Below are 57,671 nucleotides of genomic sequence, written 5' to 3'. Positions count from 1 at the left end.
TATGCTAAGAAATTAACATCAAATATAGGGGGCTGAACAATAACCTTTGATCTAACGCTCTCTCTGAAATAATCACCTTCAGCTTCTTGAATGGCAAATATATAATCAGCTCGAGACAACCCTTTAGTTTCTTCATCTTTTGAAGTAGAAAAATAAAATTTATCCTGTGTGATTCCAACTTTCATCATCCTGGTGTTTCTTTTAGCAAACACATCATGAGTATCAATTATGGTTATTGTCTCAGGACTAACATACTCACATAACTTTGAAAGGAACACATAATTAATAATAGCCAGTTCGAAACGATTCATCGCTGCAAGGGCAGCGACAAACTGACATACTTCATCATCCATCCAGTCATCAATTTTATTACCGTCAGGTATTACCTGTTGGTTTATATCATACCTTAACTTCCCAAATGCACTGTTCTTGTTCTTTATATTATAGACATAATCCCAATCAGTATTTATTGAATCCCATGGAGAGTTATTAAAAACCAGTACATGTATCGTAAATCCTAGAGATTTTAATGTGGCAATTTTTGTGTCTATATTTTTCCCTACAGCATCATTTCCATAAAATGGCATGATAATAAGTGCATTTTTATCTGATAGCGATTTTTTAATTTTAGGAAAGACAGTAGTATCAGGTATATGGTGTTGCACATCTAACTGTAATGCCCGGATGAGCAATCTTCTAGGATAATAACTATTAACCAAACATGAAAAAATCTTCCATGATTTCTGTCCCACTTTAGTATATCTGAATTTTAAAATTATTTTTTTAACTCTATCTGCTAGTATTTTTTTCATAATGGAATAGACAATAAATCAGGATAAATTTGATAGTTTTCATAGCCCGACGCGGGGATTCTATGCCCAGTTTCAACCAAATATGCCTTTGACAATCCAAATGCCTTCCCTGCCTCGAGATCGCTAATCTTATCACCGACAATGAATGATTGTTCCAAGTCGATAGAATATTTCTGGGCAGCTAATTCAAGCATTCCCGGTTTTGGTTTACGACAACGACAATCGAAACTATATTCCGGAGTAATGCCCTCAGGATGATGAGGGCAAAAGTAAACATCTAAGATCTCAATGCCAAAAGATAGTAATTTTTCTGTATACCAATTTGTTAGTTCAATATACTCATCAATAGTGTATAACCCTTTAGCGATACCCGCCTGGTTAGTCACAATGATGATTTTATACCCATGAGCAATAATCCTTCTCAGCCCAGATATACAGTTGGGAGTGAATTCAAAGTCTTCTATTTTATGTAGATAATTTACTTCCTTATTAATTACACCATCTCGATCAAGGAAAGCGACCTTCATTTGAATTTCTCACACGCAGCATAATAATCTTCTGGTATGCCAATATCAATAAAATAGGTAGAACTCACGTAAGCCTTAAATAAGCCATCAAATTTTGATAAAAACTCAGACTCAAAGGAAAACTTAGTAAGAGGAAATTCACTGATAATTTCTTTAGATATAATATAAATACCACTATTAATTATCCCTTTCCCTTGTCGTCCTTTCTCTATCATGGCTTTCACATTGCAATTTTCATCAATATCCAGGCTTCCATACCTTGATACATCACTGATCTCTACTCCTGAAATTAGTAAATCAGTCCCTTTTGAAGCCTCTATAAAATTATTGTAATTGAGTTCACAATAAGTATCTCCATTAAGAACGATTAGCTTATCAGTAGTAACCTTTGAACTCGCATATTTGATAGCACCTCCTGTACCAAATGGCTCACTTTCAATAACAAAGTCAACCTCACAGCTGACAGGGTTGTCATGAACAACCCTGTCGATGATATAGTCAGCTTTGTAGGATAACGATAAAATTATTTTCTGTACCCCTTGCTCTTCAAGGTACTTCATCAGTCGATAAAGAAAGGGCTTACCAGAAATATCTACCATTGGTTTAGGAATGTCACCACTAACACTCTTCAGACGAGTTCCTAAACCTCCTGCCAAAATAACTACATCATACATAATCAGTTTTCTTCTGGTTTAAATATTGCTTTTTCAACAATTGCACAAATCATATGACCGATGCAAATATGGCACTCTTGAATATAAGGTGTTATTTTTGAAGGAACATTAATCGGATAATCAACGATATCTTTTAGCATTCCCGCAGAACCACAGAGTGCGACACTGATAACACCCAGTTCTTTTGTTATATTCATGGCTTTAATTATATTGCCGGAATTACCAGAGGTGCTAATACCAATGAAAACATCACCAGGCTTACTTTGAGCCTGAAGTTGTCTCTCGAATAGCTTATCAAAACCATAGTCATTACCTATGGCAGTCAGCATTGAAGTGTCCGTGGTTAATGCGATTGCAGGCAGCCCAGGACGATCGAAGAAGAAGCGGCTAACAAATTCCGCAGCAATATGCTGAGAATCAGCTGCACTACCACCGTTGCCAGCAAGAATGACCTTATTACCATTTTTGTAGGCATTGATAATTATATCCGCCACTAATGAAATCTGCTTAAGAACATCTTCTGAATTCTGAAGAAGTTTCTTTACCGATATACTTTCATCAAGATAATCTTTAATATATTTTAAATTGTCCATGAGTATGCTCCATCTTCAACAAATTGGAATTTATAAACTTCACCACCGAATTCTTTTAATCTCTTCTCAATCAAGTGTTTTTTCTCTGGCTCAACAAAAAGCATCATAAAACCACCACCGCCGGCTCCAGACACTTTCATTGATTTAACACCTATACTGAGAACTTCTTTTTCTATCCTATCGATCATAGGATTTGTAATTGATGCGGAAGTTTTTTTCTTACTTTCCCATGCTTCCAGGAATGTTAAGGCCATTGCATCAATATCGGATTTTAGAAGATGTTCTTTAATATGATAGGCAGATTCTTTAACTTTATGCATCGCCATCAATTTAGATTCTTTATCACTTTCTAAAGACTTAATTTGATCATCAATGATCTTGGCTGAATCTCTTGATGCACCGGTAAAATAAAGAATAAGAGAAGACTCTAATTCATTAATTATATAGCGGCGAATTCTAAGTGGGTTTACAACAACTCGGTTGCCTTCATAAAACTCCATGAAATTAAAGCCGCCAAAAGTTGCTGCATATTGATCTTGCTTTCCTCCTGAGAGGCCACAATCTACACGTTCTATTTTATAGGCTAGCTGTGCCAGATCGTACTCGCCTAGAGGGAGTGAGTACATTTGACGAAGACCTTCGACCATTGATACAACAACTGTCGAAGATGAGCCTAAACCGCTTCCTGCTGGAGCATCAGAATGAGTTATAATCCGTAACGGCCTTAATTCACCGTTGAAAAAATCGTTCATAACTCTAAGATATACAGCTCTATGTAATTTTAGCTTACCTTCTAGTGTTATTCCATCAGAGAGATCGATCGTTTCCTTTATTCCAAGATCGGTCGCTTCAAAAATAACTTTGTTGTATTCAACCTCGTCATCAATATAGGCGTAAGCGTACATATTAATTGTTGCGTTAAGTACACAGCCACCAAATTTATCACTGTAAGGTGACACATCAGTGCCCCCTCCTGCTATACCTAGACGAAGCGGAGCTTTACTTCTAATTTTCATGAGATGCAAATCCTTTTAGCGATTCAGCGGAATACGTCCTGATGAAATCTCATTTCTCCAATGTTGGAGTAAATCACGGAACATATCTGTAGCTTTAATTTCTGGTTTCCAGTTAATAAACGTTTTAATTTTTGCATTATCAAACATCTGATAATCAGCATCAATTGGACGTAAGCGATCGGTGTCAGTTACAACCTCTATGTCATCTCGCGTACTAAAACTGAGTAAAAGATCTATTACTTCAGGTAGTTTAAATGCCTCTTCACCCGCAATATTAAATGCTTCACCGCAAGGAACATTCCCCTTTTCGCTTTCAAGCGCCAAAAGATAGTATGCCCTGACGGCATCCCTGGCATCCTGGAAAGTACGTACACTAGCCAAGTTTCCAACCTTCAATTTAGGCTCTTGATGGCCAGCTTCGATCAAAGCAATTTGTTTTGCTACGGTGCTCTCGAAAAAGACATCACTACGGCGCGGGCCTGTATGGGTACCCATGCGTGTTACAAATGTGCGAATACCATATGCTTCTCCGTAAAATTGACCCAAGTAGTCTGTACCAATTTTACTAATACTATAAGGACTTGCACCATGGAACTGTGTGTCTTCATTTAAGGTTTCACCAACCTTCGCCCTTCCGTAAACTTCACTGGAAGAACATACATGTACTACAGGATTGTAACCATCTTGCTGTTTGATTTTCTTAACACATTCCAATAAATTCGCTGTACCGATGATATTGGTTTGAAGTGTTTCGATTGGAATATCGAAAGAAGTCCTGGGGAAGGATTGTGCAGCAAGATGGAAAATGTATTTAGGTCTTTTTGATTCAATCAAGTTAAACAAAGATGTGTAGTCATTCAAATCAGCATAATTAATGAATACTCTATCTTTATTATTGATACGATTGGTCAAATGATAGATATTATCCATCGGTTCTTGCCAACGCATCATACCAATAACGGTGTCCTCAGTATTAGCCAATATATAATCAGCTAACTGTGAGCCCACTTGTCCAGTAAATCCTGTAATCAATACATTACTCATACTAACTTACCCCTTAATTACTTTTAAATATGACTCACATTCTCTCTCAAGAATAGATTCCAGATATATACTTTTCGTATTTATTTGCTTAGGTCTCCCTAACCAAAATACATCTGGTGCATCAGTAAACTGATACTTAAGATTTGTGTATTTTTCTTTATGCAAAGCCAAAACTATTTTCTGCCTACTGATAAGTTCTGGCCCGGAGAAATTGACAACTCGAGTATCAATAATATCCCAGTTTAATATTATGTTTCTTATACCTAAAAGAACATCATTGATTGATATGACATTTCTTTCAAACCCATCAAACACATCTAATTCTTTATTTTCATCACTATAGGATTTAACCATCTCGGAAAACTTGTCGCCCTTTCCTAAAATATAGGAAAATCTAATAGTAAAGAAATTTTTATTTCCCGAAAACGTATCTTCCACTTCGGATTTCATGTTGCCATATTTTCCAAATGGCTTTTTCTCTGACAGCTCATCGCATATTATTTTGGCATCACCAAAGACAACATCACTTGATGAGAATATTATCTTTGCTTTTTTCTCCAGGAGCGCTGAAATCAGCTTAATGCTATTTTTAACATTTATATTATAGGCTCGCTGGTAGTTCTTTTCACATTCATCTGGAGCAGATATAGCAGACAGGAAAACAACAGTATCATCACTAGTTACTTCATTTAAAAGTGAATTATTATCGGTATCCTCTAGATCAAAAAAAACATCTGAGTTTTTCCTGCCAGCTGTCACAATTTTAAAATCATCACATAAAAAAGATTTAAGATGATTTCCAACATAGCCTGAAGAACCTAAAATGAATATTCTTTTCATATTTTCCTGCCTATTCAAAAAAAATAAAACCCTATCAGCTACAGTGCTAAATTCTTTAGTACGATAAAAATCTAAAAACCAATAGATAGAGTAATTGTATTTTCAGAACCATTAGAGTCGGTGATATTAATATCATAACTTTCATCATGATTTAATCGCAGCCAAAAACTGTTATCCTTTACCTTTACTTTTTGGCTATGCTCATTTTGTGACTTAATGATAACCTCTTCAATATCGTTCTTGCTATTTGTTTCAATAGTAAAGTTAACGTCTGAGTAGAATTCGGCTGGATTAATATCACCAACTTTGAAATTTATAACTTCAGCATTTTTATATTCAATCAACCGTAGACCATAGCTAGTCAATTTCATGGTTAGATTGTATTTGTTATAGACGCTATCACTAGGACCTTCATCTAAAACAACACCATTCTCAATGCAAACTAGCCTATCCGAAAGTTGTTTTAACTGCAGCTCATCATGGGAAACAATAACTACGGTAGTATCAGACTTTATTTTTTCTCTAATACTTTTTTGTGCTTTTTCAGCAAACGTAACATCACCAACTCCCAGAACCTCATCGATAAGTAACACTTCTGGCGTAGTATACATCGCGATTGAAAAACCTAGACGTGCCAGCATACCAGATGAATAATTTTTTATTGGTTTTTCAAAAAAATCATTTAATTCTGAGTAAATTTTAATTTCTTCAATAATTGTCTTTATATATGACAAACGATGACCCAATACCATGCCACTGAAAATTGTATTCTGCCTACCTGACAAATTTGGGTCAAAGCCAGCCTGAAGAGCCATTAATGAAATGCTACTAGAATGAATTGAAATTTCGCCTGCATCGGGCTTTATTATCCCGGCAAGTACACGTAACAATGTAGATTTACCGGCACCATTTCTACCTATGATTCCTAGAGTTTCACCTCGATATATATCAAAAGTAATATTTTTAAGTGCAGTATACTCATCATATGTGAATAAACTTTTCTTTTCTCTATAAGTAACTTCTACATTTTTCAACTCAATAACTTTTTCACGTTTCATTTCTGAACAACTCTCGGAAAGATGAATTCTAGTTTTTTGAATGCATAGAGAGATATAGATATCAAAATTAAAGATACAATAACCACATATGCCAATAATTTTATATTAGGTGCATTGTGGTACATTAGAACTTCGCGATAAGAACTTAATATCACAGCCATTGGGTTCATAAAGAATACCTTAGACTCCATTGCCGGAATAGTTTTATAATTAAAGAATATTCCAGAACAGAACATCATAATTTGTAATCCGGTTTCGATTACAAATGAAAAGTCTCGTACAAACGGAACTATAACTGATACGACTAAGGAAAAAGCTATTATAAGAAGGAGCTGGACAAGAATTACAGGGATAATCCAGAGCATGCCCAAATCATAGTTATAACCATATAAAACTAAAAATATAAATAAAAGAATAAAAACAAGTAATTGCTTAATGGCATCTTGTAATATAAACGTCAGTGGGAAAAATATTTTTGGCATATGAACCTGATTCATCAGGTATTTTCCCTGAATGATGCTTCCCTGAGCATGGCTAACGCTTCGGCCAAACCATATCCATGGTATTAATCCTGTTAGCAAAAATGGTACGTAATCATGTCCTCCCTGCTTTAATAAAAATGAAAAGACTAAATAATAAATGGCCATTTGAAGGACAGGTTCAATGATCCACCACGCATAGCTCAAATAGTTTATCGATGCTTCCGATTTAAGGTTAAGCTTTGCCTTAACCCAAACTAATTCAATTGTTCTTAAAGAAATGAGACTCATATTATCTTTTTCTCAAAACCGATTTTATGAAAACCATCAAGTTGAATTTTTTAACGCATTTTAGAAAATGAAAGCAATGAATAAAGAGTGGATATATACGTAAAGTATCCCCAACCTCTTTGCTAAATTTTATGCTATTGGACAACAAATACGATAGCCTAAAAGTATCATACTCTCTGGTACCGCCTTCAATATCATGAATCACAACCATATCATCGTAATAAAAACCAAGCCCGCCATGATATTTTGTTAATCGATAACTAAAAGTCAAGTCATCATAATAAATAAAGTAATCGACTGGAATTAATTCGGATTTATTCATTCTTGTACTATTTAAAATAGTCAACCCGATAAAACTAGCGGCCTCTACAGGCTCATTATTGTCACCAAAAGTACGTCGTCTCATTAAATAGCGATACATTTTAGCTATTGTATTCGGAATGATCGTCATAGGTCGGTTCATTGTTAACCTTACCCCATTCTTATTGATCACTCTTGGCGTGATGAATGCATATTTTTGCTCACAGAGCGCTATATTTTTTTTTAACTCATCAAGAAAATCTTGCTCAAAACATGCATCATCATCTAAGAATGTAGTTACCGAGGCCTCATATTTATTCTCAACATATTTCAGTCCCGTATAGAATCCATGTGATGCGCCCTTATTCTCATTAAGTTGTATAATAGTAACTCGGTTATCTTTTTGAGACATATCATTTAATATGTCTCTGGTTTCTTGACGTGAATTATTATCTACAATGACAAGCTCATCAAATGATGTAGTAAGAAGATTACTAATCGACTCTTTTAATTTGGTATCTCTGTTGTACGACACCATTACAACGGTATATATCATTTTATATTATTCTTAATATATACCTGAGCACATTCAATTGCTTCCTTTATACATACATCCATGTCTAAATAGCGGTAAGTTGCCAGTCGCCCAATAAAAGTAATGTTTTTTTCCTGCTTAGATTTAGCTTCGTATTGATTCCAGATATCATTCCCGGACACTAATCTAACTGGATAGTATGGAATATCATCTTTGGTGCACTTACTGCTATATTCTTTATATAATACACTCCCCGTATGCTCTTCCCACGGCGAAAAGTATTTGTGCTCGGTAATGCGTGTGAATGGTACGTCTTCATCGCAATATGACATTACGACGCACCCTTGATAATCATCTTCGCTATAGAACTTCTCAAACTTCAAAGTCCGATACTCTAGCATGCCAAACTTATAATCATAAAAATGGTCTATTGCACCAGAGAAGAATACATGATCATAATTTTCAGCGTTAATTAAATGTTCGATATCATCCCTATTGACCTTGGTTCCTAATTCGAATTCAATGTTTGGATGGTCCAACAAATTTTCAAATAATGGTGTATATCCATCTCTCGGTATACCCTGGAATTTGTGGAAAAAATAATTATCATCATAATTAAATCTGACCGGGAGGCGTTTCAATACGGATGCTGGAATTTCTGTAGGATTCATTCCCCATTGTTTTTTGGGATAGCCATAGAAAAATGTCTTATATAGATCTTCACCAACGAATTTTAACGCTTGTTCTTCAAAAGATTTAGGTTCAGTTATTGTTTGATCACCTTTTTCAGCAATCAATTTCTTAGCTTCTGTCGGTGATAATGCCGAATTATAATACTGATTGATCGTATGAAGATTAACTGGCAAAGAATAAATTCTACCTTTAGCATTTGCTTTTAATCTTGTTGTATATGGTTCAAACTTTCCATATTTATTAACAAATTGCCAAACATCTTCATTGTCAGTATGGAATATATGCGGTCCATAGACGTGAACGTTTATCCCTGTTTTTTCATCTCGTTCATCATAGCTATTTCCTCCGATATGTTTTCTTTCGTCAATTATCTTTACTTTGACATTTTCTTCGGCCAATAACCTTGCAATTGTCGCACCAGTAAAACCGCTACCAACAATAAGAACCTTTTTCATTATTTTCTACACTCAATAGATTGTATTAACTTGTCTATGCCATCGCTCAACTTAGTTACCGGCTGCCAGTTAAGCTCATTAATAGCACGTTGAATATTTAATGTTATGCCCCTGGAATCATTATTATGCAACTCTTGCGCGCCTATTAATGATTTTTTATTTAATTTAGACTCTATGATAGCTATGAGTTCTTTTAATGTGGTTGATTCACCAGAGCCAATATTAAATATATTTTCTTTTCCTTCATAATTTATAGCCTCTATAAACGCATGGACAAGATCTTTTATATATATATAGTCTCGTTTGCTGTTCAAAGAACCTATGATATCAATTGGAATTTCTTTTGATATTTTATTTAGGAAGATAGGAATAACACCTTGTTTGCCATCAATTCGCTGTCCATCACCATATGGATTGGAGATGCGTAAAGAAATAGATTTACAGTTATATTCTTTTGCTAAAAATCGTAGATACGTTTCAGTTATTGATTTACTTAACCCATAACTAATTTCTGGAGAAAGATCATTTTCCTCAGAGAATGCGGTGTCTGATTTTCCATATACCGTACCGCCGGATGAAGCAAATATTATTTTTTCACAACCACTTTCATAAAGGTTTTTAAAAAAACACACATTTGAGTAGACATTTTCAAAACAGTCTTTTTCAATCTTGTTTTTTGATTCACCAGGGAACAACGTCGTAGCCAAATGAATGACCACCTTAATGTTATAAGTTGATACTATTTCTTCCAAGTCCTTTTTCCTGGAAGAAGACTCAAGATAGCTGAACTTATACCATTGAAACATCTTACTGCATTCAGGAAGCGATTCAGGTTTATCTGCAATATCAAACGATACTACAGGAATTTGTCTTTGCGTTAACTCTCTTATCAAAGCCTTGCCAATGAAGCCAGCACCACCAGTGATTAGGACCCCACGTTGTTCAGAACCCATCATTCACCTTTTGCTAATGCAATAATATATCGACCGTAGTCATTCTTTTCCATCGGCAGCGCATTCTGCATAACTTGCGCTTTACTGAGCCAGCCATTACGAAGGGCTATTTCCTCAAGGCATGCAACTTTCAATCCCTGCACATGCTGAATTGTCTGCACAAAGGAAGAAGCTTCGTGCAAACTTTCATGCGTCCCGGTATCCAGCCAGGCAAAACCTCGCCCAAGAAGTTCAACGTGTAGTGTCCCGTCACGCAAATACATTTCATTTAATTCTGTAATCTCAAGTTCACCGCGCAAAGATGGTTTGACTTTTTTGGCAAGCTCAACAACCGTATTATCGTAAAAATAGAGCCCCGTTACTGCATAATTTGATTTGGGTTTAACGGGTTTTTCTTCAATTGAAACAGCGCGCATTTGAGCATCAAACTCAACAACGCCGAAACGTTCTGGGTCTTTAACCTGATAACCAAATACTGTAGCCCCCTTATCTCTGGCAACAGCACTTTGAAGTATTTTAACAAACGATTGTCCATAGAAAATGTTATCACCCAGAACTAAACAGACTCTGTCATTTCCGATAAACTCTTCACCAATTATAAATGCCTGAGCCAATCCATCAGGGCTAGGTTGTACTGCATAGTTAAGATTTATACCAAAATCACTACCGTCACCTAATAAACGTTGAAAACTTTCATTATCTTCAGGCGTGGTAATAATCAAAATATCTCGTATACCCGCGAGCATTAAAGTAGATAGCGGATAATAAATCATTGGCTTATCATAGATTGGTAATAATTGCTTCGATACACCACGAGTAATCGGGTAGAGGCGAGTACCAGAACCACCAGCCAGAATAATACCTTTCATCACTATTTCCTTAATTAGTCCGCCAGCCCCAGACGTTCACCCGTATAAGAGCCATCCATCACACGCTGCCACCATTCTTGATTATTTAAATACCAATCGATTGTTTTACGAATCCCGGACTCGAAAGTCTCCTGCGGTTTCCATCCCAATTCACGAGAAATCTTTTCAGCATCGATAGCGTAGCGGCGGTCATGCCCCGGGCGGTCAGTCACATAGGTAATCTGTTCACGATAGGATACAGATTTAGGCATAATTTCATCTAGCAGATCGCAGATGATCTGCACAACTTCAATATTTTTCTTTTCATTATGACCGCCGATATTATAGGTTTCACCGACAGCCCCTTCGGTCACGACCTTGTAGAGCGCGCGAGCGTGATCTTCTACATATAGCCAGTCACGAATCTGGTCACCTTTGCCATAAATTGGCAGAGGTTTGCCTTTAATCGCGTTCAGAATAACCAGCGGAATAAGTTTTTCCGGGAAATGATACGGGCCGTAGTTGTTGGAGCAGTTGGTTACAATCGTTGGCATGCCGTAGGTGCGTAACCAGGCGCGAACTAAATGATCGCTGGAAGCTTTCGAGGCCGAGTATGGGCTGCTTGGCGCATAGGCAGTAGTTTCAGTAAACAGGGGCAACTCGCCGCCATGAGCCACTTCATCCGGATGAGGTAAATCTCCATAGACTTCATCGGTAGATATATGGTGGAAGCGGAAACTGGCTTTCTTCTCTGCGTTCAACCTTGACCAGTAGTTACGCGACGCTTCAAGCAGCACATAAGTGCCGACAATGTTTGTTTCAACAAAGGCAGCAGGGCCAGTGATAGAGCGGTCAACATGGCTTTCTGCTGCTAGATGCATAACTGCATCCGGCTGATGTTCACTGAGAATCTGTTCAATTACTGCAGTATCACAAATATCGGCCTGCACAAAACGATAGCGTTCATTTGCAGCAACATCAGTAAGCGACTCCAGATTACCTGCGTAGGTTAACTTATCAACGTTAACGACGCTGTCTGAGGTGTTGTTTATGATATGGCGAACAACAGCTGAGCCAATAAATCCGGCGCCGCCAGTAACAAGAATTTTCACTTGAACATTCTCTCTATAATCTTGTAGTTATATTCATAGGATAGCGCTGAGCGCAGCATATTTTTGTGGTGAACTCGATAGCAAGTGATTTACACACCTGATTTTTCCCACGCTACCGCCCCTGGCTCAACAGCTACCAGTGCACTGCAATTCTTAGAGGATAGATCTACCTAAGAGTTTTTTAGGAAAAATCCTATTATTCTGGAGCAAATCTAACCAGCGTGCGTTTCAGGAAAAATCCCGGCAATTTTCATACTTCATGTAGTGATAAACAAGGGAAAATTTTTGCCCTGTACACTACAACTTAAAAATGATAACTGCATGAAACATATCGACTTCATTGATTACTTATAAAGCAAAACGGCGGCTTATTGTTCAGCGTTTACCGCAGACTGAACGCTATGCCACCGCTCATCACGTAATCATCATCCCTGACGGCCTCTCACAGCAGACTCATTACGCTAGCTGAGAAGCTTCTGAATGCTTTCGCGAAACTTCTGACCTTCCTTGTGGTTACGCAGCCCGTAGTTCACAAAGGCCTGCATATACCCCATTTTTTTGCCACAGTCGTAGCTTTCACCGGTCATCTGCATCACTTCAACCGGCTGAGTATCGTTGAGCACGGCAATCGCGTCGGTTAGCTGAATACGGCCCCAGGCACCCGGCTCGGTTTTCTCCAGCAATGGCCAAATATCCGCAGACAACACATAGCGGCCTACTGCTGCCAGATCTGAGTCAAGCGTTTGTGGCTGATCCGGTTTTTCAACGAATTCAACAACGCGGCTTACCTGCCCTTCATTAGCTAATGGCTCTTTAGTGGTGATAACAGAGTAAGCAGCAAGGTCTTCGTTAGGCATATGTTTAGCCAGAACCTGGGTACGGCCAGTTTCATGGAAACGAGCAACCATCGCCGCCAGGTTGTAGCGCAGCGGGTCAGCACTGGCATCATCAAGCACGACGTCCGGCAGAACCACTACAAAAGGATTGTTACCAATAATTGGATGAGCGCAGAGTATGGAGTGGCCAAGACCCAGAGGCTGAGCCTGACGAACGTTCATGATAGTCACGCCCGGCGGACAGATAGACTGAACTTCAGCCAGCAGCTGACGCTTCACGCGCTGCTCAAGCAGCGCTTCCAGCTCATAAGACGTGTCGAAGTGGTTTTCAACGGCATTCTTGGAAGAGTGGGTCACCAGCACGATTTCTTTGATACCAGCAGCAACAATTTCGTCGACGATGTACTGGATCATCGGCTTATCAACGATCGGCAGCATCTCTTTTGGGATAGCTTTCGTCGCAGGCAGCATATGCATGCCTAAACCGGCTACCGGGATAACTGCTTTTAAATTAGTCATTCTTAGTCCCACCTCTAAATGGTTGGAAGATTATAGTCTTTTCGTGCTCTGATGCCAGCATGAATTCGTCAGGCCAATGATTCATGTTATCGCTCCCCTTCGCGAAACGAAATACGCTACAGGCCGCATTTCTGCTGCCACGGGCTCGGATTGCTCGCAAAAGGGTTTGCATTATTATTTACGTGCGAGGGGCAACGCAAAATTGAGATTTTCGCTGTTAACGTGAAGCTGATCGACGCGGTCAATATCGACCGAGCTTTGCCCCTTCTCATTTACCGCGTGAATATTCGCCAGCGAAAGCAGCGTGTCGTCTTTGGCCATAAACTTACCGCGCACATCCTTACGCAGATCGAAGTTCAGCTTCAGCGCAGGGCCGACGGTTGAAAGCTGCATCACGTTGATATTACGCATAAAAAGATGTTGCGGCTTGTTATGAAACTCAAGCGTTGCCCGCTTTAAGGTGACGTTGGTCATAGCAACGAAGGAGGTAGCATTGCCGGAGGAGATCTGGATACCCCGCAACGTATTATTCAGTTCGCTATTATCGAGCTTAATATCGCTAAGTTTAAAGTTTTGCGGAATTGACAGGTAATTGCCTTTTATCACGCCATAGCCAATCAGCATCCCTGCGCTATTGACCATATCAACATCATCAATCACAAAATTATCGCAGCCGTATATCGCCACGCTGGCGTTATCAATACCGGCATTGCGGCTGAAAGTTGGGTTGATATTGCGCGCCTTTACGTTACGAATAAGAAAATGCTTCCCATTCTCAACATGGACCAACTGGCGACAATTACTGCCGGTGATATTGGCTACTACAAAGTTTTTTACCGCCTGATCTTCAGGATAGTTATTATTATATGTACTCCCCGCCAGGCCTATGCCGATCCCCCAGTTAATCTTGCCGTTAGTGCAGTTAATGTTGTCGATAACGTGGTCTGAAATCAGCAGATCGTGGTCGTTAATCGCCACATTCCACTCGATGGCATCGCCCTGCAGGTTGCTAAAATGTCCGTTAGTAATTCGGACGTTTTCCATACGGTTATGGAAACCCTGCCGCAGAATCGCGTAGTTGGCATCATGTACCGTGATGCCGTCGATAGTCAGGTTGCGCATGGTGCGCTTATCTTTACCGCCGATGTAAATCTGCGCGACGTTAACGAACCCGCTCATATCAATGCCTTTGATAACGCAGTCGGAGCCGCGCACATCCAGCGTGATATTGTTAAACCGCCCTCCCCGCTCGCCGATAATCTGGCAGCCATCCTGCAAAACAAACCGCCCTTTACCGTTGCCCTTCAATCCACCAGCAACGTGTAATGTTTTACCCTGCGGCATAAATATCGCGGTATTGATGCTGTCGCAAACCAGTTCTGCCGGAACCAGCACGCGGTCCGAAGCGTCAAATGCCTGTTTAAAAGCGGCGATCCAGTCATTTTGATAGAAGTCTTTGACGTTAACTTCGCTCGCGCGTCCCGCAGCCAGTACCGCGCGGGGTGTCAGAGAGGAGGCGGCGATGGCCGAACCTGCTAATAGCAACTTACGGCGGGAAAGAGAATACGGAAGGCGCTTCGGTTCAATGCTTTTCGACATAAGTCCTCATCATAAGATTCGTGATTTACAGCGTCTGAAGCTGACGGGCAAGCTGCCGATAAATGACCTGCTGATTGAACTGGCTCGCAACCTTCTCTCTTGCCCGGGCAAGCATCAGCTGTAGCTCGCTTTCAGAAACGGCAGCAAAGGCCTGTAGCCTGTCGGCAAGGGCAAAGGCGTCCTTCTCAGGCACCAGCCAGCCGGACTCTCCGGCGTCGATAAGTTCGGGAATACCGCTGTGAATAGTAGAGACAACGGGAATGCCGACCGCCATCGCCTCCATTAGCGCAACGGGAATACCTTCCATATCTCCGTCCTCGCCGGTGACAGACGGCAGCAGGAACAAATCGGCGCTGTCGAGCATCTCTTTAACTTCGTGACTGGGTTTAAAGCCGGGCATAAATACCACGTCGTCCAGCTGTAACTGCTCAATCAACGTCTTCAGGCGAAGCTCCCACGGCCCAATGCCGAGAATGTTGTAGCGGAACGCCACGCCGCGGGCTTTCAGCAGGCGGCAGGCCTCAATCGCGATATGCAGCCCCTTCTTCTCGGTAAGGCGCGCCACGGATATTATCTCCAGCGGCGTTCCGGGCGTTTTCATCGGCCGCAGCGAGAATTTATCCATATCTACCCCCATCCGTGAGACGGCGATTTTGCCGTCCGGGCAGCCCATTTGCTTCAGGCGGCTCGCCCAGAGATCGCTAATCGGCAGCATCAGGTCTCCACGCTCAAACAGCTGCCGGTATTCCGGCGTGTAGTGGGCCAGAGCATCGCGGTGCGAAATGTCTATGCCATGGAACACGGTAGCAATCTTGCCTTTCAGCAGCCCAAGCTCCTTGAGCTTCGCCGCCGTTACGCCTGCCGGGCCGAAGTGAGCAATAAATACATCGGCCTCCAGCGTTTGCTTCTGTCGCCCACAAATCGATGAGAGGATTAAATTCCTTGCCTCATCGCCATAGCGGGCGCGGCTCAGCGCCCTCCAGGTTCTTGTACGCCATGCTCCCCGCAAAGTATTCAGCACCCGGCTTTGCAGCTTGCCGACTTTACCTTCCGGCTCGTCGAGCAGCCAGACGGTTTTTTCCGAAAGTTTGTAGCTTTTAAACGCCGCATGGGTATGGGTTAAATCGCCTTTTTGCAGAGCGACAATCTCAACTTCATAACCCATGTCGATAAAGGCGGTTATCTGGTTCAGAACAAAAGTTTCCGAAGCCAGCGGAAATTTTAACAGGAAGAAGCCAACCTTCATTTTCCCTCCTTAACTCGCGCCAGAACCGACTCAACCATCCGCTTGCCGTTTTCACGTTCGGCGCGAACCGCAGCGCTCAGCCGCTGGTTAACCTCGGGCAACTGCCCTAACACATCCGCTACTACGCCCTGCAACGAGCCGTCCAGCAGTTGGCGAATATCTATCGCCATTTCCGGCAGACCAAGCTGCTGCATGATGCCCGCTGATTTGTGTTCGTAGTTAATGGCGATAGCGGGCGTACCAAAGTTCATGGAAATAATCGCCGAGTGCAGGCGCGTGCCTACCGTCAGATCGCAGGCGGCAAAGATTTTGCCCATTTCCAGATCGTTGAGCTCATCCATGACGACGTGATAATCATCGGGCTGCTTAATGTACTGGCGGATATTGAGCGCCACCATACGGTCATCTTTGTTATAGCTGTCGATACCGGTACAGGTGGAAAGCGCCAGCACCTGGTAGCCCTGCTCTATAGTGCGGTTAACCACTTCGGCAAATGCCTGCTCATAGGCTTGCTGCGTGGTGCCAAGGCGCTTATCAAACGGGGCAAGCTCGCGCAGCGTAATTGCCACGGTTTTCTTGCCCGCTACCACGCCAAGCCAGTGCTTAACAGCGTAGCTCGGCACAAAATCATCCTCGTGCTGGGCCACCAGCCACGCGGTATCAACGCCCTGCTCGACTTTACTGGTATCTATCTGGCTCTGCTTCATCAGATCCAGGCTCACGCTTTCACGTAAAATCAGCGACTGAGCCTGGCCAAAAACATAGTTTGCCAGTTGGTTAAACTGCGGATCCTGGAACGGGCCAACGCTGTGGCCAATCATGTACACGGGCTTGCGGGCCATAAAACTACAAAGCGCATGCTCGAACTGGCTCACGCCGTACAGGTCGACAAAAAACGAGCCGCCAACCTGGATAATGGCGTCGTACTGATGTAGCGACTTCACAAAGTCGATAAACCCCTGCGGAATAGCAATATTGCGCAGACGCCCGGAATTGGTCGCCTTCGCCAGCAGCACCTGATGCTGATATTTACGACGTAAAACCTTCTTCACCCTGCCCATCAGGCCAACGGCGTTGTTGTACTGCTTCATCTGCTTATACAGGCCGTCCCCCAGCACCGGGCGCCCCAGTAGCCAGGCGGAGCTGACCGGATAACGGCTCATTACATCCACATGCACGCGGGCATCAAGCGAAGTAATCGCGTCGGTCAACCCACGCAAAATGGCGCTATCACCCCGGTTTCCGCAGGTGTGGTTGCCAAGAATAAGTAATTTCATGTTGACCTCTTATTAGGTTTCTTAGCCAGCGCGAAGCAGCGCTTTCAGGCGTTCATTTCGGCAAAACTGTCGCTTCATTTCGACGATCAGCGCATTGCGGGACAAAATAATCATGGCGATAAAGGCGGCGGCTCCCGCGGCAATCTGGGTGCAAAGCAGGACGCCAGGCGGCAGGTGCCCTTTGAGGGCAACGCCCAGGGCCGCGCTTACAATCAGGGTCGGTAGCGAGAGATAAAACGGCAGCCAGATGCTAAGGATGTACTCCCGATAGCTGGAGCCAAGCACCGGCTTTATCATGATGAAGTAGCTGAGAACGGTGTTAATCACTTGAATGAGCAGAAAACCAAGCGTCACGCCCAGCGCGCCGCCCAGCTGGCCGCCGACGATAATCGCCGGAATAAACAGGCAGGTTTTAAACACATTGAATTTGAAACTGATGTCCACTCGCGCCTTCGCCATCAGCAGCGAACCAATCGGATTTCCGATGGAGCGCAGCAGGCCAACAACGCACAGCAGTTGCAGAATAGGCGTAATAAATTGCCATTTTTCACCGAACGCCAGCAGGACGAAGTTATTCGACACCACCATCAGCCCCAGCAGCGCCGGGAAATTGATAATGCCGACGATGGACAGCAGCTTGTAGAAGTTCACCCTCAGTTTCGCGGTGTCATCCTGAATTTTGGCGAAGGCCGGAAACAGCACGCGGGTGATAATCGGGTTGAGCTTCATCGGCGGAACAACCGCCACGTTATAGGCCAGGTTGTAACCGCCCGCCACGCTCGCCCCGAGAATACGCGCCAGCACCAGCGTAGACAGGTTAGTGTTAACGTAGTTAATCACGCTGTCCGCCGTCAGCCAGGCACCAAACTTCAGGTTGGAATTCACCGATTTCAGGGAGAAATGGAAGCCCGGCCGATAAATTTTGCGCCCGAAGAATCCAAACAGCGAGGTGCGTACCAGAGTATTGACCAGGTAACCAATAATCGCCGTCATCGCAAACGGGTAGTACATCGCCGCCGTCACGGTAACGGTGAACCCGGCCAGCACTGACACGGTTTCAATCGAGCCGATTTTGGAGAACTCCAGCTCCTTTTGCATCAGGGCGCGGAACTGCTGCCCGTGAGGAATAATAATAAAGGCAAACGACAGCGTTTTAATCAGCGGCGACAGCGCGGGAGTGTGAAGCACCCCGGCTATCACGTCGCTCAGCAAAAAGACCACCACGCACACCGCCACGCCCAGCCCCACGTTCAGCCAGTACAGCGTGGTCAGTTCAAGGTGGCTAATCTCTTTGCGCTGAATAATCGAGTTGGCAATGCCGAAGTCGGACAGCGTATCGGCCAGGGCGATAATGACCAGCGATACCGTCAATAAACCAAACTCATGGTTATCGATAGTTCTGGCAAGAATCGTCATTTGCGCCAGACCCAGACCAATAATAATCACCGTCGCAATGGCGGACCATTTGGCTCCGCTGATGGTTTTCTCTCTCAGGCTCATGGTGATTTCCGTCAGTAGGCCGCTTTGTGCACAAAACCTTTGAACACGGTGAGGAAGACAATTTTGATATCGAACCACAGGCTCCATTCGCGAATGTATTCCAGGTCGTACTCAACGCGTTTTTCCATCTTGTCGAGGGTATCGGTTTCACCGCGCCAGCCGTTGATTTGCGCCCAGCCGGTAATGCCGGGTTTCACCTTATGGCGCAGCATGTAGCCTTCAATTAGCGCGCGATATTGTTCGTTGTGCGCCACCGCGTGCGGGCGCGGACCGACGATAGACATGCCGCCAAACAGCACGTTGATAAACTGAGGCAGCTCATCGAGCGAAGTGCGGCGCAGGAAACTGCCGATAGGCGTAATGCGCTTGTCCCCTTTGATGGCCTGCACCACCACTGCGTCGTTTTCCATTACCTTCATGGAGCGGAACTTCCAGACCTTAATCGGCTTTCCGTCCATGCCGTAGCGAGTCTGGCGGAAAATAACCGGCCCCGGCGATGTCAGCTTCACCGCAAGGCTAATGCAGATAAGCACCGGCGAAATCAGCAGCAGAATAAAGGAGGACAACACGATATCTTCGAGGCGCTTAATGACGCTGTTGATGCCGCTAAGCGGCGTTTCAAACAACGGCACAACCGGCACGCCGTTAACCTCTTCGGTTCTGGCGTTAAGGATGTTGAAGGTGAAAACGTCGGGGATCAGCAGCACCGAGCAGGTGGTATCCGCCAGCTCGCGAACCAGCTGTTTAATACGCGACTCATGGCTCATCGCCATTGCGATATAGACTTTATCGATCTCGCCGTTGCGGGCATCGGTAACCAGATTTTCGAAGTTACCTGCATAGTTAATCAGGCCGCCCGCCGGCGGTTCATCGTCATAAACGCCAAGCACTTTGAAACCGAGCCATGGCTCATTATTGAAGCTCTGCGCGAGAAGCTGCCCCACCGGCAGCGAACCGGCGATGGCCACGCGCCGGGTGTTGTAACCTTTGTTGCGCGCCCAGCCTGCGGCATAGCGAATCAGCGATCGGCAAACCACCAGCCCGGTACTGGTTAACAAATACCAGGCCAGATAAATCCAGAAAGAACCGTCAAAATCGCTATTAAATGAAAGCAGGCCGACGCTGAAAATCAGGCTTAATGTCCAGTTTTGCAGCAGCAGGCGCAATTCGCTGGAGATTTTCACCCCGCGCCATGAGCGGTAAAAATCCGTAATGCCGCCAATCATCTGGAACACAACGAGGGTCAACAAGGCCATAAGCAAATGCATGTAGAGGAACGGCAACCCGTTGACTTTGCAGATAGTCCACAACCCAACAAACATAATGCTGATGTCGGAAAAACGTTGCACCATAGAGATCAACGATGCGTTGGTTTTTGGCAGCTCGCCCTTTTTTAGATTTGTCATCGTTTTACCTTTGAAAGAAGTCGCATCGGTGTTTTAACCCTCCTCCTGAAAGAGAGGGCCTAAAACACCTGAGTGCGGCAGGTTACTGGTTCAGCAAAGCCATAATTTCCTGCGTTCGCGCATGCATCAGCGGCTCATCGCTTCGCGACTCCACGTTAAGGCGCACCACCGGCTCGGTGTTGGAGCTGCGCAGGTTGAACCGCCAGTCGCCAAACGCCATGCTGATCCCGTCCGTGTGGTCGATTTCTTCTGCATGTGGCCCAAAATGGGCACGCACCCGCTCAATCGCCGCGCTCGGGTCATCCAGTTTGCTGTTGATTTCCCCGCTTGCGGGCCAGGCGGCCATGCGGTCACGGACCAGCTCGCCCAGCGTTTTACCCTTCAGACACAGCAGCTCGGTCACCAGCAGCCACGGGATCATCCCGCTGTCGCAGTAGGCAAAATCACGGAAATAGTGATGGGCGCTCATCTCCCCGCCGTAAATCGCATCTTCTTCACGCATGCGCTCTTTGATAAACGCATGCCCGGTTTTCGACATCACCGGCCTGCCCCCCGCGCGTTCGACGATGTCCACCGTGTTCCATGACAGGCGCGGGTCGTGAATGATTTTTGCCCCAGGCTGTTTCTCAAGGAAGGCCGCCGCCAGCAGGCCAACGATGTAATATCCCTCGATAAACTGCCCTTTCTCGTCGAACAGGAAGCAGCGGTCAAAGTCGCCGTCAAAGGCGATGCCCATATCAGCCCCGTGCTCAATCACCGCATTGCGGGTGTCTGCCCGGCATTCCGGCAGCAGCGGGTTAGGAATACCGTTCGGGAAATTGCCGTCCGGCGTGTTGTGTATCTTCACGAAGGTCAGCGGGACGTTTTGTGCCTTAAAACGCGCTTCGATAGCGTCCACAATCGGGCCTGCCGCGCCGTTACCTGCGTTCACCACCAGCTTCAGCGGCTTAATGTTGTCGACGTTGATATAGGAGAACAGATGGTCGAGGTAGGCTTCCACCACCGACACCTTCCGGTAGCTGCCGCGTACGGCTTCGTTAACCGGCGGGAAGTCGTTGGCTTCCGCCAGGCGCTGCACGTCGCGCAGGCCGGTATCACCGCTGATTGGGCGGGCGCCCTGGCGTACCAGCTTCATGCCGTTGTAGTCCATCGGGTTGTGGCTGGCGGTCACTTCAATCCCGCCGTCCACGTTCAGGTGCCAGGTGGCAAAGTAAATTTCTTCGGTACCGGACAGGCCGATATCCAGTACATCCACGCCCGCATCCTGCAGGCCGCGAGCCAGCGCCTGCTTCAGGGATTCACTCGTCAGGCGCACGTCGCCGCCCAGCACGATGGTTTTGGGCTTCAGGTATTCGCCATAGGCGCGGCCAATGCGCCACGCGATATCTTCATTCAGCTCGTCGCCCAGGCGGCCACGGATGTCGTAGGCTTTAAAACAGGTCAGTTGCTGCATCATTTCGCTCCTTCGGGCAACAGTTACCCAACCCACGGGCCTGAGGCCCGCGGAGAATTATGGGGATTTAAGGGTTAAATGCGCCCGTAGCGGTCCTGGAAACGGACAATATCGTCTTCTTCCAGATAGGTGCCGGAGCGGACCTCAATCAGGTCGAGGGGAATTTTCCCGGGGTTTTCCAGGCAATGCGTCATGCCGAGCGGAATGTAGATTGACTCGTTCTCGCCCAACAATTTCACTTCATCACCGAGGGTCACCTTCGCGGTGCCCGCCACCACAATCCAGTGCTCGGCGCGGTGGTGATGCATCTGGAGCGACAGCCCTTCTCCCGGCTTAACGGTGATGCGTTTCACCTGATAACGCTCGCCGGAATCAATAGAGTCATATTTGCCCCACGGGCGATACACTTCCCGGTGGTTGTGATGTTCATGCCGGCCGTCACCTTTGATTCGCTCGACCACTTTCTTCACGCTTTGAACGTGGTCGCGGTCGGCTATCAGCACCGCGTCTTTGGTCTGTACCACCACCAGACCTTTCACGCCTACGGTGGTCACCAGGCCGGACTCGGCATAGATATAGCTGTTTTCAGTATCGTGGCTGATAACGTCGCCGTGATGCACATTGCCTTCAGAATTTTTGGTGCTGATTTCCCACAGCGATGACCAGGAGCCGACGTCGCTCCAGCCCGCATCCATCGGAACCACGACCGCATCGGCGGTTTTTTCCATAACCGCATAGTCGATGGACTCATCCGGGCAGTCCAGGAAGGCCTGCTCGTCAACGCGCACAAAATCAAGATCCGGGTCAACACCTGCCATAGCCTTCTCGCAGGCGGCCAGGATATCCGGGCGGAATTTCGCCAGTTCTTCAAGATAACGCCCGGCGCGGAACAGGAACATGCCGCTGTTCCAGTAATATTCACCGCTGGCGACATAGGCCTGCGCGGTGCACAGGTCCGGTTTTTCAACAAACTGGGCCACGCCAAAGGCCAGCGAATCAGCCCCGTTTTCCGGGCTGGCAACGCCGCCCCGGCGAATGTAGCCATAGCCCGTTTCCGGCAGGTCGGGCACGATGCCAAAGGTCACCAGCTTCCCCGCTTCGGCGTAAGGCATCGCGCTGCGCACCGCATCGCGAAACGCATCTTCATTCTGAATAACGTGGTCTGCGGCAAGGATCAGCATCAGCGGATCCTGCTGCGGCTGATTACGCAAAGCGGCAAGAGCCGCCAGCGCGATGGCCGGAGCGGTATTGCGCCCGGCAGGCTCCAGCACGATATTTTCGGTTAACTTGTTCAGCTGGCGCAGCTGCTCGGCCACGATAAAGCGATGCTGCTCATTGCAAATCACCACCGGGCTTTCGCATTCCACCCCGTTCAGGCGATTAATGGTCGTTTGCAGCATAGTCAGTTCCCCTTTCAGGCAGAGGAACTGTTTCGGGTACAGCACGCGGGAGAGAGGCCAGAGGCGGCTGCCGTTACCGCCTGCCATAATTACCGGATAGAGTTGTGAGGTACTCATAAATTATCCCCGACTGTTTTTGAAGAGATAGCGGCAACAAATTGACTCAGCACGTTCTCTTTTTCGATCGTGCGTTCGGCATATTCACGCGCCACCGTGTTGTTTGCAGGAAGCTGCAGGCAGCGTTCAATCCCGTCTGCCAGCGCGTCCGCGGACTCAGGCTCAACGCAGACCGCAATTCCCGGATAGGCTTCGCAGAGCTGCCCCAGTTCGGTTTCCGGTTCAGCGGTAATCACCGCATTGCCGCCAACCGCCAGAATATTTGTCAGTTTTGAAGGCAGCACGGCGTCCGCCGCGCCGCGCCGCTGGATAACCAGATGGCAATCGGCCAGGCCAAGCAGCGCCGGTAGCGCCTCATAAGATTGAAGCGGGTGGAACACCACGTTATTCAGCCCGTGCACATAAACCAGCTTTTCGAGACGCTCTTTGCCGCCGCCCTGCCCGACAATCACGAACAGGTACGGCATTTCGGCGAACTTGCCCGCAACTTCAATCAGCGTTTCCAGCCCCTGCTTCTCGCCGATATTGCCGGAGTAGAGAATGATTTTTTTATCTTCCGGCAGATTCAGGCTGGCGCGTAAAGCTCGCTGCTGTTCTGGCTCCACGTCGCGAAAACGCGCAACTTCCGACCAGTTCGGGAAGAAAATAACCCGCTGCGGATCGACGCCCTTTTCGACGGCTTTGTTCATCATCGAACGGGAGATAGTGGAGACGTTATCCACGTTATGCAGGCCGCTCTGTTCGAAACGCTGCGCGAGGCGAGCGATTTTGCCGGGCGTTTTGCCCGCCATTCCCAGCCCAAGCATCGCGTCCACTTCATAATCCTGAATATGCAGCAGCGTGCGTGCGCCGCTGAGTTTTGCCAGCAGGCGCATACCCGGTACGCAAAACAGCGTAGGCACCACGCCGATAATGCGGTCCGGCTTCCAGCGGCGCTGCGCCAGGAGCGGGAACAAAGAGCTAAACGCGAAGCTACCGAGATGGATAAGGCGCTTCAGCGTAGAAGGCTGCTTCGGCACATAGAGCGGGCAGCGCCAGACGGTCGCTCTGCCCTGCTCTTTTTTGTATTTCCATGCCGAGTAGTCCGGGTGAACTTTCCATACCGGATAATAGGGAGGCGCGGTTATCACCCGCACCTCGTGGCCCTGGCTGGTCATCCACTCCACCATTTCACCGGTGTACTTGCCGATACCGGTCAGTTCGGGTGAATAGTTAATGCCGTAGACCAGAATTTTCATAAGCCCGGTACCTTCCCTTTGCCCTGCTTAATGAAGTAAGCGCGGCTGTTGTCGTGCACATCTTCGCGCTTGAGCAACGCTTCCGGCGTCAGCCAGCAGTAAGCTTTATGCTGCTCACCCGGCAGGCTTAGCTGCTTGTCATCCACCCGCAGGCGGAAGCCCAGCACGATGTAGTGGGTTGAAAAATCCTTGCCGGAAAAGTTATCGCCGTAGAAGTGCTGCCAGACGCCGTAAAACTCCCCGTCCGCAAGCGGGAAGGATGTACCCAGCTCCGCCTCAGTCAGGCGGATAAAGGCGTTAGCCAGGGTTTCATCCTTCTGTACACGTCCGCCGGGCACGAACCAAAAGCCCTTTGCAGGGCGATTGGTGCGCAGGCCAAGCAGGAATTCTCCGGCCTGGTTTTCGACGATAAGATCGATGGAGATAAGCGGCGTAGAGCTGACTACGGTGGCAAAATCTTCAGCGCTCAGAAACATGCTTACCCCCGGAACCGCTGCTGGTTTTCGAGGAACCACTGATAAGTGCTGGCGAGGCCGGCCTCCAGTGAAATCTCGTGATACCAGCCGAGGCGATGCAGGCGGGAAACATCCAGCAATTTGCGCGGCGTGCCGTCGGGCTTGCTGGCGTCGAACACCACGCGGCCACGGTAGCCGGTCACTTTTGCAATGGTCTGTGCCAGTTCCCGAATGGTGCAGTCGATGCCGGTGCCGACGTTGATGTGCGACAGCATCGGTTCGGTATTCTCCTGCCACACTTCCTGGTCCAGCTCCATTACGTGAATACTTGCCGCCGCCATATCGTCAACGTGCAGGAATTCGCGCATCGGCGTGCCGCTGCCCCAGACAACCACATCCGGCGCGTTATCCTGCGTGGCTTCGTGGAAGCGGCGCATCAGCGCCGGAATAACGTGCGAGTTGCTCGGGTGGAAGTTGTCGTTCAGCCCGTAGAGGTTGGTCGGCATCACCGAGCGATAGTCGCGGCCATACTGACGGTTATAGGACTCGCAGAGCTTGATCCCGGCTATTTTCGCTATCGCGTATGGCTCGTTAGTCGCCTCAAGCGTGCCCTGCAGCAGCTCGCTTTCAGCCATAGGCTGCTGCGCCATCTTTGGATAAATACAGGACGAACCGAGGAACAACAGTTTGTTCACGCCGTGCGTATGTGCGGCATGAATAATGTTGCTCTCAATCATCATGTTCTCGTAGATGAACTCCGCCGGATAAGTGTTGTTGGCAACAATACCCCCCACTTTTGCCGCCGCAAGATACACCTGGTCGATTTTCTCACCGGCAAAAAAGGCGTTCACCGCTGCGCTGTCCAGCAGGTTCAGTTCGTCACGCCCACGCAGTACCAGCTCCACGTCATCACGCTGCCCAAGCTGGCGTTCGATGGCCGAGCCCACCATTCCCCGGTGGCCGGCAACAAAGATACGTTTTTTATTCATGCTCAGGACTCCAGCGCGATGGCTACCTCGTACCCGTGGGACTTCAGCAGAGAGTGTTTCTTCGCCGCTTCCAGATCTTTGGCTACCATTTCACCGACCATTTCCTGAAGCGTAATTTCCGGTTTCCAGCCCAGGGTTTCGTGCGCTTTGGTCGGGTCGCCCAGCAGGGTTTCTACTTCGGCAGGACGGAAGTAACGCGGGTCAACGGAGATGATAACGTCGCCAGGTTTTACGCCCGGTGCGTCGTGGCCGGTAACGGAAACCACAATGCCTTTCTCTTCCACGCCCTGGCCTTCAAAGCGCAGCTTAATGCCGAGCTGAGCGGCGGCCATTTCCACAAACTGGCGAACGGAATACTGCACGCCGGTGGCAATAACGAAATCTTCCGGCTTGTCCTGTTGCAGCATCATCCACTGCATTTTCACGTAGTCTTTGGCGTGGCCCCAGTCGCGCAGCGAGTCCATGTTGCCGAGGTACAGGCACTTCTCCAGGCCCTGAGCAATGTTGGCGATGGCGCGGGTAATCTTGCGGGTCACGAAGGTTTCGCCGCGGCGCGGGGACTCGTGGTTAAAGAGAATGCCGTTACAGGCGTACATGCCGTAGGATTCGCGGTAGTTTACGGTTATCCAGTAAGCGTAAAGTTTGGCAACCGCGTAAGGAGAGCGAGGGTAGAAAGGCGTGGTCTCTTTCTGCGGGATCTCTTGCACCAGGCCGTACAGCTCGGAGGTAGAAGCCTGATAGAAGCGCGTTTTCTTTTCCAGGCCAAGGAAGCGGATAGCCTCCAGCAGGCGCAGAGTGCCCATCGCATCAACGTCAGCGGTATACTCCGGCGATTCAAACGAAACCGCTACATGGCTCATGGCGCCGAGGTTATACACTTCATCCGGCTTCACTTCAGACAGAATGCGGGTCAGGTTGGACGTGTCGGTCAGGTCACCGTAGTGCAGGTGGAACTTAGGGTTGCCCGCATGCGGGTCCTGATAAATGTGGTCAACACGCTCGGTATTGAAAGAAGAGGCGCGACGCTTGATACCGTGAACTTCATAGCCTTTTTCCAGCAGGAATTCCGCCAGGTAAGAGCCGTCTTGTCCGGTGACACCCGTGATGAGAGCTACTTTAGTCATGATAATTTATCCTCTATGAACATTTTTATTGGCCCTTACCCCTCACCCCATCCCCCTCCCCGATGGAGAGAGGGCGAGCCCCCTTAATGAGTAGAGCGAGGGTGAAAATAATTACGCGCGTTCGCGTATTTTTACTGCCGGGTTACCCCGGCAAATGGCATTCGCCGGTAATGATTTATAAACGCTGCTACGTGCCCCAACTACACAACCATCACCGATGGTTACGCCAGGGGAAACAAATACATCTGTCGCCAGCCAGCATTTTTCCCCAATCACAATTGGCGCCTGAGTAATATCAAAATGCTTACTCATATAATCGTGGCTGCCGGTGCACAAATAACACTTCTGCGATACGACCGAATTAGCCCCGACAACAATTTCGCCGAGGGTATAAAGCACTGCGTCATCGCCTACCCAGGCATGATCGCCCAGTGTTAATTTCCACGGATAGGTAATTTTAACCGATGGACGAATAACAACTTTCTTGCCCACCTTAGCGCCAAACAGCCGTAATAAAAATGCACGCCAGGGATATAAAACCTGCGGCGACCAGGCAAATAATGTTGCCTGAACGGCCCACCACAATTGCACTTTTATGCCACCCGCGCCGCGAAACCCCCTCGGCACGCTGAAGCCGCTTAATTCCTGCATAATGCTCCCCGTGCGCTCAGGCTTTGTTATAAAGCGCCTTGGCTTTACCGGTGGTTCTCAACCGCAGTTGAAAAGAAAGCTCCGCAATAAACCCCGGCACTCGTAATATTTTGCGCTGTACTTTTTTTGCATCACGACACAGCTCAATATTATTGGAGGTAGACACACCGCCCATTGAAAACTCAGACACCAGCCCTTTAATGCGTTTAAATGCATAACCACTTTTATACATTTTTGCCGCCAGAGCGTAATCGGAAGAGACTTTATATTGCAGATCGTAAGGATGTTTACGCAGCCCGGAGAGCGGAAAAAATATTGCCTGATGGCTGGCAGGCAGGCTGTGGTAGATATACCAGCCGCGCTTGGCGCTGCGGCGAGTTTTGTTGCCGTCGCCGAAGTCCAGCAGCGCATCGCCGATGACCATCGCGTTATCTCGCTCGCCAAGCACCACAAGCTGTTGAATAACTTCGGTGATTTCCGGGTGGAAGGCATCTCCGGAATTAAGGAATAAAGCATAACGCCCGCGCGCCATCGCGATACCTTTATTCATGGCATCATAAATACCGTTATCTTTTTCGCTAACAAAGCGCAGGTTGTACTGGCCGTTCAGGCTGCCAAGAAATTCTCCGGTGCCGTCCGGCGAATTGCCATCAACAACAATCCACTCAAATTCAACGCCTTTTGCCTGAGCTAAATGAGCCAGAGACTGCCAGGTTTTCACCACGCCGTCATAATTACGCCACGCGACTGTAATAACACTTAATAACATTATTGCGCACCTCCTGGCAGCGTCGAATTAATTGCCTTGCGCAAAACAAATGGGCAAACAATTAAGAAAGCATATTCCGGACTAAAAATTGAGCCGGTAAAAAACAAGGATACAGGCATAAACAGCCAAAGCTGAACCCGATAGTTCTCATTATTACCGAAAGCATTACGCATCATTTTCAAAACGCGCCACATATAACCGGCGGTCATCAATACTGCAAACCATGAGAAATAAATAATCAGCAGATAAAGACCATTGTCCACGGTTTTACCCACGTCCGCACCGTTAAATATTCCGAATGATGCGACATATTCATAAAGTGAGCCAAAACGCACCACGCCATCAACGTTGGCCAGGGAATAACCCACCATCGCCAGCGGACCTATTATACGATAATAGGAAGATGACCCTTCGGTCCCCAAATCGCCGACTCGCGTCGCGATATAAGGAAATGCAAACACCAGCCCGATTAAAAAAACCGCCAAAGAAATAATTGCTAACGGCAACTTCTTTTTAATGGCGCTTTTATTAAGGTATTGGAACGCCCACTCCAGCAAATAAAACAGAATAAAAGTCATTACGCCGGAGAAAGATCCTGAAAGGATTATCCCTAAAAGAATCATAACATCAGTTTTCGGCGTTTTGATACCAAACTGTTTGATGCTGAGCCAAATTGAGATTAATGCCAGGGCGAAGAATGCCGGCTCAAAATAGAGAGCGGTAGTTCGCCGCCCGCCAAAGCTAATAAAGTTGAGTACATAGCTGTTGCTGTAGATAAGAAACTTCGAGATTTTCTCAATCAGGGTGCTGCCGCCGGTAAGAATAATCTGCGCCATTTCGGCAGCGGCGAGGGTGACGATAATCCCCACCACACAGTAAAAGAAACGCAGGATTTTTCGGTGGTTACGCTGCGAAATGGTTTTAAAACGGCAACTCCACGTCATGCCGAGGATAAGCACGATGTAGACAAACAGCATCATCGAAGTCACGTATTTAGCGGCATCAAGCGACTGACCGAAGATGTAGTTAAACGCCGTCAACCCTGCCCCTACTCCCAACGCAATCATTAACTTCTTCAGATTAATGCGCTCGATGTATAAAAACAGGATAGCGGGCAGAAACGTCACGATGGTGATGGGAAAGCTCTCCCCGAGAGAGGCCAGCTTGATGTTCACCACCAGATAGATGAACGGCAGCAGCAGATAGCTACAGACCCTGATAGAACGAGACATATTCCTCCAGCATCTGTTTTCCACTGTAGGCCTGGCGACTCGCTTCGCGGAAGGTGGCTAAATCGGTGGCAAATATCTGCCGGGCAAGCTGAGCTTTTTTGAGCTGAACCAGGGCAGGAACCCGATCGGAAGTAAAGGTTTTTCCGCCGACTTTTCGCAGCACTTCGTCCGCGGCTTCACTGCGGGTTGCCACTACCGGCACGCCGATGGACAGCGCTTCACAGAGGATCAGCGGATAATTGTCCACCCTGGAGCTGAACACCAGACTGTCCATGGTATTCAGCTCGCTCATCAATGCCCGTTTGTCGGTCATATAGCCGTGATTAATCACGTTATTGCCGCTAAACGGAGAGAACTTGCCGAAGGTATGCAGCTCAATTTTATCGCCGAGTGCCATCAGTTCCTGCACCAGCTTTTGGTCTGTTTTGCCGTCGTAGCGCAGGTCATGGGCAACAATCGCTACCCGCGGTTTCGCGGTACTGGCAGCACTTTCAGGCAATTCCGCCAGAATAGCTTCGGTCGCTACGTCGATGCCGTTATTGATGATTTTGCAGCACCCTGCCCCGTACAGCTGGTTAAAAGCTTCGGCAACATGCTGGCTCGGGGAAATAAACTGGCAGCCGAGCGCCAGCATTTCACGAAACAGCTGGCGCTTGCCGTCTACCATCTGGTGAGCTTTATCGACCTTCACCGGCGGGTAGTTGTTCAGCGTCGGGCATTTTGTGCAGCCGGTTTTCCAACCTTCGCAGCCGTCAAGAAACGCACAGCGGCCGGTAATACTCCAGTGGTCGTGCAGCGTCCAGACGAAGGTCACGTCCGGCTTGTTGACCTTTACTCGCTGGCAGAAAGAAACCATCTCATCGAGATTCAGCCAGTAGCTGTGTACGACATGGAAGTGTAAAACCACCGGCTGCTGGCTGCGGATAACGCTTCGGTAAAGCTTATTGAGGTTGCCGAACGGATCGCGATTTAAAAAGCGAAACAGCGCGATATTAGCGATAGAAACCAGGCGAGGCGTGTGCTTCACCACATCCGGGTAGATATCGTGGCTGGCGCTTTTTTTACCGCCCTTGCCGTAGCCATAAATAAAACGCGAAGATAATCCCGCAAGGCGCGCGCGCTGATGCAAGTCCAGCGCTACGCCAGCAGCTCCGCCTTCGGCCAGCCGCACGTTAAATTGCATAATGTTCATTTGATGACCTTCACCCGTGCTTTTTCACCGACTACCAGCGCATTGTCCGGCACGCTGTCCAGCACCACGCTGCCCGCCCCTATCGCCACGTTATTACCAATGGTGATATCGCCAACGATAACTACATTGGCACCCAGCTCAACGCCGTTACCGATGACCGGGCAGGCCAGGCTTTTGCCGCGGTTGCCAATCGTTACGCCGTGACGGATGGTTAAATCATCCCCGGCAACCACGAATTTATTGATAACCACCGCGTAGCCATGATGAATAGTAAAACGACGGCCAATCGTGGCTCCGGCCTGGATCTCGTAGCCAAACAGGCATTCGGTAACGAAGCGATAAAAAAGTATCGCTGGCGCAGCCCACAGGTTGTTGATGACGTGTTTTTTGCGCCACACCGAGCAGAAATGGGCGACGCGATAGGCCAGCACCATGCAGCAGGGCCGCAGGCTCCAGCTATTAGCTCGTAAGTCTTCCAGCACGCTTATTTCCCCCGCAGGCTGTCGGCCAGACGCTTGGTATTACGCACGGTCAGCAGCGCCAGCAAAGTACGCATCGACATGCGCTTATTACGAATCTGGTAAAGGGTGTAGAGCTGGTATTTCTTACTGGCGCGGTCGAACTTGTCCTTGTGCTTGCGGTAGAAGTGGAAATAACCGGAAAACTTCTTCGGCGATTGGGTTATCTGCATTTCCCCGTGGTTCACATGCAGGATTTGCGTGGCCTCTTCCAGCTTCCACGGCTGGCCGTACTCGACCACCATACGCAGGAAAATATCGTAATCCTGAGCCGCCTTTAACGTTGTATCGAACAGGCAGTTTTTAAAGCGTTCAGCGTAGGTAAACACCTGATTGCCAATAATATTACGCTTATAAAACAGCTTCAGAGAGTAAGGTGACTTCGGATACAGCGGCAAACTACCCGGCTGGGAATAAACCTGCCCCTGACACAGATAATCGTTGGCATACAGGAAGGCATGCGTGACCAGCTGATGCTGATGAGAGAGGAAAGTAGACAGCCGGTTGGGCGTCCACTCGTCGTCGTCGTCAATACCGGTGACAAACCGCCCCTGCGCCAGCCCGATAGCCTGGTTGCGCACCGAACAGGCACCGCTATTAACGTCGTTATGGATGTAACGCACGCGCGGATCGCCAAGCTCCTCAACAAACTGCTGAAGCTGTTGAAAATTAGCCGAGCAGTCGTCGACGATAATCATTTCCCAGTGAGTATAATCCTGACGCAATACCGACTTAATGGCGCGAATGGCCAACTGCTGCCGGTTCCACGTAGGCATATAAATAGAGATAAGCGGGCAGTCTGCGCTGCTGTTCATGGTCATCACCTTATTTAGCGTCCGACTTATATTCATATTCGTAGTAACCGTAATCCTGGTAGCCGGTTGCTCTGCGGAAGATCGAGTTAAGGATCACGCCGCGAACCGTAATACCGTTTTGCTCGAAGCGCCCAACGCTGGTCTCAACCTCTTTGAGCGTGTTCACGGCGTAACGAGCCACCATCAGCGTGGTGCCCGCGTGGCGACCGATAATTGCTGCGTCCGTTACGGCAAGGATTGGCGGGGTATCTATCAGTACCAGGTCGTAGTTCTCGCTTGCCCATTTCACCAGTTGAGCAAATCGTTCGTTCATCAGCAGCTCTGAAGGGTTAGCGGGCACCTGCCCACGCGGGATCAGGTCGAAGTTCGGCACCGAGGTTTTCTGCGCGCAGCGGCTAATATCGCCCTGCCCGGAAAGCACGTCTGACAGACCGTTGGCGTTTGTCGTTCCCAGCAGTTCATGGGTGTAGCCTTTACGCATATCGCAGTCCATCAGCAGCACACGCTTGTTGGTCTGGCTGATGACCGCCGCAAGGTTGGCACAGACGAACGTTTTACCGATAGACGGGCTGACGCCGGTGAGCATCAGGACGTTGTTAGGCGCCTGCATCATGGCAAAGTGAAGGCTGGTTCGCAGGCTACGGATAGCCTCGATGGCAAGGTCGGTTGGATTACCCACCGCCAGCAGTTGACTCTGTTTATGGCGTTTGGCCCCTTTGACGTTGCGCACATTGGCGTGGTCACGAGTTTTCTGCCATTCGGAAAGCGGGATGCTGGCGTAAACGCTGAGGCCAGCCTCTTCCAGAGTCGTCGGGCTTTCGATGCCGCCGTTGAACAGCGAACGCAGCAGCACGCCGATAATCGAAACAATCAGGCCAAGAATAATACTGCCCAGCACCACCAGTGCTCTCTGTGGCTTAACAATGCCCGGCTGGGTAATCGCCGGGTCAACGATACGTACATCGCCTACGGTGCTGGCCTCGGTAATTTTCAGCTCCTGCTGCTTATTCAGCAGCTGCATGTAAACCTGCTGGCCGGACTCCACATCGCGGGTCAGGCGCACAATTTCCTGCTGGGTTTTTGGCATCGCGGTGACGCGATTATTCAGGCGGGCTTTCTCGTCTTCCAGCGTTTTGCGTTTTTCCAGCAAGGTGCGGTAAGCCGGGTGCGCTTTGGTATACAGCTTGGAGATTTCTGCTTCCCTGAAGGTCAACTCGTTCAACTGGGAGTCGATGTTAACCATGGTATCGAGCACCGACTTCGCTTCCAGAGAAAGATCTACCGAGTCCTGCTGCTGGCGATAAGCATTAAGCTTGTTTTCTGCGGCATCCAGATTGTTGCGAACCTCGGGCAGTTGTTCAGCGAGGAACTTCAGGCTTTTCGCCGCTTCTTCCGATTTGCGCTGGATGTTCTGCGCAAGGTAATTACGGGTGATGCTGTCGAGGATAGCGCGGATCTGGTCTTTATCTTCCCCGGTATAAGAAAGGCTAAGTACGCCGGTATCTTTGCCGTTTTCAGTTACCGTCAGGTTCCCCAGCAGCTGGTTTACCATCCCGAGCGTGGAATATTTCACCACCGTAAAGCTGTCGCCCGGGCGAGCCTGAATGCCGTCCACTTTCATGGTGACGCCGTTTTTACTCAGCGTCTGCCCCACTTCACCTTTGGCGCTAAAACCATTATCGCTGGTGAGCTGATATTGCTTCCCGTTAAGAACTTCGACGGTGAAGGTATCTTTATTCATCCCCGACGGCAGGTTGAAGGCCGTCACGTTGACCGTATCGTTCTGATGCCCGTGAAGCCGATCCCAGCCGGCCCCAAACAACCAGAAGGTGTTTTTAGTCACCGAAATATCCAGGTTCAGGTCATCAACCGTCTTGCCAAGGACCAGGCGGGACTGAATCAACTGTATTTCCGCAGCCGAGGCCGGTGGTTTATTGCTGAGTGCGGAACTGATGTCGTTGACCAGTGTATTACCCGCGTTTTGTTCAATTTGCACCAGCGCATCGGCTTTATAAACCGGGGTGGCGAACAGGGCGTAAACTATCGCCAGCGCGGCAAAAAGCCCGGTAATGCCGATAACCCACCAGCGAGCCTCCAGCACGGTGCCCAGTAAACGGCCGATATCAATTTCATCATTGCCCTCGGTCGGGGCGCTCGAACGGCGTGCTTTGTCTGTCATTGTTATCCCTGATGAGCTTTAAGTGCGTTAGCCCACTTCTGGGCAGAAAGGTCGAGCATGCTATAGACCGCTTCGAAAGCATCGCGGCTCTTGCGGTACGGATCGGGAATTTCCCGCTCTGCATCCCAGTGACCAAAGAGCATCACTTTGCCGCGCATCTCCGGCGCTATTTCACATAGCGCGGTGATATGACGTTTTTCCATCGCCAGAATCAGGTCCTGCTCCCGGCACAGCCGCCCGCTAACCTGGCGGGCAAGGTGCCCTTCCAGCGACAAGTTATGCCGCCCCGCCACCTCAACCGCACCGATATCGGCCCCTTTGCCTACTAATGCCCCCAGCCCCGCAGAGCTGACGCTAAGCCCCGGCTGGTACTGTTTCAGCAGCCGTTCAGCCGTAGGGGAACGGCAAATGTTCCCCACGCAAACTACAAGTATTTTGTTGAACATAGCGGGTTACCAGGTGTGAATATCTTTGGCGGTATCCGTCATGTAGCGAACGCCGCTGATGGTTGGCAGAAGCTGGTTGATCAGGCGATTCCAGCGGGTTACCGGCGCGGTGGTGACATAAACAACGTCATAAGGCTGTAGCTGGAATTCGGTACCCATCACCAGCGAAGTCGCGTCGGACATATCAAGCTGGTAGATACTGGCAATCTTGCCGTTTTGCTGGTTTTTGCCTTTGAGCGGGCGAATAACGAAGACGCCGCTGGCGTTTGAGGAGGTAAGATCGATACCTTCGGCCTGGCCCAGCGCCTCGGTCAGCGTCATGCCGCTGAAGTCCATTCTCAAGGTGGTTTGTTTTTTCACTTCACCCATCACGAACACTTTCAGGTCGTCATTGCGCGGCACAAACAGAATATCGCTCGGGTAGAGCAGATGGTTCTGGCTAAGGTCGCCGTTTTGCATCAGCGCCTGGAGCGAAATACGTTTTTCCTGCCCGTTATGGGTCAGAACGACATTGCGCCAGTCAGCAGCATCCGTCAGGCCGCCGGCGGCATTTATCGCATCAAGAATAGTCAGCGGAACGTTGGTGATCGGTTGCTGCCCTGATTTATTGACCTGCCCGGAAACGTAGGCTTTTTGGGAGCGGAAGGCGGCAATATTAACGTCTACCTGAGGTTCGGCGATGTACTGCGCAAGGCGGCGGGTAATATCGCTGCGAATTTCTGCCAATGTTTTACCGGTGACGCTGATTTTGCCCACGTACGGATAGAACATCGTGCCGTCGGACTGTACCCAGTTGCCGGTATCGCTGGAACTGCGGTACTGACCGGCGGGGGTGGTTAATTCCGGGTGATCCCAGACCGTGACGCTTAACACGTCTCCCGGGCCGACCCGATACTGATAATTGGCAATCTCTTTATCCAGCTCTACATTTGGCTGGGCAACGGCCGGGCGCGTCCTCAGCTGTTCAACCAGGCGTGGAGTCAGCGGATAAACATTCACCATTCGGTCAAGATCGAAGTCCGCATCCTGTTGTTTGATGACGTCTTTTCCCGAGCTGGACATATTGCTGCCCGGAAATACCGTACAGCCGCTCATCAGGGTTACCGACACCAATAAAGGCATCAACTTAAGTTTGTATTTTATCATTGAGTATTTATCACTATGGCTGAGTAATTATCCTGAGCGAATAAAGCAAGCAATTAGCCGAGAGAATGAAGTACAGAATTGAACATATTCGAGGAGCGAGATAACTGGCATTATTCCTAAAGTCAGTATATTTTCCGGCACTCCGATGACTCCATGACCTGCTTTTATTTGGCCGCATCCGGGCACGCTACCGCCCCTGGCTCACAGTCACCAACCTACTGAAAAGTTAAACAATCTTAATTGATTGACGCGTTGAAATATCCATAAAGATATTCAATTCTAACAATCAGAGCTTATAGAAACGCTGAGGCGAACCATTAACCAATGTATAAAAAATACATCTATTGCTAATCATCGATAAAGATTGTTGCAGCTTAAATCCGTGCAGGCAAGGAGACAACAGGCCGCAACCGGACTTTTAAGAATAATATGAACCGCGCAATAATAATCTTTTAGGAATTTCTTTATATTGACAATAAAATAATCAGACAAACAACCCTAACCTATACAGATATATCTCATAGCCTATCAACGCCTATTAAAATAAATGAATACAAAGCCCAATTAATTACCCACATTAATTAACGGGAAGTTGTTGGTATTAGTCTGAGAAAAAATATAAGCCATTACGGATTAATCTCAGTCGGGCGTTGCTTTTTGTCACACGATTATCCATCATTTCACTGTGGCATTTGCCACAGGTCAAAAGGTTGTAAACCCCGCATGGAATGGATTGCCGACCCTTCAATTTGGGCCGGGTTAGTTACCCTGGTCGTTCTCGAACTGGTTCTTGGCATTGATAATTTAGTGTTCATTGCCATCCTTGCCGAAAAGCTCCCTGCCAAGCTGCGCGACCGCGCCCGCGTCACCGGCCTGCTGCTGGCGATGGTGATGCGCTTGCTGCTGCTGGCCTCTATTTCGTGGCTGGTCACCCTTACCCGCCCCCTGTTCAGCATTCAGTCGTTCAGCTTTAGCGCCCGGGATTTAATCATGCTGCTGGGCGGCCTGTTCCTGCTGTTTAAAGCGACGATGGAGCTTAATGAACGCCTCGAGGGTAAGGACTCAGAGCACCACGCGCAAAAGCGCGGGGCCAAATTCTGGCCGGTAGTCGCCCAGATAGTGATTCTTGATGCGGTTTTCTCTCTTGATTCCGTAGTCACCGCTGTGGGCATGGTCGATCATCTGGCGGTGATGATGGCCGCCGTGGTTATCGCTATCTGCCTGATGGTGCTGGCAAGCAAATCCCTGACGCGCTTCGTTAACAGCCACCCGACTATTGTTATCCTCTGCCTCAGCTTCCTGCTGATGATTGGTTTTAGCCTCGTGGCGGACGGCTTTGGCTACCAAATCCCCAAAGGCTATCTGTACGCGGCGATAGGTTTCTCGGTGATGATTGAATCCCTGAACCAGCTGGCGATATTCAACCGTCGGCGCTTTCTTTCCGCCAACCAGTCATTGCGCGAGCGCACCGCCGAAGCGGTATTGCGGCTGCTAAATGGTAAGAAGGAAGAAGCCGAGCTTGATGCGCAAACCGCCTCGCTGATAGCCGACGGCAGTCCGTTTGACGAAGTGTTTAATCCTCAGGAAACGCGGATGATTGAACGCGTGCTGCACCTTAACCAGCGCAGCGTCAGCAGCATTATGACTTCCCGCCATGACGTGGAATATCTGAATATTGCCGCCCCTCAGGAACAGCTTCTTGAGCTGCTGGACAAAAATCAGCATACGCGTATCGTCGTCACCGATGAGGGGGACGAAATTCTTGGCGTTGTGCACGTTATTGACCTGCTGCACCAGTCGCTTCACGGCGAAACGCTGGACATTGCTCCACTGATTCGCCAGCCGCTGGTGTTCCCGGAAGCGCTGCCTTTGCTTCAGGCGCTGGAGCAGTTCCGCACCGCACGTACCCACTTCGCTTTTGTGGTGGATGAATTTGGTTCGGTCGAAGGCGTGGTGACGCTTAGCGACGTGATGGAAACCATTGCCGGGAACCTGCCAAACGAAATCGAAGAGATTGATGCCCGCCACGATATTCAGAAAAACCCGGACGGCAGCTGGACAGCCAACGGCCACATGCCGCTCGAAGATCTGGTGCAGTATATTGCGCTGCCCCTCGACGAAAAGCGTGAATATCACACCATCGCTGGGCTGCTGATGGAGCACCTGCAACATATTCCTGCTCAGGGTGAGAGCGTTGAGGTCGGTAATTATCGGCTAAAAACGCTGGAGGTGAAAAATCACCGCGTCAATAAAGTGCAGATAGAAACGCTGCTAGCGGATGATGCGCTGGATTATGAAGTATAAAAAAACCCGGCGATTTGCCGGGTTTTGTTTGCATCAGCCAGAACGCTAAAGCTTTTTAAGCAGCTGCTTCGCATCCTTCGCATTATCGCTATCTTTATGCTTATCCAGCCAGTCATTAAGGCGGCGTTTGGCTTCATCCTGAAGCTGTTTACGTAGCACCTGATCGACCTGCAGGGTGTAATTCAGCTCCTGCCACGGGCCGTATACACGTAGCGGAATCGGGGTCGTTTTCAGGACTTCAATCAGCTTGCTGTCGCTTCCCTGCCAGCCGCCATTTACTTTGATGGCAAAATTGGTGTCGCAAGTTTCTTTCACCAGATCCATCGTTCCCTGGCCGGTTAGTGACAGCACATTGGACTCGCCGACCATGTTATTGAGCGCCAGTTCACCGTTATCCAGCGAGGCCTGCGTGGTGAAATGGTTAAGCTCGGTGACGTTTTCACTGCTCTGCTGAGCATCCACACCTGAATTACTGCGGCTCACCGCCTGCTGAATCAACTGCTGGAAGTTCATGCCCTGAAGCCGGGAATGCGCCAGCTCAAGCTGAGCATCGCCCTGCCAGCTGCTGCGGAAAGCTTCGGCGTTAAGATGATCGCCGGAGAATTCACCGCTCATGGAGAACTGGCCGCTTAACGCTATCGGATAGTCGAAGGCGGTCAGAATACTGGCAATTTCAATGTTCTTAACCTGCGGCTGGAAGCTGAGTTTCGGCTGCGCGCCGCTGGCATCAAGCACGCCGGGCAGCGAGAGCGTGCCCTGCCCCAGTTTACCGTTGAGCTGGCTAATGGTCAGTATGCCGTCCTGGTTAGCCAGCGCCGACTGAACATCGCTAAACGCCAGCCCGCGCCAGCGCACCGCGTCAGCCGTGATATTCACCCCGGCATTAAAATCACGCAGGTCGCGGTAATCGGACTCCCCCGCTTCCTGGGCAATCACCGGGCTGGGCCGGTTTTGCGCCGCCGCCTGCTGAGCCTGTTGATTTGCACCATCGCCCGCAGCAGAGGAGGAATTTACTACAAGCTTGTCGAGGTTTAGCAGGCGAGAGTGCAGATTCACCTTCCACTCCGGCTTATCCTGCATCAGAACGCTGGCATCTCCCTGCAAATCGCTGTCGTTGGCGGTTATCTGGAGCTGACTCAGGGAAAGCTGGTTATTTTCGCTGCGCCATCCCAGCTGTAACGAACCCGCACCGCTAATGCCCGAAGGCGGAAGAGCAGCCCCCTGTAACTGGTAGTTAAGTTGGCTAAGGTTGGCGGTAATCTGTTGCGGGTAATCGCTGACGTTAACATCGGCGGTCAGCGACAGCGTCAAATCACGCTGGTCGCGGGTGATTCGGCTGCTGAATTCAACATGCGCCTGCCGCTTATCGTCCTGCTCCATTTGCAGGTTAATATTGCGAACGGTCACCTGCTCGTCGCTGCCGCGCTGGAATACCAGAACGCTGTCGACGACTTTCAGTCTGGAAACATCAAACGACCAGCCGCGCGTGGCATCCGGGTCGCTGATGGTTCCCTTCGGCACTACCGGCGCATTTTTTGCGCGCTGGGCCTCTGCTTCGGGGGTCAGTTGAATCACCGCGCCCTTAAGCATCACCTGGCGCACCTGCAGTTGGTGGGAAAGCAGCGGAATTAACGCCACGTCAAGGCGCATATTGTCGGCGCTGACCACTGGCTGGCTGGCGCCCGGTGCGGTTAACGACATGCGGCCAGATAAAATACTGAGCTGCGGCCAGACGTGCCAGCGCAGCGGCCCGTCGAGCTGAAGGTTGTAGCCGCTGCGGGCTTCAACCTGACGCACCATATAACCACGAAAGTCGTTGGGGTTAACCATCAACACCAGTGAGGTCAGGCCTGCCACCAGCACGACCAGCAGAATCATCAACGTGGTTAAAAGTCGTCTCATAACATTCTCCATTTTACCCGCCAGTTTGCGGGTAAAGGACGGCGATTTAGTCTTTATCGATACGGCTTGCTACCGCGCCCTGCTGGTCGCGATATTTGGCGTCCTGGCGGCGGTTATAAGGGCGAGCGGCCGGGCCGGAGAGCGGCTCAAAGCTGAGAGCGCCAATCATCATGCCCGGGCGCAAGGCCAGCGGCAGTTTGCCTGAATTGTAGAATTCGAGCACGATGCAGCCATGCCAGCCGGGATCGATACGGTGCGCGGTTACGTGAACCATCAGGCCGAGGCGAGCTAGCGACGAGCGTCCATCGAGCCAGCCCACTAAGTCATCCGGCAGGGTGACCGACTCAAGCGTGACCGCCAGCGCCAGTTCGCCGGGATGCAGAAAGAACGCATCCCCTTCTTTTAGCACAATCTCGTCGCTCATTACGCGCTCGAGCGCAGCGCTAACTTCATCTTTTGGGCCACTGAGATCGATAAAGGCAGCCGTGTGGCCGCTGAAGGTGCGGAATTTATTGCCCAGGCGGACATCCACCGTTGCGCCATTAATGCGTTCAATCGGCGGGCGTGGCGTAATTGCTAAACGGCCGTCATCCAGCCAGGCTTCGATATCACGATCGCAAAGACGCATCGCAAATTCTCCTTATCAATCTCAGTTTTACCCACACTGCCACAGAGCGGCTTCGATAGCCACCGGGCGTTCAGCATGGGGTTCAACATAAAGGCGAGCGGCTTACGCTCGCTCGCGGACGGTCATCATTCAAAGAACTGACTGATTTTGGCTTTCAGAATATCAATAGCAATGCGGTTTTTACCCCCGCGAGGCACGATGATATCGGCGTACTGTTTAGAAGGTTCGATAAACTGCAGGAACATTGGACGAACCGTCTTCTGGTACTGCGCCATCACCGAGTCCATTGAACGACCGCGCTCGTTAACATCCCGCTTCATGCGGCGCATCAGGCAGATGTCCAGCGGAGTATCAACGAAAATAGAGAAGTTCATTTCCTGGCGCAGACGGGCATCTGTCAGCAGCAAAATGCCTTCAAGAATAATAACTTTCTTTGGCACCAGGTGAATCGTCTGGTCGGTACGGGTGTGCTCGACATAGCTGTACACCGGCAGTTCAATAGCCTTGCCTGACTTCAGCGTTTGCAGATGCTGAAACAGCAGGTTATGGTCCATTGCGCTGGGGTGGTCGTAGTTGGTTTTTACACGTTCTTCCATCGACAGATGGCTTTGATCTTTGTAATAACTGTCTTCCGGAATGACACCAATGTGTTCATCGCCGACTTGCTCGCGCAGTTCACGATACAGCGTGCTGGCAATGAGGCTTTTCCCTGAAGCCGATGCGCCGGCTATCCCGATGATGACGCATTGATGAGACTGATCGGTCATATTATTTACGGCCTGAATACTAAAAGTGATGGAAGGACGACGCGGAGGGCGTCAAACGCGGCAATTATAGGGACAACCGCTGTTTGATACCAGCCTCTTACCCGCCGCATTCGCTAATTTACCCGCCTTGCTCAACAGAAAGTTGCGGTGTAATCGCCTCATGGAGGCGTAAAGCGGTCAGTTAGAGTGGAATTATTTAATTACGTGATTTGACTACGCAATTTCTGACGCTCTGTAGGTAAATTCTGACAGCCGAGCATAGGAATTGTAAAACGTTTGTACTAGCATAAACCGATTCTTTATTTATATGCATCCGGGCGTTGCTCCTGGCGGCAGTGTCTAAGCGGATTTGCGGTTATGATTATAAAAAACAGACAAACTGATACCGCCCTCCATTTGCTGATACTGCTGGTCGGCCTGGCGATTTTAAGTTTTATTTTTACCCTTTACTCGATGGAGCTGACCCTCAAGGGAACTGATTTGGTTCCTATTTGGTTCACGACATCGGTGATGATGGCCGCCTTCTTCCGCAACCCGCTGCATCGCTGGCCGGTTATTGCTCTGGCCTGCGCCGCAGGGAGTCTGGCGGCAAGTCTTTTGCTCTACCCGCCGAGCTGGCTAAACCTGATCCTCACCTCTATTAATGTGCTTGAGGCGCTGCTCGGGGCCATACTGCTGCGCCGCTTTTTACCGCGCAAAAATCCGCTGCAAACGCTTAATAACTGGAGCAAGCTGGCAATTTGCAGCGCGGCTATCCCGCCGCTGGTTGGCGGGCTGCTGGTCGTTCTGCTGCCGACCCCGGTTGACTCTACAACCCTGAAAACCTTCCTTATCTGGGTACTCTCGGAATCAATAGGTGCGCTGGCTCTGATGCCTGCTGGCCTGCTTTTCAAGCCTTACTACCTGCTGCGCCACCGTAAAACCTCGCTGTTGTTTGAAACGCTGGCTACGTTCGCCATTACCCTGGGCCTGAGCTATTTATCGCTTATTTACCTGCCGTGGCCGTTCACTTTTATTATCGTCATTCTGATGTGGAGCGCTATCCGCCTGCCTCGCCTGGAAGCCTTTATTATCTTCCTTGCCACGCTGATGATGGTTTCCGCGATAATCGCGATCGGAAAAATGCCGCTTTCCACGCCGCATCCAAAAGTGCTGGAGTATGCTCCGTGGCTGCCGTTCTTGCTGATTCTGTTACCGGCAAACGTCATCACCATGGTGATGTACTCTTCGCGCATAGAGCGTAAGCACATCACCGAGAGCGAAACTCGTTTTCGCAATGCGATGGAATATTCCGCTATCGGCATGGCGCTGGTCTCTACCGAAGGTAAATGGATCCAGGTGAATAAATCGCTGTGCAAGTTCCTCGGCTATTCCGGCGAAGAGCTGGGCAACCTCACCTTTCAGGAAATTACCTGGCCTGAAGATTTAAATCTCGACCTTCAGCACCTTAGCAAGCTGGCCGCCGGCCAGATCAATAGCTACTCAATGGAGAAGCGCTATTACACCAGCGCGGGCAACGTGGTGTGGGCGATGCTGACAGTTTCCGTGGTGCGCAATACCGACGGCTCCCCGCTCTACTACATTGCACAGATTGAAGACATTAACGACCTGAAGCATACCGAGTGGATCAACAAACGCCTGATGGAACGCATTACGCTTGCCAACGAGGCGGGCGGGATCGGTATTTGGGAGTGGGACCTGACCAGCGACGTGATCAGCTGGGATAAGCGGATGTTCGAACTTTATGACGTTCCGCAGCACGTTAAGCCGACCTACCAGCTTTGGCTTGAGCGCCTGGTGAAAGAGGATCTTGCCCATTCAGAGCAGGTGATCCGCGACTCACTGAAAAATCGCCTCCCGTTTAAGCTTGAGTTCCGCATCAACGTGAAAGGCGGCATTCGCCATATTCGCTCTCTCGCCAACCGCGTGCTGAATAAAAACGGCGACGTGGAAAGACTGCTTGGCATCAATATGGATATGACCGAGGTTAAGCAGCTTAATGAAGCGCTTTACCAGGAAAAAGAGCGCCTGCACATCACGCTCGACTCTATCGGCGAGGCGGTGATTTGTACCGATGTCGATATGAACGTCAGCTTTATGAACCCGATTGCCGAGAAGCTCAGCGGCTGGGCGCAGGAAGACGCCGTCGGCCAGCATATTCTGGCGATACTGCGCATCACCTTCGGCGATAACGGCCCGGTGATGGAAAACATCCACAGCGGCGATTTCTCTCGTACCGCCATTGAGCAGGATGTAGTGCTGCATTGCCGCAGCGGCGGCAGCTACGATATTCATTACACCATTACGCCGCTGACCACGCTTGACGGACAGAGTATTGGTTCCGTGCTGGTTATTCAGGACGTGACCGAATCCCGTAAAATGCTGAAACAGCTGAGCTACAGCGCCTCGCACGATAGCCTGACTCACCTGGCCAACCGGGTGAGTTTTGAAAACCATCTCAAGCAGTTGCTACAGGGCGCTCTCGATCACCGCCAGCGCCATGCGCTGGTCTTTATCGATCTCGATCGCTTTAAGGCCGTTAATGACTCGGCGGGCCACGCCGCCGGAGATGCTCTGCTGCGGGAGCTGGCGGCGATGATGCTGAGTATGCTGCGCACCGGAGATTTCCTTGCGCGCCTCGGCGGGGACGAATTCGGCCTGCTGCTGCCGGACTGCTCAACGGAAAACGCCCGCTATATTTCCGAACGTATTATTCGCAGCATCAACGACTATCATTTCATGTGGGACGGGCGTCTGCATCGCATCGGCGCCAGCGCCGGGATAACGCATATCGACGGCGATAACGCGATAGCTTCTGAAGTGCTCTCCCAGGCTGATATCGCCTGCTACGCCTCGAAAAACAGCGGCCGCGGGCAGGTTACCGTCTACGAACCGAATCGCCATTATATGGAGCAAGGCCGCGATACTATGCCGCTGGATGAGCAGTGGCGGGTAATTGACGACAACCCGTTGCTGATGGTCGCCCTGGCCGTCGCTCCGCCGCGCATCCCGGAGTCTACTTGCTTCTATCTGCTTTCCCTGCGCTTCTGGGGCAGCGAAGGTGATGTCATCGATGAACCCGCTTTCCGGGCAGGGCTTGCCGATCCGGCGCTTCATCTCGCCCTGGATCGCCGGGTATTTAACGAATTCTTTGTTAAATTTGCCGCGCAGGTAACGATGAAAGGGTTTGGCATCGCGCTGCCGCTATCCGGCGCCGGCCTCGCCAGCAATAGCTTTATTGATGAGCTGCTGGACCGGCTCAGGGAAACCCGCACGCCTGCGCGCCTGCTGCATTTAACGATAAACAGCGCCGACCTGCTCGAAAACCCTGAGCCCGTTCACGCCAACCTGAAAAAGCTACGTGCGGCGGGCTGCCGTACAATACTGAGCCACGTCGGGCGCGATCTGGAACTGTTTAATACCCTAAGCCACCAGCTGTTTGATTATGTGATGATTGATCCGGAACTTATCCTCAACGTTCACTGCAATTTAATGGACGAAATGATGATAACCATCGTGCACGGCCACGCCCAGCGCCTGGCGCTGCAAACTATTGCCGGGCCAGCGGATATGCCGCTGGTAATGGATACGTTATCCGGGATCGGAGTCGATTTAATCTACGGGGAAACGATTGTTCAGCCGCAGCCGCTTGAGCTTCTGCTGAGCAATAGCTACTTCGGGATTAACTGACCGGCGACCAGCCGTCGCTATACCAGATATGCACCAAAGCGTACGAGCGCCACGGCTGCCAGCGCTCGGCATAGCGCCGGATTTGCGCTGGCGTCATGTCTGGAAAGCGCTGCTTAATCAAATAATCATCCGGCAGAAAAACATCGCTGGCCTGCCAGCCGCGCAGGGCAAAGTAGCTTGCGGTCCAGCGGCCAATGCCCGGCAGAGCCATCAGCGATTTTACGCCCCGCTCCACATCATCGGGCTGCAGCAGCGGGAACAGCCCCTGCTCGACCAGACCGGCAAGATGCACGATGGCCTCCGCCCGCTTCAGCGACATTCCCAGAGATTTGAGCTGCTGCACATCGCAACGCGCCAGCGTTGATGCCTCCGGGAAAAGATACCAGTCCTCATGCCCTGCAAGCCGTTTACCGTAAGCCCGGGCGACTTTCCCGGTAAGCTTCGATGCCATCGCCACGCTGACTAACTGCCCAAGAATAGCCCGTATGGCCTGCTCAAAAGGGTCCATGCAGCCGGGCAGGCGCAGGCCAGGGCGAGCCGCCGCAAGCTCACCGAGGCTGTGAAGCACCTGATGCGGATCTCGGTCGAGATCCAGCAGCCGTTTTACGCGTCCTAACACCTCATCGGCTACCGCAATCAGGCCTTCGCTCAGCGTTACCCTGAGGCAATGGTTAGCCTCGTCGGGTTCGAGCGTGACCAGGCCGGCATGTCCGTGCAGGGCAAAACTCCGCTGGTAGCGGCTCGCGGTCACAACTTCAATGCCCTCTACGGCACGCCCTTGCAGAAAAACGAGGATCCAGGACCAGTCGTATGGAGGTTGATAGCTAAGGGTGTACATAAATAATCCTGAATAGAATAAGGGCATTAGCCAGAATACATCGACTATTTATCATACTGCTAAACGGCGATTTCTGCCTTGCTTTGATATTCAGTTGCCCGCGGCCCGCCATTCGGCTAAAGTCGCCCCCCTTCTCACCGGCATGGGGATAAATAAACAAAAATGAATATTGGTTTTGACTACGGAACGGCGAACTGCTCGGTCGCAATTATGCGCGACGGCAAGCCACAATTACTGGAGATGGAAAACGGCTCGTCGCTGCTTCCCTCCATGCTTTGCGCCCCGACTCGTGAAGCGGTGAGCGAATGGCTTTATCGCCATCACGAAGTCCCGGCTACCGGGGATGAAACCCAGGCGCTACTGCGCCGGGCGGTAAGCTACAACCGCGAAGAAGACATAGAAGTGCTGCCGGGCAGCGTGAAGTTTGGCCTGGACTCTCTGCGCCAGTATATGGAAGACCCGGAAGAGGTTTACTTCGTTAAATCACCGAAGTCATTCCTCGGCGCTACCGGCCTGAAACCGCAGCAGGTTGCGCTGTTTGAAGACCTGGTCTGCGCCATGATGCTGCATATCCGCAAGCAGGCCGAAAGCCAGCTGACCGAAAGCATCAACCAGGCGGTTATCGGCAGGCCGATTAACTTCCAGGGGCTGGGCGGCGAAGACGCCAACCGGCAGGCCCAGGGGATTCTGGAACGCGCAGCGCACCGGGCAGGCTTCCGCGATGTGGTGTTTCAGTTCGAGCCGGTAGCGGCCGGGCTGGATTATGAAGCCACTTTGCAGCAGGAAAAACAGGTGCTGGTAGTCGATATCGGCGGCGGCACCACCGACTGCTCGGTATTGCTGATGGGGCCGGAGTGGCACCGTCGTCGCGACCGCGAGCAAAGTCTGCTGGGCCACAGCGGCTGCCGCGTTGGCGGTAACGACCTCGATATTATGCTGGCCTTCAAGCAGCTGGCTCCCCTGCTCGGCATGGGCGGCCAGACGGAAAAAGGCATCGCGCTCCCGGTTCTGCCGTGGTGGAACGCGGTAGCAATAAACGACGTTCCGGCGCAAAACGACTTTTACAGCGCAGCTAATGGCCGCTCGCTCAATGAGATGGTGCGCGACTCGCGTGAGCCGGAGAAAGTGGCCTACCTGCAAAAAGTCTGGCGTCAGCGCCTGAGCTACCGGCTGGTACGTGCGGCGGAAGAGAGCAAAATAGCCCTTTCCGACAGCCAGCAGGTTGCCACTCTGCTGCCGTTTATCGCCAAAGAGGTGGGCTGTGATATCAGCCAGCAGGCGCTGGAAACCGCCATCAGCCAGCCGCTGCAGCGCATTCTGGAGCAGGTTACGCTGGCGATGGAAAACAGCAGCGCGAAGCCAGAGGTGATTTACCTCACCGGCGGCAGCGCTCGCTCACCGCTGCTTAAACATGCGCTTGCGCAGCAGCTTCCCGGCATCCCAATTGCGGGCGGCGATGACTTCGGCTCCGTAACCCAGGGGCTGGCCCGCTGGTCGGACGTTGTCTTCCGCTAATCTATGTTCTAAAACATCAACCGCAGGCTTCCTGCGGTTTTTTATATCCGAAACTGCTTCATCCCTTCCGGGAACTCAAGTTGTAGCGAAAGCCTGCCGCCCAGCGCCTCAACATAGCGCTTCAGGGTCAATACTTTTAAATCATTGCCGCGCTGCTCTATCGCCGCTATTGCCGGTTGGGACACGCCCATCTTTTGCGCCACCTGCTTCTGGGAAAGCCCCAGATCTTCGCGTACCAGCTGTAAACCCGTTTCCAGAATCAGCGCCTCGGTCAGTTTATGAATTTCGGCCTGATCTTCTGCCGAAAATTCGGCAATCACTTCCGTTAACGTTTTCATTTTATTTTCTCCTGCTCCGCAAGATGGAGCGCGAACTGCGTATCCGCCAGCGGCCTGCTTAATTCCGGCCCCCAGAAACCTATGTTGCCGAAGGCTGCCGCCAGTCTTTTACGCAAGGCCTGCGGCTGGGCCTGATACCAGAAATAAAAATAATCGGTAAAAATAACAGTTCATATCATGACCAACTCCATAAACTATAGTTTATAAAAGGAAGATAAACTACAGTTTATTTTTCAAGTCGTGACATGACTATCGGTTAATCACATGATTGGGAACGGGCTCGGAAGAAGGTTGTTTTAGAGCACGAATACGCTCATCAAAACGCCGCGCTTCGGCGACATCTTACTAATCTGACAGTATTTCATATTTCCTCCATCATTGAGGGGCTATCGATTACTAAACTAGTATCATCAACGAATAATCGTTTCAGGAAGAGAACTCGCCACATTATGAAAGGCACGCACACATCTCGCTGGTTATGGATTGCAGGACTCATTCTCGTTGCTATTGCTGCGGCCTGGTTCTGGCACAGCCATACGGCTTCGTCCGATGCTCAACCTCAGGCTAAGGCCGGGCAATCACATTCCCAGGGCGGGCGTCGCAGCATGCGCGGTGCGCTGGCCCCCGTTCAGGCGGCAGCGGCAACCAGTGAAGCAGTGCCTCATTACCTGACGGGCCTCGGCACCATCACCGCCGCCAATACCGTTACGGTTCGCAGCCGCGTTGACGGGCAGCTTCTGGCAATCCACTTCCAGGAAGGCCAGCAGGTTAAAGCCGGAGATTTGCTGGCAGAGATTGACCCAAGCCAGTTTAAAGTCGCCCTCGCTCAGGCCCAGGGCCAGCTGGCAAAAGATCGGGCTACGCTGGCAAACGCCCGCCGCGATTTAGCCCGCTACCAGCAGTTGGTGAAAACCAATTTAGTTTCCCGCCAGGAACTGGACACGCAGCAGTCGCTGGTTGACTCCAGTGCCGGAACGGTCAAAGCGGATGAAGCCGCCGTGGCCAGCGCTCAATTGCAGCTCACCTGGAGCCGCGTAACCGCTCCAATAGACGGCCGGGTTGGCCTGAAACAGGTCGATATCGGCAACCAGATTTCCACCAGCGACACCAACGGCATCGTGGTTCTGACCCAGACACACCCGATTGACCTGGTGTTTACCCTGCCGGAAAGCGACATCGCTACTGTCATTAAAGCGCAGAAAGCAGGCCAGACGCTCAGCGTAGAAGCGTGGGACCGTACTAACTCCATCAAGCTCAGCAGCGGCAAGCTGTTAAGCCTGGATAACCAGATAGATGCCACCACCGGCACCATCAAGCTCAAAGCACGTTTTGATAACCAGGACGATGCCCTGTTCCCGAACCAGTTCGTCAACGCCCGCATGCTGGTAGACACTCAGGAAAATGCGGTGGTTACTCCTGCCGGGGCGCTGCAAATGGGCAATGAAGGCCACTTTGTCTGGGTGCTGAACAGCGACAATAAAGTCAGCAAGCATCTGGTCACGCCGGGGATTCAGGACAGCCAAAAAGTGGTGGTCAGCGCCGGGCTTTCTGCCGGTGACCGGGTCGTGACGGACGGCATAGACCGCCTGACGGAAGGCGCTCAGGTTGAAGTTGTTGCGCCGCACAGCGCGGATGCGGATATCGCCGCCAAACCGGCCGCTGAAGCAAAAACCGGCCGTAAACATAACGGAGCGGGTTCCTGATGCAGGTGTTACCTCCAGGGGCTACGGGCGGCCCTTCCCGCCTGTTTATCCTGCGCCCGGTAGCCACCACGCTGTTGATGGTGGCCATTCTTCTGGCGGGGATTATCGGTTACCGCTTCCTGCCCGTTTCGGCGCTGCCGGAAGTTGACTACCCGACCATTCAGGTAGTGACGCTTTACCCTGGCGCCAGCCCGGACGTCGTGACCTCGGCGATAACCGCGCCGCTGGAGCGGCAGTTCGGCCAGATGTCCGGCCTCAAGCAAATGTCTTCCCAAAGCGCGGGGGGCGCATCGGTCGTCACGCTCCAGTTCCAGCTAACCCTGCCGCTGGATGTCGCCGAGCAGGAAGTACAGGCGGCTATTAATGCGGCGACTAACCTGCTGCCGACCGACCTGCCAAATCCGCCGGTTTACAGCAAGGTTAACCCGGCTGACCCGCCGATTATGAGCCTCGCTGTTACCTCAAGTGCTCTGCCGATGACTCAGGTTGAAGACATGGTTGAGACCCGCGTTGCGCAGAAAATTTCGCAGGTTTCCGGCGTCGGGCTGGTTACGCTCTCGGGCGGCCAGCGCCCTGCGGTGCGGGTTAAGCTTAATGCTCCGGCCATTGCCGCCCTGGGCCTGACCAGCGAAACCATTCGCACGGCTATTACCAGCGCAAACGTCAATTCGGCTAAAGGTAGCCTCGACGGCCCGGAGCGCGCGGTCACGCTCTCCGCCAATGACCAGATGAAGTCCGCGCAGGAATACCGAAACCTCATCATTGCTTATCAAAATGGCGCGCCTATTCGCCTTGGCGACATCGCAACCGTTGAACAAGGGGCGGAAAATAGCTGGCTCGGCGCGTGGGCAAATAAGCAACCCGCCATCGTAATGAACGTGCAGCGCCAGCCGGGCGCCAATATTATTGATACCGCAGACAGCATCCGTCAGATGCTGCCGATGCTGACCCAAAGCCTGCCGAAGTCGGTCGAAGTAAAACTGCTTAGCGACCGCACCACCAACATTCGTGCTTCGGTAACCGACACTCAGCACGAGCTGATGCTGGCTATTGCTCTGGTGGTGATGATTATTTACCTGTTCCTGCGCAACGTGCCGGCCACCATCATTCCCGCCGTCGCCGTGCCGCTGTCGCTGGTCGGCACCTCCGCGGTGATGGTGTTCCTCGACTTCTCCATCAACAACCTGACGCTGATGGCGCTCACCATTGCCACCGGCTTTGTGGTGGACGACGCCATCGTCGTTATCGAGAACATCTCGCGCTATATAGAGAAAGGCGAGAAGCCGATGGCCGCGGCCCTCAAAGGCGCGGGCGAGATTGGCTTTACCATTATCTCCCTCACCTTCTCGCTGATTGCGGTGCTTATTCCACTGCTGTTTATGGGCGATATCGTTGGTCGCCTGTTCCGCGAGTTTGCGGTCACGCTGGCGATTTCAATTTTAATCTCCGCCGTGGTCTCGCTGACGCTGACGCCGATGATGTGCGCCAGAATGCTGAGCCACGAATCGCTGCGCAAACAGAACCGCTTCTCCCGCGCCAGCGAGAAAATGTTCGACAATATTATTGCCGCCTATGGCCGCCTGCTAAGCAAGGTGTTAAACCACCCGTGGCTGACGCTTGGCGTGGCATTTGGCACCCTGGCGCTCACCGTCGTGCTGTGGGTGTTCATTCCTAAAGGCTTCTTCCCCATCCAGGACAACGGCATTATCCAGGGCACGCTTCAGGCACCGCAGTCCGTCTCCTTTGCCAGTATGGCGCAGCGCCAGCAGCAGGTTGCAGACGTCATTCTGAAAGATCCGGCGGTTGAAAGCCTGACGTCCTTTATCGGCGTTGACGGCACCAACCCGGCGCTGAACAGCGCTCGCCTGCAAATAAACCTTAAGCCGCTGAGCGAGCGAGATGACCGTATTCCTGTAGTTATCGACAGGCTCCAGCAGAATGTTGCCGGCGTGCCGGGCGTGCAGCTGTTCTTGCAGCCAATTCAGGACCTGACCATCGACACCACGGTGAGCCGCACGCAGTACCAGTTCACCTTGCAGGCCACCTCTCTGGATGAGTTGAGTACCTGGGTTCCGCAATTAGAAGATAAGCTCAAAGAGCTGCCTCAGCTCTCCGACGTCAGCAGCGACTGGCAGGACAAAGGGCTGATGGCGTACGTGAATGTTGACCGCGACAGCGCCAGCCGCCTGGGGATTACCATGTCCGCCGTGGACAGCGCCCTTTATAACGCCTTCGGCCAGCGGCTTATCTCGACGATTTATACCCAGGCCAACCAGTACCGCGTGGTTCTGGAGCACGATACCAGCACTACGCCGGGCCTGAGCGCGCTGGACAATATTCGCCTGACCAGCAGCGACGGCGGCAATATCCCGCTCAGCGCAATCGCCAAAGTGGAACAGCGGTTTGCCCCGCTTTCCATCAACCACCTTGACCAGTTCCCGTCGACCACGTTCTCGTTCAACGTGCCTGAGGGCCAGTCCCTGGGCGATGCGGTTAACGCGATTACCGCTGCGGAAAAAGATCTCTCCATGCCGTCGGACATTACCACCCAGTTCCAGGGCAGCACTCTTGCCTTCCAGGCCGCTCTGGGCAGCACTATCTGGCTGATTGTCGCCTCAGTTATGGCGATGTATATCGTGCTGGGCGTGCTGTATGAGAGCTTTATTCACCCGGTCACTATCCTTTCCACTCTGCCAACGGCGGGCGTGGGTGCGCTGCTGGCGCTGATGCTGGCGGGTGCGGAACTGGACGTTATCGCCATCATCGGCATCATTTTGCTGATTGGTATCGTGAAGAAAAACGCCATCATGATGATCGACTTTGCCCTGGCGGCCGAGCGTGAACAGGGTATGGCGCCTTATGAGGCCATTTACCAGGCCTGCCTGCTGCGCTTCCGACCGATCCTGATGACCACCCTCGCCGCTCTGCTTGGCGCTCTGCCGCTGATGTTATCAACCGGTGTTGGGGCTGAACTGCGCCGCCCTCTGGGTATTGGCATGGTGGGCGGCCTGCTGGTGAGTCAGGTGCTGACGCTGTTCACCACGCCGGTGATTTACCTGCTGTTTGACCGCCTATCGCACTACACTCGTCGGCGCTTCGGCCGACAGCATGAGGAGGCGTAAGTGAAGTTTTTTGCCCTCTTCATTTACCGCCCGGTGGCGACGATACTGCTGACCGTGGCGATTACGCTTTGCGGCGTGCTTGGCTTCAGGCTGCTGCCCGTCGCCCCGCTGCCGCAGGTGGATTACCCGGTGATTATGGTTAGCGCCTCGCTGCCCGGCGCTTCTCCGGAAACCATGGCTTCTTCGGTGGCAACGCCGCTTGAACGGTCGCTGAGCCGCATCGCAGGCGTGACCGAGATGACCTCCTCCAGCTCGCTCGGCAGTACCCGCATTATTCTGGAGTTTAATTTCGACCGCGATATCAACGGCGCGGCGCGAGACGTGCAGGCGGCAATTAACGCCGCCCAAAGCCTGTTGCCGAGCGGCATGCCTGGCCGCCCGACTTATCGCAAAGCCAATCCGTCGGACGCGCCGATAATGATCCTGACGCTCACCTCCGACACACTGTCGCAGGGCGAGCTGTATGATTTTGCCTCCACGCAGCTGGCGCAAACCGTGTCGCAAATTGACGGCGTTGGCGATGTTGACGTTGGCGGCAGTTCGCTACCGGCGGTGCGGGTGGATCTCAACCCGCAGGCGCTGTTTAACCAGGGCGTTTCGCTGGACGCGGTGCGCACAGCCATTACCAATGCCAACGTTCGCCGCCCGCAGGGTGCGGTTGAGGACGGCATAAATCGCTGGCAGATCCAGACCAACGACGAGATGAAAAAAGCGGCTGAATATATGCCGCTGATAGTCCACTACAACAACGGCTCGGCGGTGCGGCTTAAAGACGTAGCTAACGTTACCGACAGCGTGCAGGACGTTCGCAACGCCGGTATGACCAACGCCAAACCTGCGATTTTGCTGATGATCCGCAAATCGCAGGAAGCCAACATCATCGAAACCGTGGACCGCATTCGCGCCAAAATCCCCGAGCTGAGGGAAACGATCCCGGCCTCGATTGATTTACAGGTGGCACAGGATCGCTCTCCCACCATTCGCGCCTCGCTGGAGGAAGTCGAGCAGTCGCTGGTAATTTCCGTTTCGCTGGTCATTCTGGTTGTGTTCCTGTTCCTGCGTTCGGGGCGCGCCACTTTTATCCCGGCGATAGCCGTGCCCGTTTCGCTGATTGGCACTTTTGCCGCCATGTATTTATGCGGCTTTAGCCTGAACAACCTTTCGCTGATGGCATTAACCATCGCCACCGGCTTTGTGGTGGATGACGCCATCGTGGTGCTGGAGAACATTTCGCGCCATCTGGAAGCGGGCGTGAAGCCGATGCAGGCGGCGCTGCAAGGGGTGCGTGAAGTCGGCTTTACCGTACTTTCCATGAGCCTGTCGCTGGTTGCGGTCTTCCTGCCGCTGCTGCTGATGGGCGGCCTGCCGGGGCGGCTGTTCCGGGAGTTTGCGGTGACGCTTTCGGTGGCGATAGGCATCTCGCTGGTGGTTTCCCTGACGCTAACCCCAATGATGTGCGGCTGGCTGCTGAAGAGCCGTCCGCCGGAAAAACGAAACAAAAATCGCGGCTTTGGCCGACTGCTGATTGCCATGCAGGGCGGCTATGCCCGCTCGCTAAAATGGGTCTTGAACCATACGCGCCTGGTAGGCGTGGTGCTGCTTGCTACCATCGCGCTTAACGTCTGGCTGTATATCGCCATTCCGAAGACGTTCTTCCCGGAGCAGGATACCGGCAGGCTGATGGGCAATATTCAGGCCGACCAGAGTATCTCCTTCCAGGCGATGCGCGGTAAGCTACAGGACTTTATGAAAATCATTCGTGAAGATCCTGCGGTAGACAACGTGACCGGCTTTACCGGCGGTTCAAGGGTTAACAGCGGCATGATGTTTATCTCCCTCAAGCCGCTGAGCGAGCGTACCGAAACCGCCCAGCAGGTCATCGACCGGCTGCGCGGGAAGCTGGCCAAAGAGCCGGGAGCCAACCTGTATTTAATGGCGGTGCAGGATATCCGCGTTGGCGGCAGGCAGGCCAACGCCAGCTATCAGTACACGCTGCTGTCCGATGAACTGAGCGCGCTGCGAGAGTGGGAGCCAAAAATCCGTAAAGCGCTGGCGGCGCTGCCGGAACTGGCCGACGTTAACTCAGACCAGCAGGATAACGGCTCGGAGATGGATCTTATCTACGACCGCGAGACCATGTCACGGCTGGGGATCAGCGTTTCTGACGCAAACAACCTGCTGAACAACGCCTTCGGCCAGCGCCAGGTTTCCACCATCTACCAGCCGCTGAACCAGTACAAAGTCGTGATGGAGGTTGACCCGCGCTACACCCAGGACATCAGCTCGCTGAACCAGATGTTTGTGATTAATAGCGAGGGTAAGTCGATTCCGCTTTCGTACTTCGCAAAATGGCAGCCTGCGAACGCCCCGCTGGCGGTAAACCACCAGGGCCTGTCCGCCGCGTCGACCATTTCGTTTAACCTGCCGGATGGCGTTTCGCTGTCAGAAGCAAGCGACGCCATCGACCGCACCATGACCTCGCTTGGCGTGCCCTCCACCGTGCGCGGCAGCTACGCCGGTACGGCACAGATCTTCCAGCAGACGATGAATTCGCAGGTGATTCTGATTCTGGCGGCAATCGCCACGGTGTATATCGTGCTGGGTATGCTCTACGAGAGCTATGTCCATCCCCTGACTATTCTCTCCACGCTGCCTTCCGCGGGCGTCGGCGCGCTGCTGGCGCTGGAACTTTTCGGCGCCCCCTTCAGCCTGATAGCGCTAATCGGTATCATGCTGCTTATCGGTATCGTGAAGAAAAACGCCATTATGATGGTGGACTTTGCGATTGAAGCTCAGCGCAAGGGCGACCTGACCCCGGAAGAGGCTATTTTCCAGGCCTGCCTGCTGCGCTTCCGCCCGATAATGATGACCACCCTCGCCGCGCTATTTGGCGCACTGCCGCTGGTGTTGACCAGCGGAGACGGCGCGGAGCTGCGTCAGCCGCTGGGGATAACCATCGTTGGTGGCCTGGTGGTCAGCCAGCTGCTTACGCTCTACACCACGCCGGTGGTTTACCTGTTCTTTGATCGACTGAGATTGCGCTTTAGCCGCAAGCCCCGTGAAAGTAAGGCTCTGTCCGTATGATTGATTTGCCCCCCGCCGTTCGCTGGCAGCTATGGATTGTCGCCTTTGGCTTCTTTATGCAGGCGCTGGATACCACGATTGTTAACACCGCCCTGCCCTCTATGGCACACAGTCTGGGCGTCAGCCCGCTACATATGCACTCGGTGGTGGTGGCCTATGTACTGACAGTTGCGGTGATGTTACCCGCCAGCGGCTGGCTGGCGGACAGAGTGGGCGTGCGTAATATTTTTTTCACCGCCATTATCCTGTTCACCCTTGGCTCCCTGTTTTGCGCCAACGCCAGCACCCTCAATGAGCTGGTGCTGGCGCGCGTGGTTCAGGGCATCGGCGGCGCGATGATGGTGCCCGTCGGGCGCTTAACGGTGATGAAAATCGTACCCCGCACGCAGTATATGGCGGCGATGACCTTCGTCACCATTCCCGGCCAGGTTGGCCCGCTGCTGGGGCCTGCGCTCGGCGGCGTGCTGGTGGAATATGCCTCCTGGCACTGGATCTTCCTGATTAATATTCCGGTTGGCATCGTCGGGGCCATCGCTACCCTGTGGCTGATGCCGAACTACACCATGCAGACCCGCCGCTTTGACATTTCTGGCTTCCTTCTGCTCGCGTTTGGCATGGCGGCACTGACCATCGCCCTCGACGGGCAAAAAGGGCTTGGTATCTCCAGCCAGACCCTGGCCCTGCTGGTGGCAGGCGGAATAATCGCAATTGCGCTTTACCTGTGGCGTGCGCGCGGCAACCCCAACGCGCTATTTGACTTAAATCTTTTTAAAACCAAAACCTTCTCAATCGGCCTGTTTGGCAGCCTGTGCGGGCGCATCGGCAGCGGAATGCTACCCTTTATGACGCCGGTATTCCTGCAAATTGGCCTCGGGTTTTCGCCTTTCCATGCCGGGCTGATGATGGTGCCAATGGTGCTCGGCAGTATGGGAATGAAGCGTATTGTGGTGCAGGTGGTAAACCGCTTTGGCTATCGCAATGTGCTGGTGGCGGCTACGCTCGGGCTGGCGCTGATAACCCTGATGTTTATGGCCGTCGCGCTGATGGGCTGGTACTACCTGCTGCCGGTGGTGCTGTTCGTGCAGGGCATGGTCAACTCGATGCGTTTCTCCTCGATGAATACCCTGACGCTTAAAGATTTACCGGACGACCTGGCCAGCGGCGGCAATAGCATGCTGTCCATGGTGATGCAGCTCTCGATGAGTATCGGCGTGACCGTGGCCGGGCTGCTGCTCGGCATGTTCGGCCACCAGCAACTGCCCGCCGACGGCGCTCAGGCCCACAGCATCTTTATGTACACCTACTTCTGTATGGCGCTGGTCATTGCCCTGCCCGCCCTGCTGTTTATCCGCGTGCCGAAAGACGGCTCTCAAAATGCCGTTATCGCCCGCCGTAAAAGGAGCGAAACATGAAACTCTGGCGCTCTGGTATTACCAGCAAGTT

Annotated in this window: 48 protein-coding genes (2 of these 48 cut by a window edge); 8 read left to right on the top strand and 40 right to left on the bottom strand. The window is 51.0% G+C overall.

Features of this window, described 5'->3' with window-relative positions:
- From FOC35_RS16465 to FOC35_RS16295, 35 genes are all read right to left on the bottom strand, one after another.
- A protein-coding gene (locus FOC35_RS16465; protein WP_172569524.1) for a glycosyltransferase crosses the window boundary here: on the bottom strand, positions 1-812 show its 5' portion. Its footprint begins 517 nt before the window's first position; 812 of the gene's 1,329 nt are visible here — the first part of the coding sequence; its start codon is at positions 810-812; the stop codon falls past the left edge of the window.
- Positions 809-1,339, bottom strand: a complete 531-nt coding sequence (locus FOC35_RS16460; protein WP_172569523.1) for a D-glycero-beta-D-manno-heptose 1,7-bisphosphate 7-phosphatase — start codon at positions 1,337-1,339, stop codon at positions 809-811. The genes FOC35_RS16465 and FOC35_RS16460 overlap by 4 nt, the downstream gene beginning before the upstream one ends.
- Positions 1,336-2,013 (bottom strand): nucleotidyltransferase family protein, encoded by a 678-nt coding sequence (locus FOC35_RS16455; RefSeq protein WP_172569522.1) that lies wholly within the window; start codon positions 2,011-2,013, stop codon positions 1,336-1,338. Before FOC35_RS16455 ends, FOC35_RS16460 begins: the two co-directional genes overlap by 4 nt.
- 2 nt (positions 2,014-2,015) lie before the next feature.
- Entirely contained in the window at positions 2,016-2,606 is a 591-nt protein-coding gene (locus FOC35_RS16450) for an SIS domain-containing protein (RefSeq protein ID WP_172569521.1), read from the bottom strand.
- Positions 2,594-3,622: a dehydrogenase gene (locus FOC35_RS16445; protein ID WP_172569520.1), complete on the bottom strand. Its 1,029-nt coding sequence runs from the start codon at positions 3,620-3,622 to the stop codon at positions 2,594-2,596. Before FOC35_RS16445 ends, FOC35_RS16450 begins: the two co-directional genes overlap by 13 nt.
- Before the next feature lie 15 nt (positions 3,623-3,637).
- Positions 3,638-4,666: a GDP-mannose 4,6-dehydratase gene (locus FOC35_RS16440; RefSeq protein ID WP_172569519.1), complete on the bottom strand. Its 1,029-nt coding sequence runs from the start codon at positions 4,664-4,666 to the stop codon at positions 3,638-3,640.
- A gap of 6 nt (positions 4,667-4,672) precedes the next feature.
- Positions 4,673-5,506 (bottom strand): sugar nucleotide-binding protein, encoded by an 834-nt coding sequence (locus tag FOC35_RS16435; RefSeq protein ID WP_172569518.1) that lies wholly within the window; start codon positions 5,504-5,506, stop codon positions 4,673-4,675.
- A 71-nt stretch (positions 5,507-5,577) separates the two neighbouring features.
- Complete coding sequence (locus FOC35_RS16430) at positions 5,578-6,564, bottom strand: ABC transporter ATP-binding protein (RefSeq protein ID WP_172569517.1); 987 nt, start codon at positions 6,562-6,564, stop codon at positions 5,578-5,580.
- A complete protein-coding gene (locus FOC35_RS16425) occupies positions 6,561-7,334 on the bottom strand; it encodes an ABC transporter permease (protein WP_172569516.1) in 774 nt (257 codons plus the stop codon). The genes FOC35_RS16430 and FOC35_RS16425 overlap by 4 nt, the downstream gene beginning before the upstream one ends.
- Position 7,335: 1 nt before the next feature.
- Positions 7,336-8,190 carry a glycosyltransferase gene (locus FOC35_RS16420; RefSeq protein ID WP_172569515.1) on the bottom strand — a complete coding sequence of 285 codons (855 nt, stop codon included), beginning with the start codon at positions 8,188-8,190 and terminating at the stop codon, positions 7,336-7,338.
- On the bottom strand, positions 8,187-9,317 hold the full coding sequence (glf, locus tag FOC35_RS16415; protein WP_172569514.1) for a UDP-galactopyranose mutase: 1,131 nt from the start codon (positions 9,315-9,317) through the stop codon (positions 8,187-8,189). The genes FOC35_RS16420 and glf overlap by 4 nt, the downstream gene beginning before the upstream one ends.
- The gene (locus FOC35_RS16410; protein ID WP_305792499.1) at positions 9,317-10,273 is read right to left on the bottom strand and encodes an NAD-dependent epimerase/dehydratase family protein; all 957 of its coding nucleotides are present in this window, start codon (positions 10,271-10,273) and stop codon (positions 9,317-9,319) included. Before FOC35_RS16410 ends, glf begins: the two co-directional genes overlap by 1 nt.
- Positions 10,270-11,139, bottom strand: coding sequence for a glucose-1-phosphate thymidylyltransferase RfbA (gene rfbA, locus FOC35_RS16405; RefSeq protein ID WP_172569512.1), 870 nt, complete (start codon positions 11,137-11,139; stop codon positions 10,270-10,272). Before rfbA ends, FOC35_RS16410 begins: the two co-directional genes overlap by 4 nt.
- 14 nt (positions 11,140-11,153) lie before the next feature.
- Positions 11,154-12,230 (bottom strand): dTDP-glucose 4,6-dehydratase, encoded by a 1,077-nt coding sequence (gene rfbB, locus FOC35_RS16400; RefSeq protein WP_172569511.1) that lies wholly within the window; start codon positions 12,228-12,230, stop codon positions 11,154-11,156.
- 461 nt (positions 12,231-12,691) lie between these two features.
- Positions 12,692-13,585 carry a UTP--glucose-1-phosphate uridylyltransferase GalF gene (gene galF / locus FOC35_RS16395; RefSeq protein ID WP_172569510.1) on the bottom strand — a complete coding sequence of 298 codons (894 nt, stop codon included), beginning with the start codon at positions 13,583-13,585 and terminating at the stop codon, positions 12,692-12,694.
- A gap of 174 nt (positions 13,586-13,759) precedes the next feature.
- Positions 13,760-15,184, bottom strand: coding sequence for a colanic acid biosynthesis protein WcaM (gene wcaM, locus FOC35_RS16390; RefSeq protein WP_172569509.1), 1,425 nt, complete (start codon positions 15,182-15,184; stop codon positions 13,760-13,762).
- Between the two features lie 25 nt (positions 15,185-15,209).
- On the bottom strand, positions 15,210-16,430 hold the full coding sequence (gene wcaL, locus FOC35_RS16385) for a colanic acid biosynthesis glycosyltransferase WcaL (RefSeq protein ID WP_172569508.1): 1,221 nt from the start codon (positions 16,428-16,430) through the stop codon (positions 15,210-15,212).
- Complete coding sequence (gene wcaK, locus FOC35_RS16380; RefSeq protein ID WP_172569507.1) at positions 16,427-17,707, bottom strand: colanic acid biosynthesis pyruvyl transferase WcaK; 1,281 nt, start codon at positions 17,705-17,707, stop codon at positions 16,427-16,429. Before wcaK ends, wcaL begins: the two co-directional genes overlap by 4 nt.
- Before the next feature lie 21 nt (positions 17,708-17,728).
- The gene (locus FOC35_RS16375) at positions 17,729-19,207 is read right to left on the bottom strand and encodes an MOP flippase family protein (RefSeq protein ID WP_172569506.1); all 1,479 of its coding nucleotides are present in this window, start codon (positions 19,205-19,207) and stop codon (positions 17,729-17,731) included.
- 11 nt (positions 19,208-19,218) lie between these two features.
- Entirely contained in the window at positions 19,219-20,613 is a 1,395-nt protein-coding gene (gene wcaJ / locus FOC35_RS16370; RefSeq protein WP_172569505.1) for an undecaprenyl-phosphate glucose phosphotransferase, read from the bottom strand.
- 82 nt (positions 20,614-20,695) lie between these two features.
- A complete protein-coding gene (gene cpsG / locus FOC35_RS16365; protein WP_172570385.1) occupies positions 20,696-22,066 on the bottom strand; it encodes a phosphomannomutase CpsG in 1,371 nt (456 codons plus the stop codon).
- Between the two features lie 74 nt (positions 22,067-22,140).
- The gene (gene cpsB, locus FOC35_RS16360; protein WP_172569504.1) at positions 22,141-23,583 is read right to left on the bottom strand and encodes a mannose-1-phosphate guanyltransferase; all 1,443 of its coding nucleotides are present in this window, start codon (positions 23,581-23,583) and stop codon (positions 22,141-22,143) included.
- Positions 23,580-24,821 (bottom strand): colanic acid biosynthesis fucosyltransferase WcaI, encoded by a 1,242-nt coding sequence (wcaI, locus tag FOC35_RS16355; RefSeq protein ID WP_172569503.1) that lies wholly within the window; start codon positions 24,819-24,821, stop codon positions 23,580-23,582. Before wcaI ends, cpsB begins: the two co-directional genes overlap by 4 nt.
- Positions 24,818-25,297, bottom strand: a complete 480-nt coding sequence (locus FOC35_RS16350) for a GDP-mannose mannosyl hydrolase (RefSeq protein ID WP_172569502.1) — start codon at positions 25,295-25,297, stop codon at positions 24,818-24,820. The genes wcaI and FOC35_RS16350 overlap by 4 nt, the downstream gene beginning before the upstream one ends.
- A gap of 2 nt (positions 25,298-25,299) precedes the next feature.
- A complete protein-coding gene (locus FOC35_RS16345; RefSeq protein WP_172569501.1) occupies positions 25,300-26,265 on the bottom strand; it encodes a GDP-L-fucose synthase in 966 nt (321 codons plus the stop codon).
- A 2-nt stretch (positions 26,266-26,267) separates the two neighbouring features.
- Complete coding sequence (gmd, locus tag FOC35_RS16340; RefSeq protein WP_172569500.1) at positions 26,268-27,389, bottom strand: GDP-mannose 4,6-dehydratase; 1,122 nt, start codon at positions 27,387-27,389, stop codon at positions 26,268-26,270.
- Between the two features lie 111 nt (positions 27,390-27,500).
- Positions 27,501-28,040 (bottom strand): colanic acid biosynthesis acetyltransferase WcaF, encoded by a 540-nt coding sequence (gene wcaF / locus FOC35_RS16335; RefSeq protein ID WP_016537239.1) that lies wholly within the window; start codon positions 28,038-28,040, stop codon positions 27,501-27,503.
- A 16-nt stretch (positions 28,041-28,056) separates the two neighbouring features.
- On the bottom strand, positions 28,057-28,809 hold the full coding sequence (gene wcaE / locus FOC35_RS16330; protein ID WP_172569499.1) for a colanic acid biosynthesis glycosyltransferase WcaE: 753 nt from the start codon (positions 28,807-28,809) through the stop codon (positions 28,057-28,059).
- Entirely contained in the window at positions 28,809-30,041 is a 1,233-nt protein-coding gene (wcaD, locus tag FOC35_RS16325; RefSeq protein ID WP_172569498.1) for a colanic acid polymerase WcaD, read from the bottom strand. Before wcaD ends, wcaE begins: the two co-directional genes overlap by 1 nt.
- Complete coding sequence (locus FOC35_RS16320) at positions 30,016-31,233, bottom strand: glycosyltransferase (RefSeq protein ID WP_172569497.1); 1,218 nt, start codon at positions 31,231-31,233, stop codon at positions 30,016-30,018. Before FOC35_RS16320 ends, wcaD begins: the two co-directional genes overlap by 26 nt.
- Positions 31,230-31,715, bottom strand: coding sequence for a colanic acid biosynthesis acetyltransferase WcaB (gene wcaB, locus FOC35_RS16315; RefSeq protein ID WP_172569496.1), 486 nt, complete (start codon positions 31,713-31,715; stop codon positions 31,230-31,232). The genes FOC35_RS16320 and wcaB overlap by 4 nt, the downstream gene beginning before the upstream one ends.
- Before the next feature lie 2 nt (positions 31,716-31,717).
- A complete protein-coding gene (gene wcaA, locus FOC35_RS16310) occupies positions 31,718-32,566 on the bottom strand; it encodes a colanic acid biosynthesis glycosyltransferase WcaA (protein WP_172569495.1) in 849 nt (282 codons plus the stop codon).
- A gap of 10 nt (positions 32,567-32,576) precedes the next feature.
- Positions 32,577-34,745, bottom strand: a complete 2,169-nt coding sequence (gene wzc / locus FOC35_RS16305; RefSeq protein ID WP_172569494.1) for a tyrosine-protein kinase Wzc — start codon at positions 34,743-34,745, stop codon at positions 32,577-32,579.
- 2 nt (positions 34,746-34,747) lie between these two features.
- Positions 34,748-35,191, bottom strand: coding sequence for a low molecular weight protein-tyrosine-phosphatase Wzb (wzb, locus tag FOC35_RS16300; protein WP_016537246.1), 444 nt, complete (start codon positions 35,189-35,191; stop codon positions 34,748-34,750).
- 6 nt (positions 35,192-35,197) lie between these two features.
- Positions 35,198-36,337, bottom strand: a complete 1,140-nt coding sequence (locus FOC35_RS16295) for a polysaccharide export protein (protein ID WP_016537247.1) — start codon at positions 36,335-36,337, stop codon at positions 35,198-35,200.
- Positions 36,338-37,060: 723 nt separating this feature from the next.
- On the opposite strand from FOC35_RS16295, the gene FOC35_RS16290 reads away from it, so the two are divergent.
- Positions 37,061-38,641 (top strand): TerC family protein, encoded by a 1,581-nt coding sequence (locus FOC35_RS16290; RefSeq protein ID WP_172569493.1) that lies wholly within the window; start codon positions 37,061-37,063, stop codon positions 38,639-38,641.
- Between the two features lie 45 nt (positions 38,642-38,686).
- On the opposite strand, the gene asmA is transcribed toward FOC35_RS16290, so the two are convergent.
- The 3 genes from asmA to udk all read right to left on the bottom strand — a co-directional run bounded on the left by asmA (position 38,687) and on the right by udk (position 41,938).
- On the bottom strand, positions 38,687-40,543 hold the full coding sequence (gene asmA, locus FOC35_RS16285) for an outer membrane assembly protein AsmA (RefSeq protein ID WP_172569492.1): 1,857 nt from the start codon (positions 40,541-40,543) through the stop codon (positions 38,687-38,689).
- Between the two features lie 46 nt (positions 40,544-40,589).
- Positions 40,590-41,171, bottom strand: a complete 582-nt coding sequence (gene dcd / locus FOC35_RS16280) for a dCTP deaminase (RefSeq protein ID WP_016537250.1) — start codon at positions 41,169-41,171, stop codon at positions 40,590-40,592.
- Between the two features lie 125 nt (positions 41,172-41,296).
- Positions 41,297-41,938 (bottom strand): uridine kinase, encoded by a 642-nt coding sequence (gene udk / locus FOC35_RS16275; RefSeq protein WP_016537251.1) that lies wholly within the window; start codon positions 41,936-41,938, stop codon positions 41,297-41,299.
- A 357-nt stretch (positions 41,939-42,295) separates the two neighbouring features.
- Here udk and FOC35_RS16270 point away from each other — a divergent pair, with 357 nt between their 5' ends.
- Positions 42,296-45,628, top strand: a complete 3,333-nt coding sequence (locus FOC35_RS16270; RefSeq protein ID WP_172569491.1) for a diguanylate cyclase — start codon at positions 42,296-42,298, stop codon at positions 45,626-45,628.
- On the opposite strand, the gene alkA is transcribed toward FOC35_RS16270, so the two are convergent.
- Positions 45,621-46,466, bottom strand: a complete 846-nt coding sequence (gene alkA / locus FOC35_RS16265) for a DNA-3-methyladenine glycosylase 2 (protein WP_172569490.1) — start codon at positions 46,464-46,466, stop codon at positions 45,621-45,623. The two genes, FOC35_RS16270 and alkA, sit on opposite strands and share 8 nt — an antisense overlap.
- 162 nt (positions 46,467-46,628) lie before the next feature.
- Here alkA and yegD point away from each other — a divergent pair, with 162 nt between their 5' ends.
- Complete coding sequence (gene yegD / locus FOC35_RS16260; protein WP_172569489.1) at positions 46,629-47,981, top strand: molecular chaperone; 1,353 nt, start codon at positions 46,629-46,631, stop codon at positions 47,979-47,981.
- 41 nt (positions 47,982-48,022) lie between these two features.
- Here yegD and FOC35_RS16255 read toward each other — a convergent pair whose 3' ends face one another.
- Positions 48,023-48,319, bottom strand: coding sequence for a helix-turn-helix domain-containing protein (locus FOC35_RS16255; RefSeq protein WP_172569488.1), 297 nt, complete (start codon positions 48,317-48,319; stop codon positions 48,023-48,025).
- Positions 48,320-48,768: 449 nt separating this feature from the next.
- On the opposite strand from FOC35_RS16255, the gene FOC35_RS16250 reads away from it, so the two are divergent.
- The 5 genes in view from FOC35_RS16250 to baeS are tightly spaced (each overlapping or abutting the next) and all read left to right on the top strand, a layout consistent with a single transcriptional unit that may run on beyond the window.
- On the top strand, positions 48,769-50,022 hold the full coding sequence (locus tag FOC35_RS16250) for an MdtA/MuxA family multidrug efflux RND transporter periplasmic adaptor subunit (protein WP_172569487.1): 1,254 nt from the start codon (positions 48,769-48,771) through the stop codon (positions 50,020-50,022).
- The gene (locus FOC35_RS16245) at positions 50,022-53,144 is read left to right on the top strand and encodes an MdtB/MuxB family multidrug efflux RND transporter permease subunit (protein ID WP_172569486.1); all 3,123 of its coding nucleotides are present in this window, start codon (positions 50,022-50,024) and stop codon (positions 53,142-53,144) included. Before FOC35_RS16250 ends, FOC35_RS16245 begins: the two co-directional genes overlap by 1 nt.
- Positions 53,145-56,228 (top strand): multidrug efflux RND transporter permease subunit MdtC, encoded by a 3,084-nt coding sequence (mdtC, locus tag FOC35_RS16240; RefSeq protein WP_172569485.1) that lies wholly within the window; start codon positions 53,145-53,147, stop codon positions 56,226-56,228.
- Positions 56,225-57,640, top strand: coding sequence for an MFS transporter (locus FOC35_RS16235; protein ID WP_172569484.1), 1,416 nt, complete (start codon positions 56,225-56,227; stop codon positions 57,638-57,640). Before mdtC ends, FOC35_RS16235 begins: the two co-directional genes overlap by 4 nt.
- Positions 57,637-57,671, top strand: partial view of a two-component system sensor histidine kinase BaeS gene (baeS, locus tag FOC35_RS16230; RefSeq protein ID WP_016537262.1) — the beginning only. The gene runs 1,360 nt beyond the window's last position; the window shows 35 of its 1,395 coding nt (coding positions 1-35); the start codon lies at positions 57,637-57,639; its stop codon lies beyond the right edge, outside the window. The genes FOC35_RS16235 and baeS overlap by 4 nt, the downstream gene beginning before the upstream one ends.

Source organism: Cedecea sp. FDAARGOS_727, assembly GCF_012273235.1.
GTDB lineage: Bacteria > Pseudomonadota > Gammaproteobacteria > Enterobacterales > Enterobacteriaceae > Cedecea > Cedecea davisae.
The sequence above is the reverse complement of the archived record's forward strand: the minus strand, read 5'-3'. Positions and strand labels throughout refer to the sequence as shown.

What these genes read in the sequence shown, in the direction of transcription:
- FOC35_RS16460 (WP_172569523.1), bottom strand. Translation starts at nt 1,339, where the DNA reads ATGAAGGTCGCTTTCCTTGATCGAGATGGTGTAATTAATAAGGAAGTA.
- FOC35_RS16455 (WP_172569522.1), bottom strand. Translation starts at nt 2,013, where the DNA reads ATGTATGATGTAGTTATTTTGGCAGGAGGTTTAGGAACTCGTCTGAAG.
- FOC35_RS16450 (WP_172569521.1), bottom strand. Translation starts at nt 2,606, where the DNA reads ATGGACAATTTAAAATATATTAAAGATTATCTTGATGAAAGTATATCG.
- FOC35_RS16445 (WP_172569520.1), bottom strand. Translation starts at nt 3,622, where the DNA reads ATGAAAATTAGAAGTAAAGCTCCGCTTCGTCTAGGTATAGCAGGAGGG.
- FOC35_RS16440 (WP_172569519.1), bottom strand. Translation starts at nt 4,666, where the DNA reads ATGAGTAATGTATTGATTACAGGATTTACTGGACAAGTGGGCTCACAG.
- FOC35_RS16435 (WP_172569518.1), bottom strand. Translation starts at nt 5,506, where the DNA reads ATGAAAAGAATATTCATTTTAGGTTCTTCAGGCTATGTTGGAAATCAT.
- FOC35_RS16430 (WP_172569517.1), bottom strand. Translation starts at nt 6,564, where the DNA reads ATGAAACGTGAAAAAGTTATTGAGTTGAAAAATGTAGAAGTTACTTAT.
- FOC35_RS16425 (WP_172569516.1), bottom strand. Translation starts at nt 7,334, where the DNA reads ATGAGTCTCATTTCTTTAAGAACAATTGAATTAGTTTGGGTTAAGGCA.
- FOC35_RS16420 (WP_172569515.1), bottom strand. Translation starts at nt 8,190, where the DNA reads ATGATATATACCGTTGTAATGGTGTCGTACAACAGAGATACCAAATTA.
- glf (WP_172569514.1), bottom strand. Translation starts at nt 9,317, where the DNA reads ATGAAAAAGGTTCTTATTGTTGGTAGCGGTTTTACTGGTGCGACAATT.
- FOC35_RS16410 (WP_305792499.1), bottom strand. Translation starts at nt 10,273, where the DNA reads ATGATGGGTTCTGAACAACGTGGGGTCCTAATCACTGGTGGTGCTGGC.
- rfbA (WP_172569512.1), bottom strand. Translation starts at nt 11,139, where the DNA reads ATGAAAGGTATTATTCTGGCTGGTGGTTCTGGTACTCGCCTCTACCCG.
- galF (WP_172569510.1), bottom strand. Translation starts at nt 13,585, where the DNA reads ATGACTAATTTAAAAGCAGTTATCCCGGTAGCCGGTTTAGGCATGCAT.
- wcaM (WP_172569509.1), bottom strand. Translation starts at nt 15,184, where the DNA reads ATGTCGAAAAGCATTGAACCGAAGCGCCTTCCGTATTCTCTTTCCCGC.
- wcaL (WP_172569508.1), bottom strand. Translation starts at nt 16,430, where the DNA reads ATGAAGGTTGGCTTCTTCCTGTTAAAATTTCCGCTGGCTTCGGAAACT.
- wcaK (WP_172569507.1), bottom strand. Translation starts at nt 17,707, where the DNA reads ATGAAATTACTTATTCTTGGCAACCACACCTGCGGAAACCGGGGTGAT.
- FOC35_RS16375 (WP_172569506.1), bottom strand. Translation starts at nt 19,207, where the DNA reads ATGAGCCTGAGAGAGAAAACCATCAGCGGAGCCAAATGGTCCGCCATT.
- wcaJ (WP_172569505.1), bottom strand. Translation starts at nt 20,613, where the DNA reads ATGACAAATCTAAAAAAGGGCGAGCTGCCAAAAACCAACGCATCGTTG.
- cpsG (WP_172570385.1), bottom strand. Translation starts at nt 22,066, where the DNA reads ATGCAGCAACTGACCTGTTTTAAAGCCTACGACATCCGTGGCCGCCTG.
- cpsB (WP_172569504.1), bottom strand. Translation starts at nt 23,583, where the DNA reads ATGAGTACCTCACAACTCTATCCGGTAATTATGGCAGGCGGTAACGGC.
- wcaI (WP_172569503.1), bottom strand. Translation starts at nt 24,821, where the DNA reads ATGAAAATTCTGGTCTACGGCATTAACTATTCACCCGAACTGACCGGT.
- FOC35_RS16350 (WP_172569502.1), bottom strand. Translation starts at nt 25,297, where the DNA reads ATGTTTCTGAGCGCTGAAGATTTTGCCACCGTAGTCAGCTCTACGCCG.
- FOC35_RS16345 (WP_172569501.1), bottom strand. Translation starts at nt 26,265, where the DNA reads ATGAATAAAAAACGTATCTTTGTTGCCGGCCACCGGGGAATGGTGGGC.
- gmd (WP_172569500.1), bottom strand. Translation starts at nt 27,389, where the DNA reads ATGACTAAAGTAGCTCTCATCACGGGTGTCACCGGACAAGACGGCTCT.
- wcaF (WP_016537239.1), bottom strand. Translation starts at nt 28,040, where the DNA reads ATGCAGGAATTAAGCGGCTTCAGCGTGCCGAGGGGGTTTCGCGGCGCG.
- wcaE (WP_172569499.1), bottom strand. Translation starts at nt 28,809, where the DNA reads ATGTTATTAAGTGTTATTACAGTCGCGTGGCGTAATTATGACGGCGTG.
- wcaD (WP_172569498.1), bottom strand. Translation starts at nt 30,041, where the DNA reads ATGTCTCGTTCTATCAGGGTCTGTAGCTATCTGCTGCTGCCGTTCATC.
- FOC35_RS16320 (WP_172569497.1), bottom strand. Translation starts at nt 31,233, where the DNA reads ATGAACATTATGCAATTTAACGTGCGGCTGGCCGAAGGCGGAGCTGCT.
- wcaA (WP_172569495.1), bottom strand. Translation starts at nt 32,566, where the DNA reads ATGAACAGCAGCGCAGACTGCCCGCTTATCTCTATTTATATGCCTACG.
- wzc (WP_172569494.1), bottom strand. Translation starts at nt 34,745, where the DNA reads ATGACAGACAAAGCACGCCGTTCGAGCGCCCCGACCGAGGGCAATGAT.
- wzb (WP_016537246.1), bottom strand. Translation starts at nt 35,191, where the DNA reads ATGTTCAACAAAATACTTGTAGTTTGCGTGGGGAACATTTGCCGTTCC.
- FOC35_RS16295 (WP_016537247.1), bottom strand. Translation starts at nt 36,337, where the DNA reads ATGATAAAATACAAACTTAAGTTGATGCCTTTATTGGTGTCGGTAACC.
- FOC35_RS16290 (WP_172569493.1), top strand. Translation starts at nt 37,061, where the DNA reads ATGGAATGGATTGCCGACCCTTCAATTTGGGCCGGGTTAGTTACCCTG.
- asmA (WP_172569492.1), bottom strand. Translation starts at nt 40,543, where the DNA reads ATGAGACGACTTTTAACCACGTTGATGATTCTGCTGGTCGTGCTGGTG.
- dcd (WP_016537250.1), bottom strand. Translation starts at nt 41,171, where the DNA reads ATGCGTCTTTGCGATCGTGATATCGAAGCCTGGCTGGATGACGGCCGT.
- udk (WP_016537251.1), bottom strand. Translation starts at nt 41,938, where the DNA reads ATGACCGATCAGTCTCATCAATGCGTCATCATCGGGATAGCCGGCGCA.
- FOC35_RS16270 (WP_172569491.1), top strand. Translation starts at nt 42,296, where the DNA reads ATGATTATAAAAAACAGACAAACTGATACCGCCCTCCATTTGCTGATA.
- alkA (WP_172569490.1), bottom strand. Translation starts at nt 46,466, where the DNA reads ATGTACACCCTTAGCTATCAACCTCCATACGACTGGTCCTGGATCCTC.
- yegD (WP_172569489.1), top strand. Translation starts at nt 46,629, where the DNA reads ATGAATATTGGTTTTGACTACGGAACGGCGAACTGCTCGGTCGCAATT.
- FOC35_RS16255 (WP_172569488.1), bottom strand. Translation starts at nt 48,319, where the DNA reads ATGAAAACGTTAACGGAAGTGATTGCCGAATTTTCGGCAGAAGATCAG.
- FOC35_RS16250 (WP_172569487.1), top strand. Translation starts at nt 48,769, where the DNA reads ATGAAAGGCACGCACACATCTCGCTGGTTATGGATTGCAGGACTCATT.
- FOC35_RS16245 (WP_172569486.1), top strand. Translation starts at nt 50,022, where the DNA reads ATGCAGGTGTTACCTCCAGGGGCTACGGGCGGCCCTTCCCGCCTGTTT.
- FOC35_RS16235 (WP_172569484.1), top strand. Translation starts at nt 56,225, where the DNA reads ATGATTGATTTGCCCCCCGCCGTTCGCTGGCAGCTATGGATTGTCGCC.